Source organism: Providencia sp. NPDC089933, assembly GCF_049545585.1.
Lineage (GTDB): Bacteria > Pseudomonadota > Gammaproteobacteria > Enterobacterales > Enterobacteriaceae > Providencia > Providencia huashanensis.
The window spans coordinates 353,006-396,622 of the sequence record NZ_JBMWDT010000003.1; the positions used below are offsets into that span (position 1 = coordinate 353,006).

General features: G+C 39.9%; 37 protein-coding genes. 10 read left to right on the plus strand and 27 right to left on the minus strand.

Annotation, left to right across the window (positions count from 1 at the left end; genetic code table 11):
- Positions 1–141: 141 nt before the first annotated feature.
- From deoB to ACPEH5_RS07065, 9 genes are all read right to left on the minus strand, one after another.
- Positions 142–1,365: a phosphopentomutase gene (gene deoB, locus ACPEH5_RS07025; RefSeq protein WP_042849057.1), complete on the minus strand. Its 1,224-nt coding sequence runs from the start codon at positions 1,363–1,365 to the stop codon at positions 142–144.
- 53 nt (positions 1,366–1,418) lie between these two features.
- Positions 1,419–2,741 (minus strand): thymidine phosphorylase, encoded by a 1,323-nt coding sequence (gene deoA / locus ACPEH5_RS07030; RefSeq protein WP_166687289.1) that lies wholly within the window; start codon positions 2,739–2,741, stop codon positions 1,419–1,421.
- Between the two features lie 48 nt (positions 2,742–2,789).
- The gene (deoC, locus tag ACPEH5_RS07035) at positions 2,790–3,569 is read right to left on the minus strand and encodes a deoxyribose-phosphate aldolase (RefSeq protein ID WP_048608471.1); all 780 of its coding nucleotides are present in this window, start codon (positions 3,567–3,569) and stop codon (positions 2,790–2,792) included.
- A 488-nt stretch (positions 3,570–4,057) separates the two neighbouring features.
- On the minus strand, positions 4,058–5,341 hold the full coding sequence (locus ACPEH5_RS07040) for a NupC/NupG family nucleoside CNT transporter (RefSeq protein WP_173424848.1): 1,284 nt from the start codon (positions 5,339–5,341) through the stop codon (positions 4,058–4,060).
- Between the two features lie 304 nt (positions 5,342–5,645).
- Positions 5,646–6,431, minus strand: a complete 786-nt coding sequence (locus tag ACPEH5_RS07045) for a TatD family hydrolase (protein WP_129466885.1) — start codon at positions 6,429–6,431, stop codon at positions 5,646–5,648.
- Positions 6,424–7,506, minus strand: coding sequence for a patatin-like phospholipase family protein (locus tag ACPEH5_RS07050; protein WP_129466886.1), 1,083 nt, complete (start codon positions 7,504–7,506; stop codon positions 6,424–6,426). The genes ACPEH5_RS07045 and ACPEH5_RS07050 overlap by 8 nt, the downstream gene beginning before the upstream one ends.
- Positions 7,507–7,656: 150 nt before the next feature.
- Entirely contained in the window at positions 7,657–8,067 is a 411-nt protein-coding gene (locus ACPEH5_RS07055; protein WP_042849062.1) for a BON domain-containing protein, read from the minus strand.
- Positions 8,068–8,262: 195 nt separating this feature from the next.
- Entirely contained in the window at positions 8,263–9,852 is a 1,590-nt protein-coding gene (prfC, locus tag ACPEH5_RS07060; protein WP_042849063.1) for a peptide chain release factor 3, read from the minus strand.
- A gap of 212 nt (positions 9,853–10,064) precedes the next feature.
- Positions 10,065–11,129 (minus strand): tartrate dehydrogenase, encoded by a 1,065-nt coding sequence (locus ACPEH5_RS07065; protein ID WP_166687290.1) that lies wholly within the window; start codon positions 11,127–11,129, stop codon positions 10,065–10,067.
- Positions 11,130–11,231: 102 nt separating this feature from the next.
- On the opposite strand from ACPEH5_RS07065, the gene ACPEH5_RS07070 reads away from it, so the two are divergent.
- Both ACPEH5_RS07070 and ACPEH5_RS07075 read left to right on the plus strand, forming a co-directional pair.
- Positions 11,232–12,149: a LysR substrate-binding domain-containing protein gene (locus ACPEH5_RS07070; protein WP_042849065.1), complete on the plus strand. Its 918-nt coding sequence runs from the start codon at positions 11,232–11,234 to the stop codon at positions 12,147–12,149.
- A gap of 34 nt (positions 12,150–12,183) precedes the next feature.
- On the plus strand, positions 12,184–13,089 hold the full coding sequence (locus tag ACPEH5_RS07075; RefSeq protein ID WP_042849066.1) for a helix-turn-helix domain-containing protein: 906 nt from the start codon (positions 12,184–12,186) through the stop codon (positions 13,087–13,089).
- Positions 13,090–13,132: 43 nt separating this feature from the next.
- On the opposite strand, the gene ACPEH5_RS07080 is transcribed toward ACPEH5_RS07075, so the two are convergent.
- Genes ACPEH5_RS07080 through ACPEH5_RS07090 form a run of 3 tightly spaced genes read right to left on the minus strand, consistent with a single transcriptional unit; the run spans position 13,133 to position 16,717 of the window.
- Positions 13,133–14,086, minus strand: coding sequence for a PDR/VanB family oxidoreductase (locus ACPEH5_RS07080; RefSeq protein WP_166686038.1), 954 nt, complete (start codon positions 14,084–14,086; stop codon positions 13,133–13,135).
- A 15-nt stretch (positions 14,087–14,101) separates the two neighbouring features.
- Positions 14,102–15,550: an NAD-dependent succinate-semialdehyde dehydrogenase gene (locus tag ACPEH5_RS07085; RefSeq protein WP_042849068.1), complete on the minus strand. Its 1,449-nt coding sequence runs from the start codon at positions 15,548–15,550 to the stop codon at positions 14,102–14,104.
- Between the two features lie 39 nt (positions 15,551–15,589).
- Complete coding sequence (locus ACPEH5_RS07090; RefSeq protein ID WP_042849069.1) at positions 15,590–16,717, minus strand: aromatic ring-hydroxylating oxygenase subunit alpha; 1,128 nt, start codon at positions 16,715–16,717, stop codon at positions 15,590–15,592.
- Between the two features lie 318 nt (positions 16,718–17,035).
- Between ACPEH5_RS07090 and ACPEH5_RS07095 the strand changes: the two genes are divergently transcribed.
- Positions 17,036–18,595 (plus strand): BCCT family transporter, encoded by a 1,560-nt coding sequence (locus ACPEH5_RS07095; RefSeq protein ID WP_197679467.1) that lies wholly within the window; start codon positions 17,036–17,038, stop codon positions 18,593–18,595.
- 75 nt (positions 18,596–18,670) lie between these two features.
- Here ACPEH5_RS07095 and rimI read toward each other — a convergent pair whose 3' ends face one another.
- Together rimI and ACPEH5_RS07105 are read right to left on the minus strand one after the other, a co-directional pair.
- A complete protein-coding gene (gene rimI, locus ACPEH5_RS07100) occupies positions 18,671–19,123 on the minus strand; it encodes a ribosomal protein S18-alanine N-acetyltransferase (protein WP_042849070.1) in 453 nt (150 codons plus the stop codon).
- Entirely contained in the window at positions 19,092–19,502 is a 411-nt protein-coding gene (locus ACPEH5_RS07105) for a DNA polymerase III subunit psi (protein ID WP_042849071.1), read from the minus strand. The genes rimI and ACPEH5_RS07105 overlap by 32 nt, the downstream gene beginning before the upstream one ends.
- A 132-nt stretch (positions 19,503–19,634) precedes the next feature.
- On the opposite strand from ACPEH5_RS07105, the gene rsmC reads away from it, so the two are divergent.
- Entirely contained in the window at positions 19,635–20,648 is a 1,014-nt protein-coding gene (rsmC, locus tag ACPEH5_RS07110; protein WP_048608598.1) for a 16S rRNA (guanine(1207)-N(2))-methyltransferase RsmC, read from the plus strand.
- Between the two features lie 337 nt (positions 20,649–20,985).
- Here rsmC and ACPEH5_RS07115 read toward each other — a convergent pair whose 3' ends face one another.
- The 6 genes from ACPEH5_RS07115 to ACPEH5_RS07140 form a co-directional block, all read right to left on the minus strand.
- Positions 20,986–21,240: a DUF1435 family protein gene (locus ACPEH5_RS07115; protein WP_042849073.1), complete on the minus strand. Its 255-nt coding sequence runs from the start codon at positions 21,238–21,240 to the stop codon at positions 20,986–20,988.
- Between the two features lie 127 nt (positions 21,241–21,367).
- Positions 21,368–21,898, minus strand: coding sequence for a GNAT family N-acetyltransferase (locus tag ACPEH5_RS07120; protein ID WP_042849074.1), 531 nt, complete (start codon positions 21,896–21,898; stop codon positions 21,368–21,370).
- A gap of 206 nt (positions 21,899–22,104) precedes the next feature.
- Positions 22,105–23,544 (minus strand): alkaline phosphatase, encoded by a 1,440-nt coding sequence (gene phoA / locus ACPEH5_RS07125; RefSeq protein ID WP_042849075.1) that lies wholly within the window; start codon positions 23,542–23,544, stop codon positions 22,105–22,107.
- Positions 23,545–23,723: 179 nt separating this feature from the next.
- Positions 23,724–25,292, minus strand: coding sequence for an alpha/beta hydrolase-fold protein (locus tag ACPEH5_RS07130; RefSeq protein WP_240133612.1), 1,569 nt, complete (start codon positions 25,290–25,292; stop codon positions 23,724–23,726).
- Between the two features lie 61 nt (positions 25,293–25,353).
- Entirely contained in the window at positions 25,354–25,971 is a 618-nt protein-coding gene (locus ACPEH5_RS07135; protein WP_042849077.1) for a DUF3156 family protein, read from the minus strand.
- Positions 25,946–27,436, minus strand: a complete 1,491-nt coding sequence (locus ACPEH5_RS07140) for an APC family permease (RefSeq protein WP_042849078.1) — start codon at positions 27,434–27,436, stop codon at positions 25,946–25,948. The genes ACPEH5_RS07135 and ACPEH5_RS07140 overlap by 26 nt, the downstream gene beginning before the upstream one ends.
- A 397-nt stretch (positions 27,437–27,833) precedes the next feature.
- On the opposite strand from ACPEH5_RS07140, the gene ACPEH5_RS07145 reads away from it, so the two are divergent.
- Positions 27,834–28,502, plus strand: coding sequence for a helix-turn-helix transcriptional regulator (locus ACPEH5_RS07145; protein ID WP_094301196.1), 669 nt, complete (start codon positions 27,834–27,836; stop codon positions 28,500–28,502).
- A 2-nt stretch (positions 28,503–28,504) separates the two neighbouring features.
- Here ACPEH5_RS07145 and ACPEH5_RS07150 read toward each other — a convergent pair whose 3' ends face one another.
- The 5 genes from ACPEH5_RS07150 to ACPEH5_RS07170 form a co-directional block, all read right to left on the minus strand.
- Positions 28,505–29,248 (minus strand): SDR family oxidoreductase, encoded by a 744-nt coding sequence (locus ACPEH5_RS07150; protein WP_181469072.1) that lies wholly within the window; start codon positions 29,246–29,248, stop codon positions 28,505–28,507.
- 125 nt (positions 29,249–29,373) lie between these two features.
- Positions 29,374–30,867 (minus strand): aldehyde dehydrogenase family protein, encoded by a 1,494-nt coding sequence (locus ACPEH5_RS07155; protein WP_042849081.1) that lies wholly within the window; start codon positions 30,865–30,867, stop codon positions 29,374–29,376.
- A 28-nt stretch (positions 30,868–30,895) separates the two neighbouring features.
- Positions 30,896–31,264, minus strand: a complete 369-nt coding sequence (locus ACPEH5_RS07160; RefSeq protein ID WP_042849082.1) for a cupin domain-containing protein — start codon at positions 31,262–31,264, stop codon at positions 30,896–30,898.
- A gap of 49 nt (positions 31,265–31,313) precedes the next feature.
- The gene (locus ACPEH5_RS07165) at positions 31,314–32,618 is read right to left on the minus strand and encodes an NAD(P)/FAD-dependent oxidoreductase (RefSeq protein ID WP_042849083.1); all 1,305 of its coding nucleotides are present in this window, start codon (positions 32,616–32,618) and stop codon (positions 31,314–31,316) included.
- A gap of 319 nt (positions 32,619–32,937) precedes the next feature.
- Complete coding sequence (locus ACPEH5_RS07170; protein ID WP_042849084.1) at positions 32,938–33,684, minus strand: helix-turn-helix transcriptional regulator; 747 nt, start codon at positions 33,682–33,684, stop codon at positions 32,938–32,940.
- 254 nt (positions 33,685–33,938) lie between these two features.
- Here ACPEH5_RS07170 and ACPEH5_RS07175 point away from each other — a divergent pair, with 254 nt between their 5' ends.
- Positions 33,939–34,883: a nucleoside hydrolase gene (locus ACPEH5_RS07175; RefSeq protein ID WP_042849085.1), complete on the plus strand. Its 945-nt coding sequence runs from the start codon at positions 33,939–33,941 to the stop codon at positions 34,881–34,883.
- Positions 34,884–34,924: 41 nt separating this feature from the next.
- Here the strand turns inward: ACPEH5_RS07175 and ACPEH5_RS07180 are convergent, their stop codons facing one another.
- Positions 34,925–35,911 carry a glycosyltransferase gene (locus ACPEH5_RS07180; RefSeq protein WP_042849087.1) on the minus strand — a complete coding sequence of 329 codons (987 nt, stop codon included), beginning with the start codon at positions 35,909–35,911 and terminating at the stop codon, positions 34,925–34,927.
- Positions 35,912–36,204: 293 nt separating this feature from the next.
- Here ACPEH5_RS07180 and ACPEH5_RS07185 point away from each other — a divergent pair, with 293 nt between their 5' ends.
- The 4 genes from ACPEH5_RS07185 to idi all read left to right on the plus strand — a co-directional run bounded on the left by ACPEH5_RS07185 (position 36,205) and on the right by idi (position 40,626).
- Positions 36,205–37,116, plus strand: coding sequence for a DUF808 domain-containing protein (locus tag ACPEH5_RS07185; RefSeq protein WP_281110700.1), 912 nt, complete (start codon positions 36,205–36,207; stop codon positions 37,114–37,116).
- A gap of 384 nt (positions 37,117–37,500) precedes the next feature.
- Entirely contained in the window at positions 37,501–39,261 is a 1,761-nt protein-coding gene (narX, locus tag ACPEH5_RS07190) for a nitrate/nitrite two-component system sensor histidine kinase NarX (protein WP_048608607.1), read from the plus strand.
- Positions 39,262–39,298: 37 nt separating this feature from the next.
- Positions 39,299–39,937 (plus strand): two-component system response regulator NarL, encoded by a 639-nt coding sequence (gene narL, locus ACPEH5_RS07195; RefSeq protein ID WP_226619212.1) that lies wholly within the window; start codon positions 39,299–39,301, stop codon positions 39,935–39,937.
- 167 nt (positions 39,938–40,104) lie between these two features.
- Positions 40,105–40,626 carry an isopentenyl-diphosphate Delta-isomerase gene (gene idi, locus ACPEH5_RS07200; protein ID WP_071547687.1) on the plus strand — a complete coding sequence of 174 codons (522 nt, stop codon included), beginning with the start codon at positions 40,105–40,107 and terminating at the stop codon, positions 40,624–40,626.
- Positions 40,627–40,641: 15 nt separating this feature from the next.
- On the opposite strand, the gene ACPEH5_RS07205 is transcribed toward idi, so the two are convergent.
- Entirely contained in the window at positions 40,642–42,192 is a 1,551-nt protein-coding gene (locus tag ACPEH5_RS07205; RefSeq protein ID WP_210847191.1) for an aromatic amino acid ammonia-lyase, read from the minus strand.
- Between the last annotated feature and the right edge of the window lie 1,425 nt (positions 42,193–43,617).

The window sequence follows — 43,617 nt, forward strand, 5'->3', positions numbered from 1 at the left end:
TTGCTCGAAATTACCCTAAATAATTTGAGTTGTAGCAAGGCGGCAAACAAAACCATCCCTATGAGCATACACAAGTATGTGATTAGGGTGGTTTTGTGCAGCCAACACCGCTACAGCTCAAAGTATGACGGGTAATGGGTATTAGAGCATTGGCTTACCATACTCCATCGGAGACAAATCAAAGTATTTTGCAACTGTTTGCCCTATGTCCGCGAACGTTTCACGGTGGCCTAATGAGCCTGGTTTAACTTTCGGGCCATAAATCAGCACTGGGATATGCTCACGTGTATGGTCAGTACCTGGCCAGGTTGGGTCACAACCATGGTCTGCGGTTAAAATCAGAATGTCGTCTTCTTTAACCAGTTTCATTAACTCAGGTAAACGACGGTCAAATAGTTCTAATGCAGCGGCGTAACCTGCTACATCACGGCGATGGCCATATGCGGAGTCAAAATCAACAAAGTTGGTGAATACAATAGTGTTATCACCCGCCAGCTTCATTTCTTCAACGGTCGCATCGAACAGTGCATCAATACCTGTTGCTTTGATTTTCTTAGTGATACCAACGTGCGCATAAATATCGGCAATTTTACCAATAGAAACGACTTCACCTTGTTTTTCATCAACTAATTTTTTTAATACTGTTGGAGCTGGTGGCTCAACTGCTAGGTCATGGCGGTTACCAGTACGTGTGAAGTTACCTGCTTTATCGCCAACGAATGGGCGAGCGATAACACGACCTATATTGTAACCACCTTTAGTTAGCTCTTCGCGAGCAATTTCGCACAGCTCATACAGTTTGTCTAAGCCATAGGTTTCTTCGTGACAAGCAATTTGGAATACAGAGTCTGCTGAAGTATAGAAAATCGGTTTCCCCGTTTTCATATGTTCTTCACCCAGTTGGTCGAGGATGACCGTACCTGATGAGTGGCAGTTACCCAAATAACCCGGTAAGTTGGCTTTTTTAACTAAGGTATCCAGCAATTCTTGTGGAAAACTATTTTCTTCATCAGAGAAATATCCCCAATCGAAAAGCACAGGCACACCTGCTATTTCCCAGTGACCTGATGGCGTATCTTTACCTGAAGAAATTTCGCTTGCATAACCGTATGCACCAATAATTTCTGCATTAGGATCTAACCCCGCAGGGAATGAACCGCTTGATTCTTCTCCTGCTTTACCTAAACCTAATTTAGTTAAGTTAGGTAAATGAAGAGGGCCTTTACGACCAATATCTGCTTCACCACGAGCACATGCATCTGCAATGTGGCCCAATGTGTTTGAACCTTCATCACCGAATTTATGCGCATCATGCGCTGCACCAATCCCAAAGGAATCTAAAACCATAATAAATGTGCGTTTCATATTTTTTCTCCCGCGGTACATTCAAGTCAACATACCACTAAAATCTCTGTTTATTACTCGCTGATTTGGCGATATACCATCGGTGTTTCTTGTGGAGCTTTATCTCCAATCACCATTGCATCCCGCACTTCTTTCGCAGCGTCTTCCCATGCTTTTTCACTGTTCGCATGGATAATAGCTAATGGCGTTTGTGTATCTACTTTAGAACCTAACGCCGCGATATCACTCAAACCAACACTGTAGTCAATTGGGTCTGACGCTTTACGGCGTCCCCCACCTAACGTCACGACTGACATACCTAATGCACGGGTATCCATATGTGTGACAATACCGTCTTTTGGTGCATAGACCGCTTTGCTTAATACTGCGGTTGGTAGGTATTTATTGTAATTTTCAACAAAATCAACTGGCCCTTTTTGAGCCGCAACCATGCGCTCAAAGACTTCAGCTGCTTTGCCGTTATCCAATACCGCTTGTAACTTCTGGCGTGCTTCATCACGATTAGCCGCTAATGATCCAGACACTAACATTTCAACACACAGTGCCATAGTCACTTCATACAAACGTGGGTTACGGTATTCACCTGTTAAAAATTGTACGGCTTCACGCACTTCAACCGCATTACCTGCACTTGATGCCAATACTTCATTCATATCAGTCAATAACGCGGTTGTTTTGCAACCAGCGCCATTTGCGACCTTAACGATCGATTCTGCAAGTTGCTCGGATTTTTCATAAGTCGGCATAAATGCTCCGGAACCAACTTTGACGTCCATAACAAGAGCATCAAGGCCTTCCGCCAGCTTTTTACCTAAAATTGATGCGGTGATCAGCGGAATTGAATCAACTGTTGCCGTAATATCACGGGTGGCATAGAAGCGTTTATCTGCAGGTGCTAATGAGTTTGTTTGGCCAATAATGGCAACACCTACGTCTTTGATAATGTCACGAAAACGGGAATCATCAGGGAAAATATCGAAATTTGGAATTGCTTCGAGTTTATCTAATGTACCACCAGTATGACCTAAACCACGGCCTGAAATCATCGGAACATAACCACCACACGCTGCAACCATAGGGCCAAGCATCAGTGAAGTCACGTCGCCTACTCCACCAGTCGAATGTTTATCGACTAATGGGCCATTCAGGTTAAGTGATTTCCAATTAAGAACTGTCCCTGAGTCACGCATTGCCAATGTCAGAGCAACGCGTTCAGGCATCGTCATATCATTAAAATAGATAGTCATTGCTAATGCAGCAATTTGACCTTCTGATACTGAATTATCACGAACACCATTGATAAAGAAACGAATTTCTTCTTCACTTAGTGGTTTACCATCGCGTTTTTTACGAATAATTTCTTGTGCCAGAAACACGATATACTCCTTTAAAGTCGAATTTATCGGTTAACAATATTGCGAAAATTAATAATTGCTGCTTGATTTTTTAACGTCAAAACCTAGCGTATTTAATAAATTTGCTAATAAGCTTGATGCGCCAAAACGGAAATGGCGGCTATCAGCCCAATCGTCACCTAAAATTCTTCCTGCTAATGCTAAGTAATCTGCTGCTTCTTCTGCAGTACGAACGCCACCAGCCGGTTTAAAACCAACCGTTTTGGCTACGCCCATATCGTGGATCACTTGCATCATGATTTCTGCACTTTCTAATGTCGCATTAACAGGCACTTTACCTGTTGATGTTTTAATAAAATCAGCGCCAGCTTTAATTGAAATTTCAGAAGCTTTGCGGATCAATGCCGCCTCTTTTAATTCACCGGTTTCAATAATCACTTTCAGCAACACATTTGCCGCAGCACAAGCCTCTTTACAGGCTTTCACTAAATCAAAACCAATTTTTTCATTCCCCGCTATCAGCGCACGATATGGGAAAACCACGTCAACTTCATCTGCACCATAAGCAATCGCCGCTTTAGTTTCAGCTAATGCGATTTCGATGTCATCATTACCATGAGGGAAGTTCGTTACTGTCGCGATACGGACGTCTGGAGTACCTTGTTCACGTAATGTTTTACGTGCAATAGGGATAAAGCGAGGATAAATACAGATTGCAGCTGTATTACCTGCTGGGCTTTTCGCCTGATGGCATAATGCGATCACTTTTGCATCAGTATCGTCATCATTTAAAGTGGTTAAATCCATCAGGGTCAGCGCGCGTTGTGCGGCTGCTTTTAAATCAGTCATATAACTCTCCAACGTTGTTAATTCTTCAGAACGACACGTTCTTTGTTGGCGAGCGGGCTTGGTTCCTTAAAGATGCTAGTCGGATACTTTCCGAACTGAGCAGCTGAGATCCTTCTCACCGCATCATGCCCTAGAGTAACTTTACTCTGAGAACTAGCAGTTCCATAGCAGCTTACTAATGATAGTAGACCATGGAATAGCGTTATTTTACGTGCTACAAATCACATTAATCGACTGAATGTTACATTATTAAAATAATAAATGTGATACAGATTACAATTATACCTAATCTGACGGCCATTTTATTCTCTCAAATGGCTTTTCGATACATGCTTTATCATTAATTTACTACGTTAAGAGTAGTTGAAAATTTTCGATTGATATAAAAATTCACAAAAGAATATAACGCATCAAATTAAAAACGGAAGGACAAGAGCCCTTCCGTTATATTTGTTTAAGAGAGCCAGCTTTTGCCCCTCGAAACAACATCAAGCAACTGCCGCTGCACCTAAAGTCAGGAAGAAGCCTGCAATTGTTGCACTCATTAAGTTAGACAGTGTACCTGCCATAACCGCTTTCATGCCTAAGCGTGCGACATCACCGCGGCGACTTGGCGCCATTCCGCCCAAACCACCTAATAAGATAGCGACAGATGATAAGTTAGCAAACCCACACAGCGCAAAAGAAATAATCGCTTTTGTATGGTCAGATAACACTTGTTTACCCGCGGCTAAAACCTCAGCATCTGCCTTCATGTACTCACCAAAGTTCATGAATGCAACAAACTCATTCACAACAATTTTTTGGCCAATGAAAGACCCTGCGACTGTCGCTTCGCTCCATGGCACCCCAATGAGAAATGCAATCGGTGCGAACAACCAACCGAGTAATAGCTCCAGTGATAATTGAGGATAATCAAACCAGCCACCAATTCCACCTAAAATACCATTAATTAACGCGATCAACGCGATAAAAGCCAATAACATTGCACCCACGTTCAGCGCAAGTTGCATCCCTGATGAAGCCCCTGAAGCGGCTGCATCAATAATGTTGGCAGGGCGCTCGTCTTCAGCAACTAAATCCGTCGCATCAACTCTGTCTTTAACATCTTCTGTTTCTGGTACCATCAGCTTGGCAAATAATAGCCCACCCGGCGCTGCCATAAAGGATGCAGCTATCAGGTATTCCATTGGGACGCCCATTTGAGCATAACCCGCCAATACTGACCCTGCAACAGATGCCAAACCACCACACATGATGGCGAATAGCTCAGATGTTGTCATTGTTGCGATATATGGACGTACCACCAGTGGCGCTTCTGTTTGACCAACAAAAATATTCGCTGTGGCTGATAACGATTCTGTTCTGGAGGTTCCTAAGACTTTTTGCAGACCACCGCCTAATACCTTAATCACTAACTGCATGATGCCTAAGTAATAAAGAACCGCAATCAGTGATGAGAAAAAGACGATGATAGGCAGCACGCGAAAAGCAAAAATAAAGCCGCCGCCACCAAATAATTCAAACATTTTATCGGAAACAAGGCCCCCAAAGATGAAACTCATCCCATCTTGACCATAACCAATAACTTTAGAAACAGCGTCAGACATTCCTTGGAGCACACTACGCCCCGCGGGAACATAAAGGACAAATGCGCCAATAACAAGTTGGATTAAAAATGCACCACCGACTGTGCGGAGTCGAATAGCCCGGCGATTGCTAGAAAATAGGACGGCTATCGCGATAAGCACCGCCATTCCTATAATACTCATAATGAGCTGCATGGAAGGATCCCTGTTCACTTGATTTTAAATTGATATATAAGGAAACGTGTACGTCACCTTGTCTCTTAGTTTGATGATTATACCTAGTCATCATGAATAACCCGCAATACTCATCACAAATACGTGGTGCAATAAACAATAAAAATTCAAATAATGTGACAAAAATCACAAACAAGACTCGGTTTAGTCTGGAAAGGCACTAAACATCTCATCAACCAAAGCAAAATATGAATGGAGCAAAATAGATAGGTAGCAAGCTTACATAAATATTATTTATCGTTTATTTGCGGTTTTACTCCGTTAGATTAAATAACGACAAACTATTGTTGTAAAGTTGTTGGGCAATTTCTGCGGGGGATTCGTGGCGAAGTTCACATAATGCACGAAAAACCCATTGAATACGTTCTGGCCGATTTGGCTCGCCTTGAAAACCTGACACTGGCATGTCCGGTGCATCCGTTTCTAGCAGTAACGAGGAAAGGGGTAAATTAGATATCACATTACGTGTTTTATTGGCTCTTTCATAAGTAATCGTCCCACCAACACCAATATAATAGCCAAGTTTAACAAAAGCTTGTGCTTGAGATAAGCTCCCTGCAAAGCCATGAATAACACCACGAGCAGGGACATCCATACGGCGCAATATCGCCGCTAGCTGATCGTGGCTTTTTCGTGAATGCAAAATAACAGGTAAATCGAATTGTTTTGCCAGCCTTAATTGTGCAGAAAGTATTTTTTGTTGATGCTCGAACTGTGGATTTTGCATGTAAAGGTCTAACCCTATCTCCCCTATCGCCACACAGTTTTTATCTTTTTTATTAAGGTAATCGACTAAAATATCAATGTGTTGATCTTGATACTGGCTTAAGTACAACGGGTGAAAGCCCATCGCGGCATACAACGATGAGTGCTGCTGTGCGAGTTGCCACACGCGTGCAAAATTATCGACACTGACAGTTGGAATAATAATCTTACTCACCCCATTTTGCTTAGCAAGCGCTAAACTGTCAGTAAATGCATCACTGAAAGGTGGGAAATCAAAATGGCAATGGGTGTCAATAAACCGCAGATTATCCATCTAGCTTCTCACTAGCTTGCATCCCTTTTAGGGGCTGTACAGCCATTGTAGGGACTAAATCTCGATGTTCTTCTGGCTCGATTTGTATATCAATCGGGTTTAATTCTATTTTTTGCTCTAAGGTACGGCTAAATCTACGCCTATTTTCAATAAACGCATCCCCAAGTGCCGCCATAAAATAGCGGCCGCATCGTCTACCCGTATGATAATCTTGGTTCAATGAAGAAACTTTACTTCCCAGCGCACTGCTCTTGAGTGGAACCGGTGGGTAAATTTCAAAGATCTGTACATCCTTAGGTGGATTTTCAATAAATTCCTGCGTCTTACGGTAGCTTTTAAGGTGAATTTTTAACATTGCAGCCATGCGCTGCAAGCCATTACTATCCCCCTCTAACCAGCGAGTCATTCTTTTCACCCATTCAGGCGTAAAATACATTTGTGATGGCACTGTACGGATCACAACAATCGTCTCAGCACCACGATGATAAGCCTCTTCAACAGGAACCGCCGCGCTGATCCCACCATCGAGGTACAAAGTCCCACCAAGCTCAACACCTGTTCGATAAAAACCAGGAATAGCGCTCGAAGCACGGATAATATCTAACCAAGAATCTGCTGTAGGTTGTAAGAACTCAGCCATAAAGTCATCGCTGCGGCTTGTCCCCATATAGAACTCGCGCCCTGATGCAAGTAATTCAAGCCCTGCTTGCATCCGCAATGGTAATTCTTTTGCTGTTGTTTCAACTAACCAGTCAAGGTCAATAAGGTGCCCCCCACGAATAAACCGTAGTGGGTTAAAGAAAGCAGAATTGGTGGTATAGCGAGTAATCACTCGTCGTGCATAACCTGCTTGGCCGCAGATATAAGCAGAAAGATTTTGTGCCCCAGCAGAGGTACCAATCATTAAGTCAAAAGGATTAAAATCGGAAATTAAAAACTCGTCCAGTACGCCCGCAGTAAAAATCCCTCGTTGCCCACCACCTTCACATATCAGTGCGGTTTTCCCCGAGTTAATGTTGTCTAAAAATGCGAGGGGCTCAATAGTGCCCAATGTCACTGCGACGTGTTTCCCCATACTACCCCTTAATCCGTTATTTCTTGTATTTTTGACTAAAGGCTCTCAAGCCACCTAAAAATAGAATGAGCCTTCTAACGAAAGCCCATTCTAACGGATCTGTATAATAAATATTCAGCAATTTGCGCTATTGATACATTTATTTACCAATCAGTTGGCAAGCACCAGACCATTTTGGACTGATTTCACCCCATTAACTTGTGATGCCACCAGTACAATTTTGTCAATTTGATCCGTCGAGGTGACAAAACCTGATAAATAAACCACTCCATTAACGGTTTTCACTGATACATTATTACTCGAAATACCTTTCGTACCGAGTAGTTTTCCTTTCACATCAGCGGTGATCGCAGAGTCATCAATATACTCACCCGTATTTTTTGCACCGCTCGAAATTGCATTTCCTGTATCTTTACCCGCCATTTCAACGGTTTTTGACGCGCTGTCCCACGTTTCTGAAGCTTGTTTTTTCAAAGCGCTATCTGATGATGAGCTACAAGCCGTGAGCGCCCAGCTCAACCCAATAACCCCCAAACAGCTTAATAGCGTTGCTTTTTTCATAAAAAACCTTCCTTTCACTGTGATGGACTAACTAATAATATAGCCTAAGTAAAAAAACGTTAAAAATAAAGAGAAAGAAGACAAAGACAGAATATTCTTGATGCAAATGCGATAAAAAACAGAAAAATAGGCTTTAAAAGAAGGTCGAAAGAAGATCCCCCGCTACAAAACTAGTAGCGGGAGAGAAAAAACGTATTAGTGTTCGCGTGTTTTACGGAACCTAACATCAGGGTAGCGTTCACTAGTGAGATTTAAGTTCACCATTGTTGGCGCAATATAAGATAGGTTATCACCGCCATCAAGTGCTAAATTTTGCTCATTTTTACGTTTAAATTCTTCGAATTTTTTCGCATCGTCACACTCAACCCAACGAGCTGTAGAAACGTTTACGGCTTCGTAAATAGCTTCTACGTTATACTCGCTTTTCAGACGTGCCACTACCACATCAAACTGCAACACACCGACCGCGCCAACAATTAAGTCATTATTGGTTAACGGACGGAAAACTTGTACCGCACCTTCTTCCGAAAGTTGAACAAGACCTTTTAACAGTTGCTTTTGTTTTAATGGGTCACGTAAACGAATACGGCGGAACAATTCAGGTGCAAAGTTAGGGATACCCGTAAACTTCAACTCTTCACCTTGTGTAAAGGTATCACCGATTTGGATAGTCCCATGATTATGTAAGCCGATAATATCCCCCGCATAAGCATTCTCAACTTGAGAGCGGTCACCAGCCATAAAGGTTAAGGCATCAGAAATTACCACATCCTTTTTAATACGCACTTGACGTAGTTTCATGCCTTTTTCATAAGTACCTGAAACAATACGCATAAATGCAACACGGTCACGGTGTTTCGGGTCCATATTAGCTTGGATTTTGAACACAAAGCCCGTAAATTTTTCTTCTGTTGCTTTCACTTCACGCAAATCTGTTTTACGCGCTTGTGGTTGTGGAGCCCATTCGACTAGCCCGTCTAACATATGGTCAACACCAAAGTTACCTAAAGCCGTACCAAAAAATACCGGGGTTAACTCACCTTGCAAAAATGCTTCATGGTCAAATTCATGGGATGCGCCTTGAACAAGCTCAAGTTCATCACGTAATTGGGCTGCCAGTTCGTCTCCCACTGCAGCATCCAATTCAGGGTTATTTAACCCTTTAATAATGCGAATTTCTTGAATTGTATGGCCTTGACCTGTTTGGTATAGGATGGTTTCATCACGCAGTAAGTGGTAAACACCTTTGAATAATTTACCGCAACCTATAGGCCATGTGATTGGGCAACAGGCAATTTTCAGCTCGTTTTCCACTTCATCCATTAATTCCATTGGGTCGCGAATATCACGGTCCAATTTATTCATGAATGTTAAGATTGGCGTATCACGTAAGCGAGTAACTTCCATCAGTTTACGTGTCCGGTCTTCAACCCCTTTACCTGAGTCAATAACCATCAAGCAGCAGTCAACCGCAGTCAACGTCCGGTAAGTGTCTTCCGAGAAATCTTCATGCCCTGGGGTATCAAGTAGGTTAACAAGGCAATCGTTATAAGGAAATTGCATGACAGAGGTAGTAATCGAAATACCACGCTGCTTTTCCATTTCCATCCAGTCGGATTTAGCGTGCTGGTTAGAACCCCGGCCTTTTACCGTACCAGCCCGTTGAATAGCATGCCCGAACAATAACACTTTTTCAGTGATTGTGGTTTTACCCGCATCGGGGTGGGATATGATAGCAAACGTTCTACGTGTGCTAACTTCATGGAGAAAGTTCTGATCTGTCATTTAACCGTTCTTTTCGTTTATATACAGATTTGTATAGGCATTCGAAGAGGCTTGATTTGGCTCTAAGCGCAGCAAATCCGTTTTGTTAATCAAAATTGGTGGATATTTTCGCAGATCTTGGGGGTATTAACAATCAAAGCATCGAGGTACACGTAAAACAGTACCTCGACCCTGTAGCAAATTAGCTAAATGATAACAATATAAACCAGTGGTTAAAGCGCCACTAAGTGAGCAATTTCCTCTCCAAGTGCTTGTGTACTGGCATCCCCACCCATATCACGAGTTAAGTTCCGGCGCTGTTTAATCGCAGTTTCCACTGCGCTCATAATAGTATCGTGGATATCTTGGCAGCCTAAATGCTGCATCATCATGGCTGCGGCCCAAATAGTACCGATTGGGTTTGCAATATTTTGCCCTGCAATATCTGGCGCAGAGCCATGAACTGGCTCAAACATTGATGGAAATTCTTTTTCAGGGTTAATATTTGCAGATGGTGCAATCGCAATCGTGCCAGTACAAGCAGGCCCTAAATCAGACAAAATATCACCAAATAAGTTTGACCCAACAATCACATCATAAAACTCAGGCATTCGAACTAAGTTGGCAGCAAAAATATCGATATGGAATTGGTCGACTTTAATTTCTGGGTATTGTTTTGCTATTTCAGCTACCCGACTGTCCCAATAAGGCATTGAATGAAACAAACCATTCGATTTAGTCGCGGAACTTAAATGTTTTTTGTCGCGCGATTGTGCTAAGTCAAACGCATATTTTAAAATACGGTCAGTACCTTTACGGGTGAAGATACTTTGCTGCAACACCATTTCTTCATCAGTACCTTCATATTGAATACCACCAATAGCCGAATACTCACCCTCCACGTTTTCACGCACCACATAAAAATCAATATCTCCGGGGTTTTTATCCGCAAGTGGGCACTTGATGCCATCAAACAAACGTACGGGGCGAAGATTCACATACTGGTTAAATGCGCGACGAATTGGCAGTAATAACCCCCACAAAGAAATATGATCAGGCACCCCAGGGAAACCAACCGCCCCTAAAAAAATAGCATCAAATTTTTTCAATTGTTCTAAGCCATCTTCAGGCATCATACGCCCCGTACGATGGTAAGTTTCACATGACCAATCAAAATACGTAAAGTTAAGCTTTATATTATGTTTACTCGCTGCCGCTTCTAAAACTTTTATCCCCTCAGGGATCACTTCTGTACCGATGCCATCACCTGGGATTACTGCGATATTAAATTGTGACATAGTGAAAACCTCTGATAAATGAATTGGGTATGTTTGTTCTCCAGTTTATGGCTTGCTGTGATAAAGTATAGGCATGAAGTGTAATCCTTAGGTTTACAAACTATGAACAAGCTCCCAGCATTAGAGGATATCCGCGTTTTTGTGACTGTTGCGCGCCTAATGAGTTTTTCTCAAGCAGCTCAGCAACTGTTGGTTTCCCCTGCTTATATCTCTAAACGAATTAAATTGCTCGAAGAAAATTTAGGGCAAATATTATTTTTTAGGACTGCTCGTTCAATTAAACTCACCCATGAAGGGCAGATAATTTTACGCAGTAGTGAAGCGATGTTAGCAGAACTTGAACATATGCAAGAGCAGCTTAATGCATGTCGAGAAGAGATCCGTGGCTCGCTTCGCATTAGTTGTAGCACCGGGTTTGGTAGTACATACATTAACCCGTTCATCCTCACATTACGGGAAAGTTACCCTTTACTAGGGATTGACCTTACACTGACAGATAAATCCGTCGATATTATCAATGAAAATATTGATGTTGATATTTGTATCGGAGGCGCCATTTCCGAGCAATTCATTGCTAGACGTATCGCCCATAACCAGCGGGTTTTATGCGCATCACCAAGTTATTTGGCTAAATATGGCTACCCTAAATATCCGCAACAGCTTGAGCAAAAACACTTGTGCATTGCTATCAAGGAACGCAACCAAGCTCCAGCTGTTTGGAAACTTGAGCAGCAACAAGAAAGTATGACAGTCACACCGAACAGTAAGCTGACCGTCAATAATGGTGAAGTGGCCAAACAATGGTGTTTAAGTGGCGAAGGCATACTGCTGCGCTCCCTATGGAGCGTGCTTCCCGAATTGCAATCTGGTCAATTGATACGTGTTTTACCACAATGGCACCAAACAGCAGATGTTTATGCTGTTTATTCGAGAAGTATCCGAACTAGTGCTAATCTTAGAGTGTTTATTGAAAATTTAGAGCAATTCCTCACCAACAATTTACACCATGAACGCACTTAATTAAGTTTTATTAGCAAAAGGTGGATATGCATTGATGATAGAAGCAGAGACATTCAAAGAACGTTTATTAAAACTGCTAAAACAGAAAAAAATGAGCCAATTAAAAGCAGCTGAAGCCCTTGGTGTCTCAAGAACCGCGGTCAATAAATGGACAAAAGGTGGCATGATAGATGAAGATAACCTTGAAAAACTCGCCACACTATTGGATGTCGACAAAATTTGGTTGAAATACGGTGAATACACCAATAGCCTAATTACTGTCACCAATGCAGGGGTCATGCGTAATATAAATGAAGTCCACCTCCAAGAATCTGCGGATATCGTCACATGGGAATGGGACTTAATGAGCGGAGAGCTCAATTACTCTGATAACGTTGAAGCCGTTTATGGCATCAAAATCACCAGTAATGAAGATTTCTGGGCATTAATGGATCACCACTCTAAAGAAAAACTGGTTAATGGTTATTCCAAAATCATCCGCGAAGGTGGAGCCCATGAAATGGATTTCAAAATTAACTGGGAAGGTGAATACCGCTGGATAACATCTCGTGCCACAGGTGTTCGGGGTTCAAATGGAAAAGTAACTAAATTAGTCGGGATTAGCTTAGACAATACTGAACGTAAAAATAATGAATTACGCTTACGTAAAATCAAATGCTACTTTGATGTTTTACTTTCTCATTTCAATCATCTTGTTGTTTTCACAGACAAAGCGGGTGAAATTTTAGCCAGTAATTTAAACAGCCTCTCATCTGAAATAGACTACCTCGACCTACAACGCTTATTGTATCAATTAGTCATTAGTCATAAATCATGGCTAGATGAAGTACTCGATACTGGCCGAGGGCAGGTTGTTTTTCAAGATAAACAAATTACAGCTTATCAACATGTTAATGATGAACAGCAGATATTTTTAATGTTTGAGTTAAAAGATATCTGAGTGGTTAATCATTGCCCCATTGGGTAATCATGGGGCAACCCGGTTATAGGTCAAGCACTAGCCGCTTAGTTTTGGCGCGAGACACACACAGCATCATGGTTTTTTGCTGCGCTTTTTCATCATCATCAAGGTATAGGTCTCGGTGGTCTGCCTCCCCTTCTAATATTGCCGTTTCACAAGTACCACAGACTCCATTACGGCATAAACATTCCACATTAATGCGCTTATCTGCTTCGATTGCCTGTAATATAGACATATCTTCACCAACAACTAAGCTAATCCCTGAACGCTGAAAATGCACTTCAAATGACTCACCTTCACTCGCGACTTCGCCAAAATTTTCAAAGTGAATCTGTGACTCGCCAAGATGTTTTTGACCTTCTTCAATCACATTATTAATTAATGATTCCGGACCACATACATAAACATGACTATGACTTGGTTGGCTTTTGATTAACTGCTCAACTGACATTCGCTGCCCTTGGCTGCTATCGTATACATGCAATCGGTCGCCAATACGCTCTTGTAAATGTTCGACAAAAGCCGCCGTTTTGCGGTCACGAAAACAGTAATGGAGTTCAAAATCCATATTGCCGTGCTCTAACTCATATAAATAAGAAAGAAATGGCGTAATACCGATCCCTCCAGCGATCAAAACATGCTTACACTTGCTGTTTTTCTCAAGCGAGAAAAAATTCTGGGCAGGGGATAAATATAAACTATCCCCTAAAGATAACTGCTCATGCATAAAAGCTGAGCCACCTTTTGAATTTTCATCACGCAGAACAGAAATGCAATAACTCCCACAGTGTTGCGGATCACTAATGAGTGAATACGCACGCTGTAAGCCAGCCTCTCCCCCCATATGAACGGTAACATGGCTTCCCGCACTAAAGGGCATAAAAGTACCGTCCTGTGCAACGAATTCGAACATTTTGATGTTTGGGCTAACCTGCTCTATTCGGCTAACATTTACCGCGATTTTTGCTTGGTTCATCACTGTTCTCCTTCCTTATCCAATATCGATACACAAGTACTTAATGCTTAAATAATCCTCAATGCCATAACGAGAGCCTTCTTTCCCTAAACCAGATTGTTTCACACCGCCGAATGGCGCAACCTCATTAGAAATCAAACCAGTATTGATGCCGACCATACCACTTTGCAGCTTTTCTGCGACACGATATACCCGATTCACATCCCGAGAGAAAAAGTACGCCGCTAGCCCATAAATAGTATTATTTGCCCGAGAAATTACTTCACTCTCATCATTAAAGCGGATCAATGTGGCAATAGGACCAAAAATTTCTTCATGAACAATGTCCATTGAATCATCAACATCTACCAATACTTTTGGATTAAAAAAGTTGGCTTGTTCTTTGATTTCATTACCTAATGTTAATAATTTAGCACCTTTCGCTAATGCATCTTGCAATAATGCATTCATTCCTTCTATTGCCTTAGATGTAATCATTGGCCCAATATCGGTACCCGCAGCAAGCCCATTTCCGACGGTTAATTTGGCCACTTCTGCGACAAACTTGGTTTTAAATTCATCAAAAATAGCAGTATGAATATAGAAACGGTTAACACAAACACAGGTTTGCCCACCATTACGGAACTTGGCTTGAATAGCGGCAGTTACTGCTTTATCAATGTCTGCATCCTCAAAGACGATAAAAGGCGCATTACCACCGAGTTCTAACGACGTTTTCTTTATAGTCGATGCACACTGTTCTGATAATATTCGGCCTACTTGTGTCGAACCTGTAAACGAAAACTTACTGATAAGCTCATGTTTTGTCAGTCTTTCGCCTAAAATACGCGATTCCCCCGTCACAACATTAAAAACCCCTGCTGGAATACCCGCCTCATCGGCCAATTGAGCTAATGCAAGAGCCGTAAAAGGTGTTTCTGTCGCTGGTTTGATGATAATGCTGCACCCTGCCGCAAGAGCCGGTGCCGCTTTACGGGTGATCATCGCAGCGGGGAAATTCCATGGTGTAATGGCACTACACACCCCGATAGGTTGCTTAATTGTCGAAATCCGGTTACTCCCAACAGTCTGAGGGATAGTCTCCCCATAAACACGTTTACCTTCCTCTGCAAACCATTCTATAAATGAAGCGGCGTAGCGAATTTCACCTTTAGCTTCATGTAATGGCTTACCCTGTTCTAAGGTCATTAAGCGACCGAGATCATCAACATTGGCTTCGATAAGCTCAAACCAACGTCGTAAAATGATAGAACGAGCCTTGGCGGTAAGCTGCTGCCAACCTTCCATCGCCATGTGAGCTTGCTCAATAGCCTCATCCACTTGTCTTGCCGACAAACTGGGAATTTCTCCCAGCACAGATTGGTCAACAGGATTAGTCACAGGGATTTTCTGACCTGAATCAACCCATTGCCCATTGATATAACATGTCTGACGAAATAGCGCTGGGTTAGTTAACTTATGCATTTGTGACTTCTCCTCGTTCATTTATGTTCAATAACGTAATTACTCGCTATGCGCACCAGCTAAAATCTTATGGAAATGAGCCACACCGTGTTCACTAATACCACTGCGTTGCCTATCTACCATAATTCTGCCTTGCCCACGGTAACCGCGAGATCTCAAGCCTTTTTGAACACTTTCAACGAGACGTAAATCTTCAGGACGAAAAACGGTACGATACCATTCGACTAAATTTTTCTGGTACTCCGTCAACTCTTCATTAAGGAAGTAAATATCATAATGCTGCAATGTTTCTCCGGCATTGACAGGGAACTCATAGATAACCGTCATAAAATCCCCTCCAGGCGGCATATTGAACATTGTGCTTGGCCAAATCCAAAAACCAAAGAAACGAGGATCTAATACAGATTCATCAAACTGATATGAAGACTCTGAAGGTTTAGCTTTACCGATTTGTACGGTCCAGTTATCCAATAATTGATGTTCATATACGCTAACATCCACTGAACTCGCGAAACTAACATGGTTAGTCGGGCAGTGATAACATTCAATATAATTATCAACGATAGTTTTCCAATTAGCTGGGGTACGGCTGACAAAACGTGCTGCCAATTTTAAATCACCAATCACAGCACAAGCTTCTTGCATTTTTTCTGCTAAACCAGGTAATTGCTGTTCAATTGGTTGAGGTTCTTCAGTTGTCATATTGACATAAATAAACCCTGCATGTTCAGTCACATGGAAAGAGCTTAATGACATGGCATCTGATTCAAAATTATTCACATTCTCACAATTGGTCGCATGTGCTAATTGACCATCAAGCTTGAATGCCCATGCATGATAAGGGCAAGTAATCACATTCTTAACTTTGCCACTTTCACCACTGATTAATTGGTGACCACGATGTGGACATACGTTATAAAAACCACGTAAAACATCATCACGACCACGAACGATCACGAGGCTTTCACCAATAAGTTCACGAGTGATATACGAGTTTTTTTCTTTTACTTCACTGATATGGGCAACACAAACCCATGAATTAGCAAATATTTTTTCTTTTTCATACTCAAAAATATCATCAGAAGTGTAATAACGTGCAGGGATCGTCCATGCGTTATCAATATCAAGGTGATCATTGATCGAAATGACTTTGGTTGCATTGCTCATAACTGCCCTCACTTTGTAAACTTATAGTTAACATATTTTTTATGAATGTTAATCCAGATCTCAATAATGATCAAACAAAATATTGACTAAAATTTATTCATTCATTATTTCATCAATAAAAACAATACAATATGCGATATATATTTACCGATCCTGTTAATGACAAGTTAATTATTTGTTGACTGCGCAATCTTTGCATGGCTATTCTCTGTAAACCAACAGTAGCTATTAACGAAAAACAACCTTACAAACACAATAGGAATTCCCTGCAAGCCAACTCTCATACAAAAAAAATAAGTGAGCAACCGGAGAAGAGGTATGATGAATCATAAGAAGTCTATATTTTACGTGTCGTTAGCCTTTAGTTTGGCGCTAATTAGTTTTGGCGCCTTTATCCCTGACAAACTGGAAGCATTTTCACACTCAGCTTTAAGTTTTATCTACAACAACCTAGGTTGGTTTATCTTAGGTTCCGTTTTTATCTTTTTTGCCTTTTGTATGTTCCTTGGTTTTTCTAAATTTGGGCACATTCGTCTAGGCGATGATGATGACAAGCCGGAATACAGCACCGTCACTTGGATTGCGATGCTATTTAGCGCATCAATTGGCATTAGCTTAATGTTTTGGGGGGTAGCGGAACCCGTCTCCTATTATATTAGTCCACCAATTGGCCAAGGCTCTACAGAGCAATCAGCCAAAGCGGCGATGCAATATGTCTACCTACACTGGGGGGTATCAGCTTGGGCTTGTTATGCACTCGTCGGCGTTGCATTAGGTTACTTTCAATTTAGAAAGAAACTCCCTGCATCAATGAGCTCAGTATTTTACCCATTACTTGGTGATCGTATTTACGGCTCGATTGGTAAATGGATCAACGTGTTAGTGATGCTTTCCATCGTTATCGGTATCGCAACATCACTCGGTTTTGGTACACTACAAGTTAACAGTGGAATGAACTATTTGTGGGGGTTACCAATTAGTATTTATGTACAAATTGGTTTAATTGCCATTATCACCGTCGTATATATCGCTTCCACTATTTCAGGGCTGCAGGGGGCAATTAAGCATCTATCCAACCTAAATATCGTACTTGCTATAGGGTTGATGGCATTTATCTTTATCTCTGGTCCAACACAAACGATTTTAAAAGTGTTATTCCAAGGCATTGGTGATTACGTACAAAACTTTGTCAGTATGTCTTTTCGCACCGAGCCGTACAACGATGGAACTTGGATTGCGAACTGGACACTCTTTTACTTCGGTTGGTGGATTGCATGGGCACCATTAGTCGGTAGCTTTGTAGCGCGTATCTCAAAAGGCAGAACGATTAAAGAATTTATGATTGGTGCCGTATTCATTCCTGTATTAAGTGCATTCGCTTGGTTCGCCGTGATGGGTGGGTCTGCAATCCATCTTATTCAAAACCTAGGACAAACAGCACTGGCTGACGCAGTAAAAACCGATGTTACTTCTGCGTTATTTAAATTTTTAGATTATTTTCCAGCCTCAACCTTTATTAGTATGATAGCTATTGTTCTGGTGTTGATTTTCTTTGTTACCTCAGCAAACTCAGCGGTTTTCGTACTCGGTATGGTAAGTGAAAATGGGAACCCAAACCCATCTCATGTGACGAAAACAATTTGGGGTGTGATCATTGCAGCGATTGCAATAGTACTCATCATGACTGGGGGGTTATCCGGCTTACAATCAGCCCTTGTTGCGATGGCCGTTCCATTATCTATCATGATGCTAATCATGTGTTATTCCACCTATAAAGGCCTGAACGAAGAAGTGAATGCACAAGCAGCAGCAAAAATACAACAGAAAGAAGATATTAAGCTGATGAATAAAACCATTCTTTCGGAAACAGAAAAATAAGAACCTAAATGACAAAACCCCAGCACGAGTCTCGTGCTGGGGTTTTTAATTCCACATTTAAAATGATAACCGTATTTATTCGTCATTCAATAATGTTAGAGCGAGGACAAGTGCATCCTCTCGGCCTTTTTTCGCCGGGTAATAATCTTTCCGTACTGTTACTTGATGAAAGCCAAGCTTATCATACAGATGTAATGCTGATGCATTCGATTCCCTAACCTCTAGCCACAAGGTTAAGATACCTTTTTTAACTAAATCGCTGATCAGTTGCTCGAGTAATAAACGACCATACCCCTGTCCTTGATAGTCAGGATGGACAGCAATATTGAATAAAGTGGCTTCATCCAACACACACTGAGTTATTGCATACCCAACAACTTGATTATTAATAGAAATCTTAATGTTATGATACTTTTCCCCTTGATTCCCATAAAAAACACGCTCAGTCCATGGGAAGTCATGACTTAACTTCTCAATTAAGAAAGCAGTTGCGAGATCAGATTGCTTTAGTGTTGATATTTTCATCATATTGATAAATTTGTTTCCATAGTGCCTGTTTAGCGCTGTGACTTGACATCAGCTCAGACAAAACAGGTGAAATAAACGTGATTTTTGAACCTTCGGGGTGGGTTTCGCCACCTAATACCCAACAAGGCGTTATTATTGGTGTTGGGAGTAAACCTAACTGCTCTGAATTAACACAAACAACATCATCAGAGACAATATTCATTGATAGAAAAATATCTTTTAGCAGTTGGCTATTTAAATCGAGGTTCTCATCAGTAATAATAATAAGCTTAGTCGACGCTGGGATCCTTACACCACGTTCACCACGTAACACAGCTGGATTTCTCACCATCCATTGAGTGATCCCCATTTGTTCTAAAAGCCTGTCACGTCGTGTCATTTATTTTTCCAGTCGCAATTGTACAACCACATCTTATCAAAGGGGATTAATAGCGCCAACAGAGCAATGCTATTTCTCCCATTTCTGGTAATGTGTTATCAGTTATCTATTATTTTAGGAGATTGACAGAATATGTCATTACTGACACCTGCCAGCGAAGTTATACAGCGCCATCTCGAACACTTTACAGATCGTCATGTCATTTTGGCCGGTGACATTCAGGATGAACTTGCAGCAACCTTAGAAGCAGCAAGCGTTCGTGTCATTACGAACCAGTATCACCACTGGCAACGTTTACAACCGTTAATGGGGGAAATGGCGTTATACTCTGCGACAACCCCAGCTGAATTTATTCAGCCCTGTAATACACTCATCTATTTTTGGCAAAAAAACAAGCAAGAAGCTTGTTTTCAGCTTGATGATCTTTGTACCCACCTCGCTACTGGTAGCCAAATATTTATCGTAGGGGAGAACCGTAGCGGGGTAAAAAGTGCCGAGTCTATAATGGAAGGCATCGCTAGCTTGCAAAAAATTGACTCTGCACGCCGCTGTGGTTTGTATTATGGCGAACTAGAGCAACCGACCCAGTTTGATATTTCTCGCTGGTGGCGTCATTATCAAATTGATAATGTTAGAATTAATGCATTACCAGGCGTATTTAGCCATATGGAACTCGATATCGGTAGTGATTTATTATTATCTACACTTACAGAGCCTATGAGCGGTGACCTATTAGACTTAGCTTGCGGTAATGGCGTATTGGCGGCCGTTATTGGTTCCCAAAACCCAGAAATAAAACTTACATTAAGTGATGTCAGTGCCTCTGCATTAGATTCCGCAGCTTCTACACTTGAAGCTAATCAGCTAACAGGCAAAGTGGTTGCAAGTGACGCTTATTCAGATATTCATGATAAGTTTGACTGGATTATTTCTAATCCACCTTTCCATGATGGGCTAAATACTAGCTACCGTGCAGTTGAAAATATGATTTACCAAGCACCTAAATTCCTGAAAAAGGGCGGGCGCTTGCGCATAGTCGCCAATGCTTTTTTACCTTACCCTGATTTACTGGATAAAGCATTCGGTAGCCATGAGGTGCTAGCTAAAACAGGGAAATTTAAAGTTTATCAAGCGATTAAGCGCTAACTGTATCAGTGAAATTAACACGCCGATAAATTCACCCAAACTAGAAGTGGCCAGTAATTATTGACTGGCTATTTTTTACCAAAAAACGGCGACCAAAAGCTACACCGAATTAGTGTAACCAGACAAACTTAGTGAGTTGCGAGGGTGACGGAATTGCTAGACGCGCTAGCTTCAGGTGTTAGTATTCTATAGACGTATGGGGGGCTAATCCCCCCTTTCACACCACTGATGCAGTCAGTGTTTTTCACTTCAAATTGACTTGAAAGCACTTTCTACCGTGCGCTCACTTTCCCTCTATTATTTTTCCTAATGCATTCACTCATTATTTAACCAAATACTACCTTTGTAATACAAATGCAGCCAGAAAACACACGAGTGAAACAACGGCTGGGATAATCAATAAACGCCGAGAACCACGGTTAAACAACATACCTGCAGTCGCGATCATCATAATGATCATGGTGATTTTGAGGTTATCTAACCCCATATTGCTGAGTACATAGGTAATGCTCAGCAATATCACGGCGAAAACACCCCATAAACCAGCCCCTATGCGCCGTAAGCCAGTTGTTTTTGATATGCTAGTTGGCATAATGACCTCAACAATCTCAAATGATAATGATTATCAATCATATCTGATTTTGTGTGAATTTCAATATTTATTGTTCAATTTGACGACAAAATCAATAGCCAACAAACATATTCATTAACAAAACACTCTAATCAAACCAATATACAAAGTGAATATCTTCCGGCTCTAAAGCAAATAATTCTGGGTCAGGTTTTTCAATCAAAGTACAGCCAAGATATTGGTAGAAATGTACTGTATTTTCTGATGGTGTCGCCGATATATACAGCCCTTTAGCGTTTTTTTGAATGGCTAGGTCAACACACTGCTGAAATAGCAGCCCAGCCAAACCTTCACCACGATGTGGGTGACTAACATGTAAAAAAGACAACTGCAGCAAATTTTTTTGCTCACCACGCCATGTATTGTCTAAACTCGCAGCTGCAATCAGTTTCCCTTGTTCAAACACCCCTATAAAAATGGCCCCTTGGTCATAACTTTCCAACAAATGTGGAGTGTAAGCTTCAGGTTCACCTTCAGGCCAACCTTTCATATCAAAGCGCTGCTTTGATAGCACCAATTTCCCATCTTGATGTAAATATAGGTGCTCAATTAATTCAGTGCGATCAATAGACCAAACCGCTGGAATTTCATCTCGCTGTAGTTTCCGTACTTCTCTCATAAATTGGTTCTCATCATGCTGCGCTTATAAATAAGCTCTCGTTTTGATTATTAAAAAATAATAAATCAAGATAACCAATAAATAAATAAGTTCAAATATTTCATAAAGCTATTAAGGAATGGTTGAATAAAGGGGAGAGGAAAGAAGGCCGTTAAAAAAATTCTCCGCAACATCCTGTCGCGGAGAATTTATATTACAGGGTTGGTTTATTGCTTCAATCCCATTGCATCACGCATGGTAAAGAACAAATCGGTTTGGTCAGTCAGACCCATTACGTTTGCCGCATGTGGGCCATAGGCAGCTACACGTAACTGAGCGCCAGTGTGCTCCTGTGAGTCATCTTCTTCAGAGTTCCCGTAGTTAACCACCATCACAGAGCCATCTTTAGTAATCAATGCTTGAGTTAGCCCTGTTGATTTAGTGCCTTCCGGTATGATTTGGCTCGAATGTGAGTGATCCGCAGTCACGATAACCAAAGTATCACCATGTTGTTTAGCAAAATCTAAACCAACTTGAACGGCTTCATCGAGAGCCACGGTCTCACCAATTTGGCCACACGGATTTGCTTTGTGATCTTGTTTATCGATGGATGCGCTCTCAACTTGCAAGAAGAAACCATTCGGGTTGACTTCTAATAAATCAATCGCTTTTTTAGTCATTTGCGCTAACGTTGGCGCATTTGGATCTAATTTAGAATTAGGTTTACATTCAAGTGGTGCATTATTGATGTTGCCATAATGAACGGCTTTAGGCCCTTCCCACGCGACTGCCATATTGCCATCATGGAATAAACCTAAAACAGGTTTATCTTGATTCGCAACAGTGACGTTGTTCAACGCATTTGCATCACGCACAATGTTGTAACCACGTTCAATAGCCTGTTGTTCTAACGTTTTACCTTTATAGTCCCCAGCTTTTGCTTCTTGTTTGAAGCTCTTCGCACCACCGCCAAGGGTCACATCTGCGCGAGTGATCAATAACTGCTCTGAAATCGAGCCACGCCCGCCATTTTCTAAGGCATTAGCCGCACATTTTTCTGATGTTTCTTCAGGTCCATAACATTTACGTGCACTGACATGGGCGAACTGCGCGGCTGGAGTTGCATCCTGAATTTCAGAGGTTGTCACGTTGCCCGTAGCTTTTCCATTACGTTTCGCAATTTCAATTAACGTTTCGTGGTCATTACCAAATACATCGATCCCCAATGCACCATTATATGTTTTCACACCCGATGACCATGCAGTTGCGGAAGCCGCCGAGTCAGTCACATAATCAGGTTTCTGCGTTTTTTTATCTAATGCATAGTGAGTATATTGCCCTGTGATAGGTAAGGCATCGATGCCTTTAAAAAAGCCAGCTGCACCTTCTGCATAGTTACGTGCGACGGTAATTTCAGAATCCCCCATACCATCACCGATAAATAAAATCACATTTTTGGCTTGACCATTGTGAAGCGCCGCTTTCATGATGTCAGTTTGTTCAGTCGCTAAACGACGTGCTCCGCCAAATTTAGTGATATCGCCTTGGGCCGCACGGTTTTCTGAAACCGCATCATTTTTATCTGCGGCATAAGCAGGGATTGTACTTCCTAAAATCAATGTACTTACTGTGACAGCTAAAAAAGACTTCATAAAATTACCAGTCATAACAGTTTCCTTGCCGATCAATAATGAAAAATGAATAAGTATGTTTTAAATAATGATAGGCATGCTAAAGGAGCTAGATGACAGTTGAATGACGCTTTTATGGCGAAATGAATACGGTTGTCATAAAAATGAAAAAGCAGCTCATTACAAGCTGCTTTAAGCACTAATCCGGTTATTACTTACCACTGTGATGAGAGTTTCTTTGTGCCCTCATACAGTGTTTCACACCAAGAAATGTAATCATGGCCGCTGGGTAATTCTATTGCATCAACTTGGTAGCCTTTATGCTTTAATACGTCAAACAAGTGATAATGATTTTGAATAATTCCGCCCCAACTGCCTCTTTGTTCAAATAAACCCGCCTCAAGGAAAAATCGAATGGGTTGCTTCGGCATGGTTTCAATTTCCCGGATCAGCCATTCAGGGTCTTCCCCCTTTGGTGACCACCAATAAGACCCTGACATGCTTAACACATTGCCGAATACCTCCGGATGCTGTAAGGCATTCCAAGTTGCCCCAAGCCCTCCATAACTAGACCCCGCAATAATAGTGTGTTTGGCTTCCGCTTGGATTCCCTTTTTTACCAGTAACGGTATTAACTCATCCGCCAGCAATTGAGGGAAGTCATGATTAGGAGGCAGCTCTTCCCCACGACGTTCCGAACTGATGCTATCGACAAACACGATATCCATAGCTGGCAAATCACCGTTATTCATCCATTTATCAAAAAACTTCACCATTTGATAATTTTGTTGGTAAATCTGACCATCTAACAACACTAACAGCGCAGGGTGTTTCATCGGCATATTTGCGCGATATACCGTAATTTTTCGTTCATTATTCAAAACACGGCTAGAAAGTGTAAAAGTTTCCAAACTTCCTTGAACTTGCGAGTGCTTTATTAATGGGAAATTACATTGGCGTATTTGTGGCGCTAGTGACAATAAGGAGAAGCGGTTGTATTTATCTTCAGCTAAAGATGGAATAACGTTGGGGTTATACGGGTCAGCTTGTGCTGTCACTAATATTGCCTTACGCTGTGCGAAACCACCTTCAGGAACCATTGGGATATCAGGGGCAATTTTATATTGTGACAATGTCTTATCAGGGATAATAAAAGAGCGGTACCAAATATCAGTTCCCGCCAAATGCGCCATTCTTTCATGATTCCCCGATGGCGCTCCTAAAATATACGCATTGGATTTCGCCCCCCGCCATAAAAAAGTTGCTCGCTTTTGCGAACCAGCGAGATCCTCAATCAGTGGAGTTCCTTCTATCGCAACAGCTTGCCAGAAAGCGGCTGAGTCCCCATCGCTATAATACTCATCCAATAGGCTTTGCAACTTAGGGCTTACAGGCTCTCCCTCTTTTTTGATATCTAACGGCTGATAAGGTTTGACATCAAATTGCAGACGCCAAGGCTTCCCCGGCTCACCTTTCAAAGAAAGATAATAAACCCCATTTGTAGGGACTAAATAATCCGCAGAATGAGGCTCTTGCGCCGAACCATATTCTTGTAGAGTACGTATGGGCTGTTGCTTAGCGTCTAGTAATGTGACCTTGGAAACCCCCTCTCCACGTTGCTTGATAAAATTTTGCTGTGATGCTTCAAAAAATAAACAGCTATCCCCCTTACTGTTATGCACCCCTTCGGCAGTAGAAAGCTCCGCTAAACGAATACAGTCTGAAGAGGTTGCGATGGCTGCTGAAGAAAACAAAATACACCCTAAAAGTGGCAAAGATTTCACATCTCATTCCAATGAATCAATTGATAATAATAATTATTACTATCAAAGAACTTATTCAAATTCAACGGATAATCCGTTTTTTTTCCATCAGTTGGCTAATTAACTGTAATGCGCTCAATAAACGATGACGTTGCTTGCTCTCCAGCCTCAGATAACGTCGTGTTGCAGGAATACGACTGACCATCTCTGATGCAGTAAAAGGTTCAATCTCACAACGCCACTGACCATGATTAAGCTCTATTTGGCATCGGTTAAAATCCAACTCTTCTAATGTTTGCCGAATAATGGGATATTCATTCAACCAGCCAATAACCTTAGCCCCATCTATTTGTTTAGATACAAAATGGATATGTTTTTTCCTTACACTTCCTCGCGTTTTTACTTCAATTTTTGCATTAATATCCTGATGACAAATACCAGAAACGGCAAAACGGCTATATACAATAAAAGCAAGAAACAGCTTTCTTGGGCGTTCAGTGACTTCAATCGTTAATTCAGGTTGTAATTGAATAAGGAGCGCTCCCGGTGCCCGCCATTCACACGGATAAGGAAGCATATCTCGCTCAATACGATTAAGTGTTAGCCCAGTTTGATAGCCCACTGGTAAACGTTTTTTGGTTAATCTGCTGCCTAGCCGCTGCCATAGCGAATATTTAGGCGAGGTTGCGTAATGGCTCAAGTTGGCCTCCCTCAATTTCTTCATCTCGGAATGAGTTTGATAGGACTGACTCTACACTTAGCGGTTTGAATGGGTTAACTTTTTGCACAAAAACCGTCCAAATTAAGGCATAACCAGCAGTTAAACCTAACATTATTGCAAAAGGAATATATACATCAGACTTACTCATACCCGGTGGAGTGATATAAACAATGGCTAAAATAATGCCCACACTCGAAATAATCTGTGGCAGAGGGAAGAATGGTGAACGATAAGCGCGGTGTAAATCAGGGCGACGGATACGCAATAGCACCACGGAAATAGTTACCAATAAATAAGCAACTCCCCAAGAGCACACAGCGGCTAATACTAAAGGAATGATGCGGTCAAGATCGCCTTGGATAGCAAAGGCGTGTAAACAAGGGATCATCACAGCAACTAAAATACCAAATACTGGTGTTTTAAAGCGTGGGTGTAAGTAAGCAAAGATGCGAGGTAATGCACCATCAAGTGCCATCCCGTAAAGAATACGCGGTACTGCGGCCATTAAAGTATTGATTGTGGCTCCACCAGCAAGTAAAAGTGCCACACCAATCCAATATTTACCAAACTCACCCATCACTAATTCCGCAAATGCTGGAATAGCCATTGGTGTTTCCAATAAACGGGTTCCCGTTTGTGGGTCAACCACCACATTTTCCACTTGGTTCGCTAATGCGGCTCCAAATAGCACCATACACAGAGCGACACAGAACAACCCTGTTGTCATTGCCCGCGGAATAACTTTGGCTGAGTTTTTAATCTCAGGCGCCATTGGTGTCACTAACTCACACCCTACAAACATGAACATGGCCATTCCAATAAAACTCAGTACTAATGTTGGGTCTGTATTCAATGGCTGACCAAACCAACCATCCGTCTGTACATGAAATGGTAATAACAAGCCGCTTATGCTGAAGATCACTAATGTAGACCACATAGCAAACGTCAGCACAACTTCCACCTTACCAAAAGCTTCGATCCCAAAAGCGTTTAAAATACCAAAAGTAACAACAAGCCCAACACCAACCATCCACGAGGAATTACTGGTTTCTAAAACCGTATTTAAATGCTCAAAATTAACCAACGCCATAATTCCAGAAAGAATTGTTTCGGCCGTTCCAGCAAAGACATGCACTATTAAATAGGCAGAAAGCGCCCCAGTAATTGCCCAGAAGCGCCCCATTCCACAAGAAATATAATCATATACCGAACCTGATGTTGGTAGGATTGCAGCAGCTTCAGAAAATGTTGTTAGCTGAGCTTGCATCATAATAAAACTCAACAACACCGCTAAAGCAAAAGTATCACCGCCAATGCCGAATCCACTAATAACCGTTAAGATAACAGGACTAGCCATAATCAAACCGGCAGAACTTGCCAATGTTGTAGGAAAGCCAACTTTCCCATTCTCTAGATGTGACGACAATTTTGAGGATAAATTCATTTTTCTTCCCTCTCGCTCCATACACAGTCATGAATGTGAATTTTTTGTAAAAATATAGTGACTGAATTGCCACTATAAAAATAAGCACAAACGACTCGCTATCGTTCTAAAGGACGATACCCAGAGAGAGGGGGGAACCAAAAAACAGCGCAAAAAGTACCAACAACTGAATCAAAAAATAGATAATTAATTAGATATCAATGCATAACAAAAAAACGCTTTGTTAATATATTAATAATAAGTTCACTAAAGATACCCAAAAGCAATAGAGCATTATTGGATGGGTTTTAACGATTTTTAAATACTGCAAGCAACCTCACGTTATTAACATGTTTACTTTATGTTAATATCAATAAGACGCATGATAATAATTCGATTGGCTACGGAAGGTAATATGATGAGCTCTTTATTGTTTAGCCCTCACCAACAAACATTGATTGATTGCTGCCTAAATACGATTGCTCATATTATTCCTATATCAGCATCCGTGTATTATCTGGTTAATGACCACTGGCAACCCGATAACTATATACTTTATGGGGTTCCCGCAAAAATGCACCAAGATTATCTTGCCTGTTTTTATCAGCTAGATCCTTTACACCCGAATAACTTTCGTAGCAGTGACTTACGCTTAGTGAGAATGGGGGCGGAGGCACGTCAGCAAAATCAGGCATTCTTCCATGACTTTATGCAACCAAATAATATGACGGATATGGCTGAAATCTTTATTCGGCGGAAAAATAAGATTATTGCTGGAATTTCAATCATGCGAGATAGCCCTTTTAGCCAACAAGAAATCATGCGGTTAAATGCAATTTTACCTGTTGCAGAGCTAATGACATTTGATGTGCTGCCTGATTCCTTAGTTTCTTATACCCCTAAAGAACAAGAAATTATCCACTTAGTACGAGAAGGTGCAAGCAACAAACGTATTGCATTATTATTAGGTGTATCTCTGTCTACGGTAAAAACGCATTTGCGGAATATTTTTACCAAAGCACAAGTCACCAACCGGACAGAACTTGTTTCATCAGGGTTCATTATTCGCCAAGAAAAGCATTTTTAGCCCTAACGGCCACCAGCCGCATCAATTATTGTCCCTGTGACATAGGATGAAGCATCACTCAGTAACCAAGTGATAATCTCCGCAATTTCCCTAGGCTCTCCACCTCTTTTCATCGGTAACTGTGCCGCAATGCGATCCACTCGACCTTCCTCACCACCATCCTTATGCATCTGTGTATAGATATAGCCAGGGCGTACACCATTCACACGAATACCTAGCTCAGCCAGTTCTAATGACAACCCTTTCGTAATAGAGTCCACAGCACCTTTAGAAGCCGCATAATCAATATACTCCCCCGCAGCCCCTAACCGAGCCGCAGCTGAGGAAACATTAACAATGGCTTTATTTTGAAATTGATTAAAGAAACGGGCATGCTTAATGAATTCTCTGCAACAAATCAGTAGCCCAGTTACGTTAGTCGCCAGCACCTTATTAATACGTTCCGCTGACAACCCCTCAGTAGTCGATTGTTGAAATAAAACACCGGCATTATTGACTAAAAAATGAAGGTCACCGTACTGTTGCCTGATAGAGTTGAATAGCTTAACAACATCACTTTCATCACTAATATCACATTGAAATGCATCAGCCATACCACCCGAGGCTTGGATTTCCCTAACAAGATTTTCTGCGGACTGTTGGTCACTTTTATAATTGACCAACACATGCATACCTAGGCTTGCTAACTGGATGGCGGTAGCACGGCCAATCCCCCTGCTCCCCCCTGTAATCAACACTTTTTGCATTAGGTTATCTACCAGTAATGATAATTAACCTATCTTAACCATAACTTGCACTCTATGCGCAATAAAATACAAAAAACCCGGCTTAATCGCCGGGAAATATTGATTAATTTCATGTTAGCTAAATACTAATAACGCACCATGACAGATTTTAACTCGGTGTAATACTCGATAAAGGCACTACCAAACTCACGCCCAACCCCTGATGACTTAATTCCACCAAAAGGCACTGCTGGGTCAAGGAAGGTATGCATATTCACCCAAACAGTCCCCGCTTCAATTTGTGAAATCATGCGCATCGCTTTACTTAGGTCATTAGTCCATAAGCTAGCCGCTAAACCAAATGGAGTACTATTCATTAACTCAATAAGTTCATCTTCATTGTCATAACTGAGGAATGTCCCTACAGGGCCAAATGTTTCTTCCTTCATCAACGCATCATCTGGGCTATTTGCACGAATAATGGTTGGCGGTACAAAATAACCTGTACCAGCAATAGGCTGGCCGCCATAAATAATTTCATTACCCTCTTGGCGTGCTTTTTCAAATAAAGCGAGAATTTTTTCATAATGCGCTTTATTTGCGAGTGGCCCCATTTCTGTTGTTTCATCTAACGGCGCCCCCACTTTCATCACAGACAAGCGGGCTTTTAACTCAGTTAATACGGGTTCCATTAACTTAGATGGAATATAGAAACGCTCCGCGGCTGCACAAATTTGCCCCTGATTCAGATATCCAGCCTCAATGATGCCATTGACTATTTTTTCAACGGGTAAATCCGCTAAGAATGCAGCGCCATTTTTACCACCTAACTCAAGCGTAACACGGGTTAATTTTCCTTCCATTGCGGTACGCCCTACCGCTAGCCCCGTTGGTACAGAACCCGTAAATGTCACTTTGGAACATAGAGGATGATGGATCAGTGCAGGCCCAACTTCACGACCTCCACCATTAATGATATTAATAACCCCGTCTGGGATACCTGCTTCTTTTGCTAGCTCAACTACCCTTAACATCGTTAGAGGGGTAAATTCACTCGGCTTTAACACAATGGTACAACCGCAAGTTAATGCAGCGGCCAATTTCCAAATAGAAATCATTATGGAAAAATTCCAAGGAATAATACCTGCTACTACCCCAACAGGCTCCCGCTGTGTAAATGCCGTGTATTTTTCACCATTAAATGAAGGCAATGAAACATTGAGAGTCTCACCACTGATTTTCGTTGCCCAACCAGCAAAATAACGTAAAAATTGTGCGGACGAACCCACTTCAAGAAAACGAGAAAGCTGAATTGTTTTCCCTGAACAAAGGGTTTCTAGCTGAGCCAGTTCTTCAAGATGTTTCTCAAACAAATCAGCAAGGCGGTTTAAGCAATTCCCTCTCTCCATCGGTGTTGTATTTGCCCAAGCCCCTTTGAATGCAGCGTGAGCAGCTTCCATTGCTGCATCAACGTCTGCTAATGTGCCTTCTTTCACTTTCGCAATGACTTGCTCAGTGGCTGGATTAACGACATTAAAAAAAGTATCGCCCATGCCAGAAACCGGCAACCCGTTGATAAAATGGCCATGTTGACGTTTCAGAAATTCACTGACCTCTGGTAATAGGGTTAACTCACTCATCGTTATCACTCCACTTAATAGGAATTAATTAGGCATTGACACAAGCTAGGTAATGTTTGACAAAACGCGGGGCATCAATTTCCCACAAAACTTCTGTCCCTTTCGCTGCAAACCATGTATCACCCTTATGATATTCAACCGTTACACCCGTTTTCACATCGGTTAACTTGACTGAACCTTCGTGAACGGTCGCCATTTCATCAAATGGGTATACCATTTTGAACTTACCTTTTGTACAAGCGAAAATTCCACATGTCAGATTATCAGTGGGTTCGCCATGTATCATCGCAACACTCGCTTGAGGATCGCCCTCGACAACTACAGACCCTAAGTTTGTAACACTACCTACATTCAGTAATTCCGGCAGTGGTTTATTCAATAATAATGGACTAATCATGATTTTTACCTTTAATCAATTTTAATAAAATAGATGGACTGATAACGAACTAGCGCCGCCCCTGCCAATAACCCGATGTTTGATGCATAATTTTGGCAAGTGAAACAATGACATTACGCATGCTATCTTTACCAATAATGTTGGCATGAGGAATAGAGCTCATTAAGTCATAACGATGCGAACCTTCCACCATCCCCTCAGCAAGAACTTTACAGACAATTTGGCTAGGCGTGACACCGAAACCGGAATACCCTTGAGCATAAAACACATTTTTATGCTGTGGTAATGTACCAATTTGGGGAAATAAATTTGCACTACAGGCCATTGGCCCCCCCCAAGCAAGTTCGATTTTGACATCTTTGAGGTAAGGAAAGACTTTTAACATTAAATTCCGGTTCCATGCTTTAAGATCAGATGGAATGTACTCAAGGAAATGCGTCGAACTGCCAAATAATAAACGGTTTTCATTCGTCACACGGTAGTAATCAATTACAGGGCGAATGTCACTATATGCGCCTCGGATTGGGCTGATCTGTTCAATTAGCTCGTCCGGCAATTCTTCCGTCATTAATTGATATGCGTAAGTATTAATCGTTTTAGGGTAAATTGTTGGTTCAAGACCGTTTAAGAACGAATCGCAAGCCCATAACATTTTTTGGGCTTTAACCGTGCCCATCGCCGTTCTTACCGTGATGGTATTTCCATACTCAACATTTAATACTTGGCTATTTTCAAAAATTTTAGCGCCATAAATTTCACTTATTGCTTTTGCTTCACCCAATAGCAAATTCAATGAATGAACATGCCCACCCCCCATGTGTTTGATACCACAGGTATAAGCATCAGAACCGATAATCTGTTTCAGTTCTGTACCACTATAGAATTCAATTTCCTCATCGGGATCAACGGATTTAAAATCCTTTAGCCAACCACGTAAGGTTTTTTCTTGGCGCTTGTTGCTACCTAAATAAGCGTAACCGCGGCAGAAATCAGCATCGATATCATATTTAGCGATACGCTCACGCATGATCCCAGCCCCCATGTTACTGAGCTTAAAGATCGTTTCTAACCCTTCAGGGCCAACATATTTTTTAATTGCATCAATATCATGGCCAATACCTGCCATAACTTGGCCGCCATTACGCCCAGAACCACCATAGCCTAGGTGACGCCCCTCCAAGATAGCAATATTGGTAATACCTTTTTCACACAACTCGAGTGCCGTGTGGACCCCTGAAAAGCCACCACCAATAATGACAACATCCACATCAAGATCTTCTTTTAATGTAGGAAAGCGTAAGTCATATTTCTTAGTTGCAGCATAATAAGTTAGTGATTCTACTTGGTTATTCATAACGGATACCCTGTTTAGTATCTTTCGATAACCTGATTATCTTAACCTTGCATTAACAATTACATAGCCCTTTAGGGACATTCGAAACATAAAGTTAACATTTGTGACGTGAGTAGAATATTTATATAAAAATAAAATTTAGTAAAGTTTATTTTTTTAATTAAAATTCAATTAATTAGATAATTATTGCCATATTAATAATATAACAATTTATGAGTTGAAATACTTAAAAGTATTCTAATAAATATTAGATAAAACTAACACCATGATAAATAAACTAAATAATTCTAATATTTTGAGGTAAGGAAATTCACCCTACCTATTGAATTGGCCTATTCATAAATAAGTTAAATAATTCAGCTTGCGAATTAATATCTAATTTCTGGTAAATATTCTTACGATGATTTTTGACTGTCCCTAAACTGATAAAAAGCGACTGTGCAATCTGTGGGGAGCCTTTACCAGCAAGGATCAGTTCAACAACCTCACACTCTCTTGGGGTTAACCCAAACCGCGTTTGCATATCCGCATTTCGGTAATGATGAGAAACTGCATGAGGAGAGACTTCTTTATGAAGCCTAGCCATACTACGAATAATATCGCAAGCATCTTTAAGTGGGGCTTGTGTGTGCTTTCCTGAGAAGAAAGGTCTATCTTCGTTACCAAAAAAGATCCCTAGTTGCCTACCTGTTGAGATTTCTAACAATAAACCCGCTTCATCACACCAACCCGTTTTACGATAGAAATTAAGATAATAATCAGTGTGATAAAAACCTTTAGGTGCCAATTCTTTTAGCGTGAGTACCGTCGAAGCGCCCCCTTTCTGGATTTCTTGATAGAATGGGTCCATTAAATAAGCACCTCGCTGATAGATCCTATTAACACTATCACTATTGCGACGTTCGACTTTAGATAGAAATCGAGGAGGCGCACCTTTCTCAAAAGAATATACAATCGCATTATCAAATGTGATGAATGAAGATAACCATGATAATAAATTAGGGTAAAACTGGTTAGTTGCAACAGAATCAATTACATCTGGCAATTTATTGAGATAATTATCCATGCTCCCTCCTAGTTTATTAACTTATTAATAAAGTGTATTTATACTCCAAGCTAAAGGATATAAGAAACACATAATCTTTATAAACTCAACATGATTGTTATTAATATGTTAATTATGTCACTATGATATTAGTAACATTAATGAATAGTTTCATTACATTAGTATTCATTAAAATGAAGCTTAAATCACAAAATAATAAATAAATCCTTATATTATGTTAATCAAAAGTAAATAACATAATGAAAGGAGCAAAAATGCAGAAATACAAAATTATTTTAGATTGTGATCCTGGACATGATGATGCTATGGCTATCTTTTTGGCGTTAGGTAACCCAAATATAGATTTACTCGCTGTCACGACTGTCGTTGGAAACCAAACTCTAGACAAAGTGACTCACAACGCACGCGCAATTATGGAATTCGTTGGTGCAAATAATATCCCTATAGCTGCTGGCTGCCCTCGTCCCTTAGTAAGGACAATACAAACTGCCCCTGAAGTTCATGGAAGCACAGGGCTTGATGGGACACACCTTCCAGAGCCAACACAGCCAATTGACCAACGCCATGCTGTCGATTTGATCATCGATACAATCAAATCTCATCCCCCTAAAACAATTACTCTCGTTCCTATTGGTGGATTAACAAATATTGCTTTAGCCGTCAGAAAAGCACCTGAAATTGTAGAGTTAGTAAAAGAAGTCGTTCTGATGGGGGGAGGCTACCATACCGGTAATCGCTCTGCTGTAGCTGAATTTAATATCATCATAGACCCTGAAGCCGCCCATATTGTATTTAATGAAAAATGGCCGATTACCATGGTTGGATTAGACCTCACCCACCAGGCTAGGCCAAATGATCTAATCATGGAACAAATTGCTCGTTTGAATACACCAATTAGCCAATTTGTTGTGGAATCCCTAAATTACTACACAACAGGTTATCGCCAACGTAATGGTTATAGCGACCATGCACCTGTCCATGACCTTTGTGCCGTCGCTTATGTTATTAACCCATCGATAATGGAAACAGTTAAAGCGCCAATTGATATCGAGTTACAAGGTACTTTAACTACAGGGATGACTGTCACTGATTTTCGTATGCCGGCCAAAGCCGAATGCCATACACAAGTTGCCACAAAGCTCGATAACCCAAAACTATGGGAAATGTTTATAAATTCCCTTAAGCAATTAGGTAAATAAATAATGAAAAGGTAGCCTCTGTCAGCTACCTTTTCAAAAGATTATGATTTAAGGATTTCTTTTAATTTGGTATAGCGCCTAATTAAACGCCACTTAAGTTTTACTGTCGTCGCATGTTCCCATACTACTTGCCAGTAACCTTTATCAAAAAACTGCTGCACCATCTCTTTTTGTGTTTCAGGTGACTTAATTGCCAGTAAGGCTTGGATCACCCCTAAGCCTTCCTTACCAACCTGCCATAAGCAAGCTGGTGCTTGTTTGACTTGCTCAGGATAGCGCCGATAAATATCTAGCAACATATCAATGATTTTCAAATAAGTGTTTATCTTACGAACTGAGCGTTCATCACCCGTCAATGAGTGAGAAACTGATTGGTTATGGATCAAATAACGATAATACTGTTCATTAATAAATTGCACACGTTTTGCTACTAACAAAACTTCAGTCGTCCAAGGAATATCTTGATGATGCAACTTAGGCTCAAAGAAAAAATCATGTTGGCGTAACATCTCTAAACGGTATAAGTTCAACCAAGTCACATGTAAAAACTTACGTGAGCTTAACCCTTTTTCAAGCCATTCAGGACCAGATATCACCCCCGTAGAGGGTACTTTGTTTGGTGGGAAAATAGCCTTCGGTGCGTCACCATTGGTATAAACATATGTCCCATTACAGGTTGCAACGTCTAGGTCTCCAGATAATGCGATTTCTAATAGACGTCCATACATTTTAGGGTTAATTTCATCGTCTATATCAGGAAATGTAATATATTTCCCCGTTGCTTCAGCCATTCCAGTATTACGAGCAACCGAAACACCTTGATTTTCCTGAGATAATACTTTGAAACAAGCAAACTTATCTGCATAAGCATTGATAACGCTTTCACTATCATCCTTAGAGCCATCATTAACAACAATAAGCTCCCAGTTCTCTAATTTTTGCGCTATTAAACTTTCAAAAAACTGAGGTAGAAATTTTTCACCATTATAAACGGCAACAACAATGCTCAAAACTGGCTGAGAAGACATGTATTAACCTTATACCAATCTACTTAAAATTATTTATAACCCAAAGTGGTTAAGTCAGACCGAAAGACCAACTATAAATGTGTTACTTCACTAAAATTAATTAGTTAGAAACACAAAAAACGCATTGGTTCCATTGTCATAAAAATTTAATAATTCAATGCGCGGCATTTTTAACTGTAATGGTATTATTAAATTTTATAGATTATGGTTAATGCCAAGTGAACTAATTATCGCTAAACCAACCTAATAAACATTAACTACACCTTAAAAAAGAAAATAATGAGGATATTATTTTGGCTGGAAGCAGTTTACTCACATTACTTGATGATATTGCCGCAGTATTAGACGATGTTTCCGTCATGACTAAAATGGAAGCTAAAAAAACATCTGGCGTTTTGGGTGATGACCTCGCTTTAAATGCTCAGCAAGTCACAGGAGTACGGGCTGATAGAGAACTTCCTGTTGTTTGGTCAGTTGCTAAAGGCTCGTTTATTAATAAATTAATACTTGTCCCTTTAGTACTACTAATTAGTGCCTTTTTACCTTGGGCTATTACACCATTACTTATGCTTGGTGGGGCTTACCTATGTTTTGAAGGTGCAGAGAAAATTGCACATAAGTTATTGCACCCCGAAACAAAAACAGCCGCTACTATGCAAAAACAATTATCTCCTGAAATGCTTAGCGAGTTTGAAAGTAAAAAAATCAAAGGTGCTATCCGTACTGACTTTGTACTATCTGCTGAAATCATTGCAATAACATTAGGGATTGTTTCTTCAACGACCTTTATGAATCAAGTTATTGTGCTTTCTATTATTGCGATTGTAATGACAATAGGTGTTTATGGGCTAGTCGCAGGTATTGTTAAATTAGATGACTTAGGGTTTTACTTGCAGAAGAAAGCATCTACAGCATTAAAAAAATGTGGCAATGCTTTAATTTATATCACACCATATCTAATGAAAACCTTATCTATTGTAGGCACAGCCGCAATGTTCATGGTTGGTGGTGGTATTTTGACACATGGTATTAGTTACATTTCAGAATGGATCGATGAAATTGCTTTTACCGCAATTTTGACCCCTATTATTGGCAGTACAATGCAGTTTGTCTTACCTACCATTATTAATTTATTTTTTGGTTTAATCGTAGGTTTACTTCTAGTTGCAATAATCAATTTATTCAAAAAACTTAAAAAAAGTTAACCTCAAAAATAAGATAGCACAGACGGTTGAGTGCTATCTTTCTCTCCATTGTTTACCATTTTTATTTTTTCGCTATAAATTTAATTGCATATCGAGTTACAAACATAAGCAAACTGATCTAAATCAAAAGAAATTCATCTTTAATTTACGTTATAATACGTAGATGTGTATTTTAGAATATAACAAAAAAATAGATTAACCATTAAATATCAATTAGTTGAAATCATCAGTATATATATTAAAGCTTAATTTTTTGCTTTAGCGCTCACACCACCGAAAAAATATACCACCAAAGTAGTATATTTAATATTATGCTCTTTATGAACAATACTAGGTGTTCAAGCTTTTTAATTTACTATGAGCTTTATTTTTGAGGAAGGAAAAATGCCGACTCTGTATCGTCGCTTTTCAATTATTAACCAAGTAATCGGCCTGATGCTACTTATTGCGATCTTGGGGATTATTGGAATGACGATTTCAAATCGTATGATTATTAGCGTCCAAGGCAATGCCCATGCAATAAATAAATCAGGCTCCTTAAGAATGCAAAGCTACAGGTTACTTTCCTTAGTACCATTAAATACTCAAAATCAACGTTATCTAGGTATATTAGAAAATGATTTAGTAAGCCCAGAACTAACACAAGTAGTAAAAGTCGAAAATTTAACCCCCCAATTTAATGAACTTCATAATTATTGGCTACATACACTGAAACCAGCGCTAATGGCTGCTGAGTCACCAAATGATGCAAGATACGAAGTAATATCATTCGTTAATAAGCTTGATGAACTAGTCCATAATATTGATGAAAAAACAGAAAGAAAAATTGCTTATGTCGCAATGACCCAGCTCGTTTTTATTAGTTTAGTTTTTTTGTTATTAATGGGAACAATGTGGCACCTAAGACGGAAAATTTATTACCCATGGGTAAAATTATTGTCAATGGTGACTGCTATTGGCCAAAAAGATTTTAGTCAGCGCTACCCTAAAAATCACCAACAAGATGAGTTAAACGCTTTGGGTGAAACACTTAACCAAATGTCCGATGAGTTGGCTCAAAGTTACCATCAATTAGAGGAAAGGGTTGCAGAAAAAACAGCGGACCTGATGACAAAAAATCGCGTTTTATCTTATTTATATCAATCAAACCAAATCTTACATTCTTCGGAGCCTCTGTATTCACGCTTACAAAAAGTGCTGATTGAGCTCAAAAATATTACCCTATTAAAAAATCTCAGCTTACGGTTATACGAAGAAAGTAATGATGCCTATTTTCATGAAATATGTTGTGATTCAATAGGGCTATCTGAATTAGATAATCATGTTACAAAACAACCCTCCCCGATAATAAAAAAAGCAATAACTATGCAGTGGGATTTGTCTGACAACATGCACCGATATGGTGTCATCATCGGTGAAATTGAAGATACAGAAGTCCTTTCAGATGAACAAAGCAATCTAGTTTCTGTATTGGCCAAGCAAATTTCAGGCATGTTAGCAATGGAGCATCAAATAGAGCAACAACAACAGCTATTGATAATGGATGAGCGCTCAGCCATTGCTCGTGAGCTTCATGACTCTATAGCTCAATCATTATCCTGCTTAAAAATGCAAATTAGCTATTTGCAATTGCAACCTGAACCATTACCAGAAAGGCCTCAACAGTTGTTAACTGAAATGCGCAGTGAGATTAATACCGCGTATAGTCAGTTAAGAGAGTTATTAACCACCTTTAGGCTTAAATTAACTGAGCCTGGGCTCTTACCCTCTCTAGAGAGTACAATCAGCGAATTCAGTGAACGAATGGGCTATTCAATAGGATTAAATTATAACCTACCAGCGAAAAGTATTTCGCCACACCAATCAATCCATATTATACAAATAATCCGAGAAGCCCTTAGTAATATCCTAAAACATGCAAATGCTAAGCGGGCTGAAGTATCATTAAGTCAACATGCGGGTATCGCTAGCATTACTATTACTGATGATGGCACTGGAATCTCATCTAATGCTGATAAACTTAACCATTATGGGCTAATTATTATGAGGGAAAGGGCACTGAGTCTTAAGGGTGAGTGTTCTATTATTTCTAGAGAGCAAGGGGGAACTCAAGTTAAAGTGACTTTCCCTTTACCTGACGCTTAAAACACCGGAAAAATCATCTATGGAGAATACAAATATAATGAATGAAAAATCAACCATCCTACTTATTGATGATCATCCGATGCTAAGAAATGGGGTCAAACAACTGATTAGTTTAGAACCTTCATTACAAGTCATCGGAGAGGCAGGAGATGGGAAAACAGGTATCCAAATCGCAGCAGAACAAGACCCTGATTTAATTCTTCTCGATCTGAATATGCCGGGTATGAATGGCTTTGAAACTCTAGATGAGCTAAGAAAAAGGGAACTTTCTGGAAGAATTATCCTTTTTACCGTCTCTAACTATAGTGATGACCTAGTCAACGCGTTAAAAAGAGGGGCTGATGGTTATCTACTTAAAGATATGGAACCAGAAGAGCTTATTGTGGCTCTTAAAGAGGCTGCCAGTGGAAAATTAGTTGTCAGCCCAACGCTAGCTTCAGTACTTGCTGAATCATTAAGGGACAATACAACACAAGATGAAAACCATATTGCATCCTTAACACCAAGAGAAGCGGACATCTTAGAACTCATTTCACAAGGGTTGTCCAATAAAATGATAGCTCGCAAACTAGATATTGCAGAAAGTACAGTAAAAGTTCACGTTAAACATTTACTTAAAAAATTAAACTTAAAATCTAGGGTTGAAGCTGCTGTTTGGGTATTACAACAAAAATAATCCTCACGACAACCCTATCGCAGCTATATAAATAATAAAATAGCTGCGAGTTAAAAAAAATAAGACTAAGAACTAAACTAAAATAAGAGATAAATAGCTCTAATTTGCAAACTTTTATTTTTAGTTATAATAAACTATACGTATAGTTTTTAATGGAAATAATAAAAATGGAAGATCAGTTAATTTTAGTTAATGAAAATGATGAACCAATAGGTGTAATGCCTAAATTACTCGCACATCAACTCGGTCGCTTACATCGCGCCTTCTCTATTTTCATTTTTAATGACCAAAATGAATTGCTTATCCAGCAAAGAGCGCTTCATAAGTATCACTCTGCTGGCCAATGGGCTAATTCATGCTGTAGTCATCCAAAACCACATGAAGATACCCTACAAGCCGCACAACGACGACTTAATGAAGAATTAGGGTTCATCACGCCTTTAACTCATGTTGGTTCATTCACTTACCATGCTGAAGTGAGTGGAGGATTAATAGAACATGAATATGACCACCTATATGTTGGCCACTATAATAAAGTGATCTATCCCAATATTGAAGAAGTCGCATCCATCCGCTGGGTTAGTATTTCTAAACTTATTTATGAAATTAATCAACAACCGGAGATTTTTACTCCGTGGTTTAAAAAAATACTGACTAAATACCCATCATTAAATTTCAATTTAGCTTAATTAACTGCCCGATGATTATATTTCATAATTTAAGATATAATCATGTATCAATGTTAATTCTTTTGAAAGTGATTTATCTTCACCATTTAAATCAATACATTCACTTATCATATGATAAATACTATCTGTTTTTGAAGATAATAAATAAGAGGGATCTTTCTCTTTTCTTAAATTAATTGCTTGTACCACACATAAAAACACAATCGAAATTAATTCATATCCATACATTAATTGATTTTTTAATTTTTCAGCAACAAACTGTGCATTCGTCGCAGTATCCTCAACACCACCTGCGACAGAGAAGTAATCTAATGAAGCTGGCATTGCTAGATATTTAATTCTCATTGCTAAAGTAACTGCGGGCTTTTCAATGGCACCAAGTGCATGAAATGCAGTTCTATTACCTAAAAACCGAGTTAGCTGTGTAAAATAAGGGTCATTAAGTTTTACTATCTGCTGTACACTTGCTAGTGCATTATGAGCAATCGCTAAACTTAATTTTTCGATAGATAAAACCCAAGGTAGTGTTTCAAAATTTCCACTTGGAAGCACTGCCTGATGACAATCATTTTCAGCCAAATTATTATTTACATGTTTAGTGAGCACGCATGGATTATCATTTGATCCATTTACTTGAATGAGGAGCTGTTCTTTAGCTTGTTCATAGCTTAAACGCAACTCTGCTAGCCGATATACCCCACAACGATAGCTTAGAGGGTCTTGTAAATGACGTTCATCGTCGTAACATTCCAACGAAGAACCAACTAATAGGCTTCTAAGCTTTTCTCCCATTGCAATAACTTCAGGGTATGCACAAGCATCCAAAACCTGCTGATTTAAAGGTGAGAGGTTACCATTTAAGGCTTGAAGATTTAAACAATACAATAACTCACTTATATTTATGTAATGTGCTGTTTTTAATAACGCAGCAGCTGCTATAGCAACAGAATAAGCGTTTGAACATAATAAAGAGAGTGAATCTTTTGCCCAAGGTTCTATGGGGGTAATGCCCGCAAGTTGAAGTGCCTTTGAAGAAGACATTGTTTTACCTTGGTAAATTACCTCTCCCTCACCTAATAATGTAAGCCCTATATGACTCAATATAGTAATATCCCCCTCACCAATAGAACCCATGCTTGGGATAAAAGGAATGATATCTCTGTTAAGTAATTCGACATAGCTATTAATTATTCTAGGTTGAATTCCACTATAACCATTAAGTAACATGTTAATGTGAATTCCCATGATCCCTCTAATTAAACAGCTATCTATTGGCTTACCTATACCCACAGAATGTGCACGTATTAGTTTTTTATTAAATATCGTTGATTTTTCAATTAGCTCTTCAGTAAACCTACCATTTAATTTTATATATTCCGTATCTTTATTTAAGCCAACACCTACTGTTAGACCATATATCCTTGCTCCTTTCTCGGCCTCTAATATTAATAGGTTATGGCTTTCTTCTAATTTTTCCACTACCATATAATCCACAGCAATATCTTCACCATTCATAATTAATTCTATATCATGAAGTTTTAAGTTTTTTCCATTCAGCAAAACCATATACCCTCTCTAAAAAAAGAAAAAATAAACAATTTACAACTGTCTTTTTACTTATTTATAGTAAAAACTAAAACTCATCATTTTTAAACTTTAACTATCAAACATTATTAATTAGGGAGGAATAATAATTATAATGGTATAGTTTTATTATGTTTAATAGCAAATTTTATTAAATATAGAGGACAATAAGTAATGCCAGACCATTCGTTTTAAATCAATCAATTTTATATTTTAATACATCGTAAAATATGATTCATGGGCATCTATATATTTGAATGATAAGGGATACAATAAAAACTAGCGCAATAATAATTTAATAATAAAAGTTAATTTCTAAGTTGGTTATTATTTAGCTAAGCTTAAAAATTATCATAATTATAGTGATTAATTATTAAGCTAATTTTTGATTAGCTTACCGCTTTCTATTTTTTCTGTTTTCAATCATAAGAAGTAACGGGCTAAGTAAACAAAATGAGCACCTGTTAGCCACTATCAATTTCGCCTAAGATACAAAAAAATTAATTACTGAGCTGACTACTAATTAGCCCATCATTTCGAACCATATCTGCCATTTATCTGTATTTTCTATATAGATGTCATTTTGCCAAAGCCAGTAATAAGGGCTTATGCATGACCATAACCAATACGATGATAAGAAACCGAATAAAAAGCACGAGCACAATAAGCAAGGTGATCACACAAGTTAGTTGCTAAGTGAATTATTGACTAGCAACAACAAGGTGTAGCATAAATACTGAGGGTGATTTTAGATGAGAAAAGGAACTACGATAAGGGTTAAAATGATAAAAATGAAGTAGACGTACTCGTAAGTTACTGAGTGGATTATTGGTCCTCGATGACAATAAGTGCCATAAATACAAAGCACATTCACTAAGCTAATGATTAATCACGAGGAGTCACGAGCCGAGTCAACAAAGAGAACCTCCACTCGTGTCATCATCCCTTTCACCGAAGTGACTTAATTGCTGAAAACGAGATGGGCAGGAAAAGAATATCTCTGTACTAATGAGGGGCTAACCTAGCCCTCTGTTAATCAGACTGTTAATTTAGAAGCTAGACATTAGCAGTTAGCAGTTAGCAGTTAGCAGTTAGCAGTTAGCAGTTAGCAGTTAGCAGTTAGCAGTTAGCAGTTAGCAGTTAGCAGTTAGAAGTTAGAAGTTAGCAGTTAGCAGTTAGCAGTTAGAAGTTAGAAGTTAGAAGTTAGAAGTTAGAAGTTAGAAGTTAGAAGTTAGAAGTTAGAAGTTAGAAGTTAGAAGTTAGAAGTTAGAAGTTAGCCTACAGGATAATAAAATATGCAGTGGTGTCAATACCTCATTACCCTAGGCAGAGCCCTCACAATCAGAGTCGCCCTGAGACTGAACACCTCACTCTTCGCTCCACACTGCCACGCCTCATCACCTAACC

Bases quoted from the DNA above. Each gene is read 5' to 3' on its own strand.
- deoB (WP_042849057.1), bottom strand. From the start codon at position 1,365: ATGAAACGCACATTTATTATGGTTTTAGATTCCTTTGGGATTGGTGCA.
- deoC (WP_048608471.1), bottom strand. From the start codon at position 3,569: ATGACTGATTTAAAAGCAGCCGCACAACGCGCGCTGACCCTGATGGAT.
- ACPEH5_RS07040 (WP_173424848.1), bottom strand. From the start codon at position 5,341: ATGAGTATTATAGGAATGGCGGTGCTTATCGCGATAGCCGTCCTATTT.
- ACPEH5_RS07045 (WP_129466885.1), bottom strand. From the start codon at position 6,431: ATGGATAATCTGCGGTTTATTGACACCCATTGCCATTTTGATTTCCCA.
- ACPEH5_RS07050 (WP_129466886.1), bottom strand. From the start codon at position 7,506: ATGGGGAAACACGTCGCAGTGACATTGGGCACTATTGAGCCCCTCGCA.
- ACPEH5_RS07055 (WP_042849062.1), bottom strand. From the start codon at position 8,067: ATGAAAAAAGCAACGCTATTAAGCTGTTTGGGGGTTATTGGGTTGAGC.
- prfC (WP_042849063.1), bottom strand. From the start codon at position 9,852: ATGACAGATCAGAACTTTCTCCATGAAGTTAGCACACGTAGAACGTTT.
- ACPEH5_RS07065 (WP_166687290.1), bottom strand. From the start codon at position 11,129: ATGTCACAATTTAATATCGCAGTAATCCCAGGTGATGGCATCGGTACA.
- ACPEH5_RS07070 (WP_042849065.1), top strand. From the start codon at position 11,232: ATGAACAAGCTCCCAGCATTAGAGGATATCCGCGTTTTTGTGACTGTT.
- ACPEH5_RS07075 (WP_042849066.1), top strand. From the start codon at position 12,184: ATGATAGAAGCAGAGACATTCAAAGAACGTTTATTAAAACTGCTAAAA.
- ACPEH5_RS07080 (WP_166686038.1), bottom strand. From the start codon at position 14,086: ATGAACCAAGCAAAAATCGCGGTAAATGTTAGCCGAATAGAGCAGGTT.
- ACPEH5_RS07085 (WP_042849068.1), bottom strand. From the start codon at position 15,550: ATGCATAAGTTAACTAACCCAGCGCTATTTCGTCAGACATGTTATATC.
- ACPEH5_RS07090 (WP_042849069.1), bottom strand. From the start codon at position 16,717: ATGAGCAATGCAACCAAAGTCATTTCGATCAATGATCACCTTGATATT.
- ACPEH5_RS07095 (WP_197679467.1), top strand. From the start codon at position 17,036: ATGATGAATCATAAGAAGTCTATATTTTACGTGTCGTTAGCCTTTAGT.
- rimI (WP_042849070.1), bottom strand. From the start codon at position 19,123: ATGATGAAAATATCAACACTAAAGCAATCTGATCTCGCAACTGCTTTC.
- ACPEH5_RS07105 (WP_042849071.1), bottom strand. From the start codon at position 19,502: ATGACACGACGTGACAGGCTTTTAGAACAAATGGGGATCACTCAATGG.
- rsmC (WP_048608598.1), top strand. From the start codon at position 19,635: ATGTCATTACTGACACCTGCCAGCGAAGTTATACAGCGCCATCTCGAA.
- ACPEH5_RS07115 (WP_042849073.1), bottom strand. From the start codon at position 21,240: ATGCCAACTAGCATATCAAAAACAACTGGCTTACGGCGCATAGGGGCT.
- ACPEH5_RS07120 (WP_042849074.1), bottom strand. From the start codon at position 21,898: ATGAGAGAAGTACGGAAACTACAGCGAGATGAAATTCCAGCGGTTTGG.
- phoA (WP_042849075.1), bottom strand. From the start codon at position 23,544: ATGACTGGTAATTTTATGAAGTCTTTTTTAGCTGTCACAGTAAGTACA.
- ACPEH5_RS07140 (WP_042849078.1), bottom strand. From the start codon at position 27,436: ATGAATTTATCCTCAAAATTGTCGTCACATCTAGAGAATGGGAAAGTT.
- ACPEH5_RS07145 (WP_094301196.1), top strand. From the start codon at position 27,834: ATGAGCTCTTTATTGTTTAGCCCTCACCAACAAACATTGATTGATTGC.
- ACPEH5_RS07150 (WP_181469072.1), bottom strand. From the start codon at position 29,248: ATGCAAAAAGTGTTGATTACAGGGGGGAGCAGGGGGATTGGCCGTGCT.
- ACPEH5_RS07155 (WP_042849081.1), bottom strand. From the start codon at position 30,867: ATGAGTGAGTTAACCCTATTACCAGAGGTCAGTGAATTTCTGAAACGT.
- ACPEH5_RS07160 (WP_042849082.1), bottom strand. From the start codon at position 31,264: ATGATTAGTCCATTATTATTGAATAAACCACTGCCGGAATTACTGAAT.
- ACPEH5_RS07165 (WP_042849083.1), bottom strand. From the start codon at position 32,618: ATGAATAACCAAGTAGAATCACTAACTTATTATGCTGCAACTAAGAAA.
- ACPEH5_RS07170 (WP_042849084.1), bottom strand. From the start codon at position 33,684: ATGGATAATTATCTCAATAAATTGCCAGATGTAATTGATTCTGTTGCA.
- ACPEH5_RS07175 (WP_042849085.1), top strand. From the start codon at position 33,939: ATGCAGAAATACAAAATTATTTTAGATTGTGATCCTGGACATGATGAT.
- ACPEH5_RS07180 (WP_042849087.1), bottom strand. From the start codon at position 35,911: ATGTCTTCTCAGCCAGTTTTGAGCATTGTTGTTGCCGTTTATAATGGT.
- narX (WP_048608607.1), top strand. From the start codon at position 37,501: ATGCCGACTCTGTATCGTCGCTTTTCAATTATTAACCAAGTAATCGGC.
- narL (WP_226619212.1), top strand. From the start codon at position 39,299: ATGAATGAAAAATCAACCATCCTACTTATTGATGATCATCCGATGCTA.
- idi (WP_071547687.1), top strand. From the start codon at position 40,105: ATGGAAGATCAGTTAATTTTAGTTAATGAAAATGATGAACCAATAGGT.
- ACPEH5_RS07205 (WP_210847191.1), bottom strand. From the start codon at position 42,192: ATGGTTTTGCTGAATGGAAAAAACTTAAAACTTCATGATATAGAATTA.